The sequence below is a fragment of the Microbispora sp. NPDC049633 genome (genome assembly GCF_040675265.1).
In the GTDB taxonomy this organism is placed as follows: domain Bacteria; phylum Actinomycetota; class Actinomycetes; order Streptosporangiales; family Streptosporangiaceae; genus Microbispora; species Microbispora maris.
In genome coordinates this window covers 1-47,817 of sequence record NZ_JBFAOO010000044.1, presented here as the reverse complement: position 1 = coordinate 47,817, position 47,817 = coordinate 1, and the positions used below count along the sequence as shown (strand labels likewise).

Annotated in this window: 60 protein-coding genes, 1 tRNA gene and 1 pseudogene; 40 read left to right on the top strand and 22 right to left on the bottom strand. The window is 70.1% G+C overall.

Annotated features, from left to right (window positions below; translation table 11 throughout):
• Window positions 1-125: 125 nt before the first annotated feature.
• Window positions 126-626 (bottom strand): hypothetical protein, encoded by a 501-nt coding sequence (locus AB0J39_RS14475; protein WP_363464276.1) that lies wholly within the window; start codon window positions 624-626, stop codon window positions 126-128.
• 173 nt (window positions 627-799) lie between these two features.
• Between AB0J39_RS14475 and AB0J39_RS14470 the strand changes: the two genes are divergently transcribed.
• From AB0J39_RS14470 to AB0J39_RS14375, 20 genes are all read left to right on the top strand, one after another.
• Window positions 800-1,438 (top strand): hypothetical protein, encoded by a 639-nt coding sequence (locus tag AB0J39_RS14470; protein WP_363464274.1) that lies wholly within the window; start codon window positions 800-802, stop codon window positions 1,436-1,438.
• A gap of 18 nt (window positions 1,439-1,456) precedes the next feature.
• Complete coding sequence (locus AB0J39_RS14465; protein WP_363464272.1) at window positions 1,457-2,671, top strand: DUF5309 family protein; 1,215 nt, start codon at window positions 1,457-1,459, stop codon at window positions 2,669-2,671.
• Window positions 2,671-3,051, top strand: a complete 381-nt coding sequence (locus tag AB0J39_RS14460; RefSeq protein ID WP_363464271.1) for a hypothetical protein — start codon at window positions 2,671-2,673, stop codon at window positions 3,049-3,051. Before AB0J39_RS14465 ends, AB0J39_RS14460 begins: the two co-directional genes overlap by 1 nt.
• Before the next feature lie 3 nt (window positions 3,052-3,054).
• Window positions 3,055-3,402 carry a hypothetical protein gene (locus AB0J39_RS14455; RefSeq protein WP_363464270.1) on the top strand — a complete coding sequence of 116 codons (348 nt, stop codon included), beginning with the start codon at window positions 3,055-3,057 and terminating at the stop codon, window positions 3,400-3,402.
• A gap of 66 nt (window positions 3,403-3,468) precedes the next feature.
• A complete protein-coding gene (locus AB0J39_RS14450) occupies window positions 3,469-3,873 on the top strand; it encodes a hypothetical protein (protein WP_363464268.1) in 405 nt (134 codons plus the stop codon).
• Window positions 3,873-4,193, top strand: a complete 321-nt coding sequence (locus AB0J39_RS14445) for a hypothetical protein (protein ID WP_363464266.1) — start codon at window positions 3,873-3,875, stop codon at window positions 4,191-4,193. Before AB0J39_RS14450 ends, AB0J39_RS14445 begins: the two co-directional genes overlap by 1 nt.
• 10 nt (window positions 4,194-4,203) lie before the next feature.
• On the top strand, window positions 4,204-4,554 hold the full coding sequence (locus tag AB0J39_RS14440; protein ID WP_363464264.1) for a minor capsid protein: 351 nt from the start codon (window positions 4,204-4,206) through the stop codon (window positions 4,552-4,554).
• A complete protein-coding gene (locus tag AB0J39_RS14435) occupies window positions 4,551-4,979 on the top strand; it encodes a minor capsid protein (RefSeq protein ID WP_363464263.1) in 429 nt (142 codons plus the stop codon). Before AB0J39_RS14440 ends, AB0J39_RS14435 begins: the two co-directional genes overlap by 4 nt.
• A 14-nt stretch (window positions 4,980-4,993) precedes the next feature.
• A complete protein-coding gene (locus AB0J39_RS14430) occupies window positions 4,994-5,455 on the top strand; it encodes a hypothetical protein (RefSeq protein ID WP_363464261.1) in 462 nt (153 codons plus the stop codon).
• Window positions 5,452-5,838: a hypothetical protein gene (locus tag AB0J39_RS14425; protein ID WP_363464259.1), complete on the top strand. Its 387-nt coding sequence runs from the start codon at window positions 5,452-5,454 to the stop codon at window positions 5,836-5,838. Before AB0J39_RS14430 ends, AB0J39_RS14425 begins: the two co-directional genes overlap by 4 nt.
• Window positions 5,839-5,903: 65 nt before the next feature.
• A complete protein-coding gene (locus AB0J39_RS14420; protein WP_363464258.1) occupies window positions 5,904-6,053 on the top strand; it encodes a hypothetical protein in 150 nt (49 codons plus the stop codon).
• Between the two features lie 32 nt (window positions 6,054-6,085).
• On the top strand, window positions 6,086-9,052 hold the full coding sequence (locus tag AB0J39_RS14415; protein ID WP_363464257.1) for a phage tail tape measure protein: 2,967 nt from the start codon (window positions 6,086-6,088) through the stop codon (window positions 9,050-9,052).
• A 44-nt stretch (window positions 9,053-9,096) separates the two neighbouring features.
• Window positions 9,097-9,375 (top strand): hypothetical protein, encoded by a 279-nt coding sequence (locus AB0J39_RS14410; protein ID WP_363464256.1) that lies wholly within the window; start codon window positions 9,097-9,099, stop codon window positions 9,373-9,375.
• On the top strand, window positions 9,372-9,665 hold the full coding sequence (locus AB0J39_RS14405; protein ID WP_363464255.1) for a hypothetical protein: 294 nt from the start codon (window positions 9,372-9,374) through the stop codon (window positions 9,663-9,665). Before AB0J39_RS14410 ends, AB0J39_RS14405 begins: the two co-directional genes overlap by 4 nt.
• Window positions 9,665-10,102 (top strand): hypothetical protein, encoded by a 438-nt coding sequence (locus AB0J39_RS14400; protein ID WP_363464254.1) that lies wholly within the window; start codon window positions 9,665-9,667, stop codon window positions 10,100-10,102. Before AB0J39_RS14405 ends, AB0J39_RS14400 begins: the two co-directional genes overlap by 1 nt.
• Window positions 10,103-10,117: 15 nt before the next feature.
• Window positions 10,118-11,857 (top strand): hypothetical protein, encoded by a 1,740-nt coding sequence (locus tag AB0J39_RS14395; protein WP_363464253.1) that lies wholly within the window; start codon window positions 10,118-10,120, stop codon window positions 11,855-11,857.
• A gap of 11 nt (window positions 11,858-11,868) precedes the next feature.
• Window positions 11,869-14,001, top strand: coding sequence for a hypothetical protein (locus AB0J39_RS14390; RefSeq protein ID WP_363464252.1), 2,133 nt, complete (start codon window positions 11,869-11,871; stop codon window positions 13,999-14,001).
• Window positions 14,002-14,449: 448 nt separating this feature from the next.
• The gene (locus AB0J39_RS14385) at window positions 14,450-14,716 is read left to right on the top strand and encodes a hypothetical protein (RefSeq protein ID WP_363464251.1); all 267 of its coding nucleotides are present in this window, start codon (window positions 14,450-14,452) and stop codon (window positions 14,714-14,716) included.
• 2 nt (window positions 14,717-14,718) lie between these two features.
• Window positions 14,719-15,549, top strand: coding sequence for an N-acetylmuramoyl-L-alanine amidase (locus AB0J39_RS14380; RefSeq protein WP_363464250.1), 831 nt, complete (start codon window positions 14,719-14,721; stop codon window positions 15,547-15,549).
• Between the two features lie 44 nt (window positions 15,550-15,593).
• Complete coding sequence (locus AB0J39_RS14375; protein ID WP_363464249.1) at window positions 15,594-15,815, top strand: holin; 222 nt, start codon at window positions 15,594-15,596, stop codon at window positions 15,813-15,815.
• A 63-nt stretch (window positions 15,816-15,878) separates the two neighbouring features.
• Here the strand turns inward: AB0J39_RS14375 and AB0J39_RS14370 are convergent, their stop codons facing one another.
• The gene (locus AB0J39_RS14370; protein ID WP_363464247.1) at window positions 15,879-16,154 is read right to left on the bottom strand and encodes a winged helix-turn-helix domain-containing protein; all 276 of its coding nucleotides are present in this window, start codon (window positions 16,152-16,154) and stop codon (window positions 15,879-15,881) included.
• Window positions 16,155-16,250: 96 nt separating this feature from the next.
• Between AB0J39_RS14370 and AB0J39_RS14365 the strand changes: the two genes are divergently transcribed.
• The 3 genes from AB0J39_RS14365 (at window position 16,251) to AB0J39_RS14355 (ending at window position 17,302) form a co-directional block, all read left to right on the top strand.
• Complete coding sequence (locus AB0J39_RS14365; protein WP_363464245.1) at window positions 16,251-16,508, top strand: hypothetical protein; 258 nt, start codon at window positions 16,251-16,253, stop codon at window positions 16,506-16,508.
• The gene (locus AB0J39_RS14360; protein ID WP_363464244.1) at window positions 16,505-16,804 is read left to right on the top strand and encodes a hypothetical protein; all 300 of its coding nucleotides are present in this window, start codon (window positions 16,505-16,507) and stop codon (window positions 16,802-16,804) included. The genes AB0J39_RS14365 and AB0J39_RS14360 overlap by 4 nt, the downstream gene beginning before the upstream one ends.
• Before the next feature lie 249 nt (window positions 16,805-17,053).
• Window positions 17,054-17,302 carry a winged helix-turn-helix domain-containing protein gene (locus AB0J39_RS14355; protein WP_363464242.1) on the top strand — a complete coding sequence of 83 codons (249 nt, stop codon included), beginning with the start codon at window positions 17,054-17,056 and terminating at the stop codon, window positions 17,300-17,302.
• Window positions 17,303-17,588: 286 nt separating this feature from the next.
• Here AB0J39_RS14355 and AB0J39_RS14350 read toward each other — a convergent pair whose 3' ends face one another.
• Window positions 17,589-18,047 carry a MaoC family dehydratase gene (locus tag AB0J39_RS14350; protein ID WP_363464241.1) on the bottom strand — a complete coding sequence of 153 codons (459 nt, stop codon included), beginning with the start codon at window positions 18,045-18,047 and terminating at the stop codon, window positions 17,589-17,591.
• 198 nt (window positions 18,048-18,245) lie between these two features.
• Between AB0J39_RS14350 and AB0J39_RS14345 the strand changes: the two genes are divergently transcribed.
• A complete protein-coding gene (locus tag AB0J39_RS14345) occupies window positions 18,246-18,368 on the top strand; it encodes a hypothetical protein (RefSeq protein WP_259400651.1) in 123 nt (40 codons plus the stop codon).
• 55 nt (window positions 18,369-18,423) lie between these two features.
• Here AB0J39_RS14345 and AB0J39_RS14340 read toward each other — a convergent pair whose 3' ends face one another.
• The gene (locus AB0J39_RS14340; protein WP_363464239.1) at window positions 18,424-18,939 is read right to left on the bottom strand and encodes a DUF4142 domain-containing protein; all 516 of its coding nucleotides are present in this window, start codon (window positions 18,937-18,939) and stop codon (window positions 18,424-18,426) included.
• Between the two features lie 109 nt (window positions 18,940-19,048).
• Window positions 19,049-19,867 (bottom strand): glycoside hydrolase family 16 protein, encoded by an 819-nt coding sequence (locus AB0J39_RS14335; RefSeq protein ID WP_363464237.1) that lies wholly within the window; start codon window positions 19,865-19,867, stop codon window positions 19,049-19,051.
• A 152-nt stretch (window positions 19,868-20,019) separates the two neighbouring features.
• Between AB0J39_RS14335 and AB0J39_RS14330 the strand changes: the two genes are divergently transcribed.
• Together AB0J39_RS14330 and AB0J39_RS14325 are read left to right on the top strand one after the other, a co-directional pair.
• Window positions 20,020-20,433, top strand: coding sequence for a ribonuclease domain-containing protein (locus AB0J39_RS14330; protein WP_363464236.1), 414 nt, complete (start codon window positions 20,020-20,022; stop codon window positions 20,431-20,433).
• Window positions 20,434-20,480: 47 nt separating this feature from the next.
• Entirely contained in the window at window positions 20,481-20,810 is a 330-nt protein-coding gene (locus AB0J39_RS14325) for a barstar family protein (RefSeq protein ID WP_363464234.1), read from the top strand.
• A 44-nt stretch (window positions 20,811-20,854) separates the two neighbouring features.
• Here AB0J39_RS14325 and AB0J39_RS14320 read toward each other — a convergent pair whose 3' ends face one another.
• On the bottom strand, window positions 20,855-21,550 hold the full coding sequence (locus AB0J39_RS14320) for an SDR family NAD(P)-dependent oxidoreductase (protein ID WP_363464232.1): 696 nt from the start codon (window positions 21,548-21,550) through the stop codon (window positions 20,855-20,857).
• 102 nt (window positions 21,551-21,652) lie between these two features.
• Between AB0J39_RS14320 and AB0J39_RS14315 the strand changes: the two genes are divergently transcribed.
• Window positions 21,653-22,513, top strand: a complete 861-nt coding sequence (locus AB0J39_RS14315) for a helix-turn-helix transcriptional regulator (protein ID WP_363464231.1) — start codon at window positions 21,653-21,655, stop codon at window positions 22,511-22,513.
• A gap of 4 nt (window positions 22,514-22,517) precedes the next feature.
• Here AB0J39_RS14315 and AB0J39_RS14310 read toward each other — a convergent pair whose 3' ends face one another.
• Window positions 22,518-23,156 (bottom strand): hypothetical protein, encoded by a 639-nt coding sequence (locus AB0J39_RS14310; RefSeq protein WP_363464229.1) that lies wholly within the window; start codon window positions 23,154-23,156, stop codon window positions 22,518-22,520.
• A gap of 237 nt (window positions 23,157-23,393) precedes the next feature.
• Between AB0J39_RS14310 and AB0J39_RS14305 the strand changes: the two genes are divergently transcribed.
• From AB0J39_RS14305 to AB0J39_RS14295, 3 genes are all read left to right on the top strand, one after another.
• Complete coding sequence (locus tag AB0J39_RS14305) at window positions 23,394-25,466, top strand: histidine kinase (protein ID WP_363464227.1); 2,073 nt, start codon at window positions 23,394-23,396, stop codon at window positions 25,464-25,466.
• Window positions 25,456-26,112: a response regulator transcription factor gene (locus tag AB0J39_RS14300; protein ID WP_363464226.1), complete on the top strand. Its 657-nt coding sequence runs from the start codon at window positions 25,456-25,458 to the stop codon at window positions 26,110-26,112. Before AB0J39_RS14305 ends, AB0J39_RS14300 begins: the two co-directional genes overlap by 11 nt.
• 69 nt (window positions 26,113-26,181) lie before the next feature.
• Window positions 26,182-26,769, top strand: coding sequence for a hypothetical protein (locus AB0J39_RS14295; RefSeq protein WP_363464224.1), 588 nt, complete (start codon window positions 26,182-26,184; stop codon window positions 26,767-26,769).
• A gap of 129 nt (window positions 26,770-26,898) precedes the next feature.
• Here AB0J39_RS14295 and AB0J39_RS14290 read toward each other — a convergent pair whose 3' ends face one another.
• Complete coding sequence (locus AB0J39_RS14290) at window positions 26,899-27,597, bottom strand: GntR family transcriptional regulator (protein WP_363464222.1); 699 nt, start codon at window positions 27,595-27,597, stop codon at window positions 26,899-26,901.
• 148 nt (window positions 27,598-27,745) lie between these two features.
• Between AB0J39_RS14290 and AB0J39_RS14285 the strand changes: the two genes are divergently transcribed.
• Window positions 27,746-28,279, top strand: a complete 534-nt coding sequence (locus AB0J39_RS14285; RefSeq protein WP_363464221.1) for a YbhB/YbcL family Raf kinase inhibitor-like protein — start codon at window positions 27,746-27,748, stop codon at window positions 28,277-28,279.
• 166 nt (window positions 28,280-28,445) lie between these two features.
• Here AB0J39_RS14285 and AB0J39_RS14280 read toward each other — a convergent pair whose 3' ends face one another.
• The gene (locus AB0J39_RS14280; protein ID WP_363464219.1) at window positions 28,446-28,655 is read right to left on the bottom strand and encodes a hypothetical protein; all 210 of its coding nucleotides are present in this window, start codon (window positions 28,653-28,655) and stop codon (window positions 28,446-28,448) included.
• Between the two features lie 19 nt (window positions 28,656-28,674).
• Here AB0J39_RS14280 and AB0J39_RS14275 point away from each other — a divergent pair.
• Window positions 28,675-28,842 (top strand): annotated as a pseudogene (locus AB0J39_RS14275) (TetR/AcrR family transcriptional regulator C-terminal domain-containing protein); the annotation flags it as partial.
• A 35-nt stretch (window positions 28,843-28,877) separates the two neighbouring features.
• On the top strand, window positions 28,878-29,033 hold the full coding sequence (locus AB0J39_RS14270; RefSeq protein WP_363464280.1) for a hypothetical protein: 156 nt from the start codon (window positions 28,878-28,880) through the stop codon (window positions 29,031-29,033).
• Window positions 29,034-29,119: 86 nt separating this feature from the next.
• Here the strand turns inward: AB0J39_RS14270 and AB0J39_RS14265 are convergent, their stop codons facing one another.
• A complete protein-coding gene (locus AB0J39_RS14265) occupies window positions 29,120-29,581 on the bottom strand; it encodes a hypothetical protein (RefSeq protein WP_363464218.1) in 462 nt (153 codons plus the stop codon).
• Between the two features lie 574 nt (window positions 29,582-30,155).
• Here AB0J39_RS14265 and AB0J39_RS14260 point away from each other — a divergent pair.
• On the top strand, window positions 30,156-30,719 hold the full coding sequence (locus tag AB0J39_RS14260; RefSeq protein ID WP_363464216.1) for an HAD hydrolase-like protein: 564 nt from the start codon (window positions 30,156-30,158) through the stop codon (window positions 30,717-30,719).
• Between the two features lie 89 nt (window positions 30,720-30,808).
• Here AB0J39_RS14260 and AB0J39_RS14255 read toward each other — a convergent pair.
• Together AB0J39_RS14255 and AB0J39_RS14250 are read right to left on the bottom strand one after the other, a co-directional pair.
• Window positions 30,809-30,898: transfer RNA gene (locus AB0J39_RS14255), tRNA-Ser, on the bottom strand.
• A gap of 190 nt (window positions 30,899-31,088) precedes the next feature.
• Window positions 31,089-31,652: a YceI family protein gene (locus tag AB0J39_RS14250; RefSeq protein ID WP_169984049.1), complete on the bottom strand. Its 564-nt coding sequence runs from the start codon at window positions 31,650-31,652 to the stop codon at window positions 31,089-31,091.
• 98 nt (window positions 31,653-31,750) lie between these two features.
• Between AB0J39_RS14250 and AB0J39_RS14245 the strand changes: the two genes are divergently transcribed.
• Window positions 31,751-32,248 carry a MarR family transcriptional regulator gene (locus AB0J39_RS14245; RefSeq protein ID WP_363464214.1) on the top strand — a complete coding sequence of 166 codons (498 nt, stop codon included), beginning with the start codon at window positions 31,751-31,753 and terminating at the stop codon, window positions 32,246-32,248.
• A 323-nt stretch (window positions 32,249-32,571) separates the two neighbouring features.
• Window positions 32,572-33,441, top strand: a complete 870-nt coding sequence (locus AB0J39_RS14240) for an excalibur calcium-binding domain-containing protein (RefSeq protein WP_363464213.1) — start codon at window positions 32,572-32,574, stop codon at window positions 33,439-33,441.
• A gap of 9 nt (window positions 33,442-33,450) precedes the next feature.
• Here the strand turns inward: AB0J39_RS14240 and AB0J39_RS14235 are convergent, their stop codons facing one another.
• On the bottom strand, window positions 33,451-33,951 hold the full coding sequence (locus AB0J39_RS14235) for a SigE family RNA polymerase sigma factor (RefSeq protein ID WP_363464278.1): 501 nt from the start codon (window positions 33,949-33,951) through the stop codon (window positions 33,451-33,453).
• Between the two features lie 287 nt (window positions 33,952-34,238).
• On the opposite strand from AB0J39_RS14235, the gene AB0J39_RS14230 reads away from it, so the two are divergent.
• Both AB0J39_RS14230 and AB0J39_RS14225 read left to right on the top strand, forming a co-directional pair.
• Window positions 34,239-35,198, top strand: coding sequence for a hypothetical protein (locus tag AB0J39_RS14230; protein ID WP_363464212.1), 960 nt, complete (start codon window positions 34,239-34,241; stop codon window positions 35,196-35,198).
• 3 nt (window positions 35,199-35,201) lie between these two features.
• On the top strand, window positions 35,202-36,032 hold the full coding sequence (locus tag AB0J39_RS14225; RefSeq protein WP_363464211.1) for a MauE/DoxX family redox-associated membrane protein: 831 nt from the start codon (window positions 35,202-35,204) through the stop codon (window positions 36,030-36,032).
• Between the two features lie 105 nt (window positions 36,033-36,137).
• On the opposite strand, the gene AB0J39_RS14220 is transcribed toward AB0J39_RS14225, so the two are convergent.
• The 6 genes from AB0J39_RS14220 to AB0J39_RS14195 all read right to left on the bottom strand — a co-directional run bounded on the left by AB0J39_RS14220 (window position 36,138) and on the right by AB0J39_RS14195 (window position 42,261).
• A complete protein-coding gene (locus AB0J39_RS14220; RefSeq protein WP_142567879.1) occupies window positions 36,138-37,319 on the bottom strand; it encodes an ATP-binding protein in 1,182 nt (393 codons plus the stop codon).
• 392 nt (window positions 37,320-37,711) lie between these two features.
• Window positions 37,712-38,671 (bottom strand): ankyrin repeat domain-containing protein, encoded by a 960-nt coding sequence (locus tag AB0J39_RS14215; RefSeq protein ID WP_363464210.1) that lies wholly within the window; start codon window positions 38,669-38,671, stop codon window positions 37,712-37,714.
• 110 nt (window positions 38,672-38,781) lie between these two features.
• On the bottom strand, window positions 38,782-39,126 hold the full coding sequence (locus AB0J39_RS14210) for a hypothetical protein (RefSeq protein WP_363464209.1): 345 nt from the start codon (window positions 39,124-39,126) through the stop codon (window positions 38,782-38,784).
• The gene (locus tag AB0J39_RS14205; RefSeq protein ID WP_363464208.1) at window positions 39,123-40,691 is read right to left on the bottom strand and encodes a radical SAM protein; all 1,569 of its coding nucleotides are present in this window, start codon (window positions 40,689-40,691) and stop codon (window positions 39,123-39,125) included. Before AB0J39_RS14205 ends, AB0J39_RS14210 begins: the two co-directional genes overlap by 4 nt.
• A complete protein-coding gene (locus tag AB0J39_RS14200) occupies window positions 40,688-40,981 on the bottom strand; it encodes a hypothetical protein (RefSeq protein WP_363464207.1) in 294 nt (97 codons plus the stop codon). Before AB0J39_RS14200 ends, AB0J39_RS14205 begins: the two co-directional genes overlap by 4 nt.
• Window positions 40,982-41,427: 446 nt before the next feature.
• Entirely contained in the window at window positions 41,428-42,261 is an 834-nt protein-coding gene (locus tag AB0J39_RS14195) for a prolipoprotein diacylglyceryl transferase family protein (protein ID WP_363464206.1), read from the bottom strand.
• Window positions 42,262-42,486: 225 nt separating this feature from the next.
• Here AB0J39_RS14195 and AB0J39_RS14190 point away from each other — a divergent pair, with 225 nt between their 5' ends.
• Entirely contained in the window at window positions 42,487-43,281 is a 795-nt protein-coding gene (locus AB0J39_RS14190; RefSeq protein ID WP_363464204.1) for a M15 family metallopeptidase, read from the top strand.
• A 145-nt stretch (window positions 43,282-43,426) separates the two neighbouring features.
• Here AB0J39_RS14190 and AB0J39_RS14185 read toward each other — a convergent pair whose 3' ends face one another.
• The 3 genes from AB0J39_RS14185 to AB0J39_RS14175 form a co-directional block, all read right to left on the bottom strand.
• Window positions 43,427-45,043, bottom strand: a complete 1,617-nt coding sequence (locus AB0J39_RS14185) for a cellulose-binding domain-containing protein (RefSeq protein WP_363464202.1) — start codon at window positions 45,041-45,043, stop codon at window positions 43,427-43,429.
• Window positions 45,044-45,532: 489 nt separating this feature from the next.
• The gene (locus AB0J39_RS14180) at window positions 45,533-46,573 is read right to left on the bottom strand and encodes an alpha/beta hydrolase (RefSeq protein ID WP_363464201.1); all 1,041 of its coding nucleotides are present in this window, start codon (window positions 46,571-46,573) and stop codon (window positions 45,533-45,535) included.
• 255 nt (window positions 46,574-46,828) lie between these two features.
• Window positions 46,829-47,176: a hypothetical protein gene (locus AB0J39_RS14175; RefSeq protein ID WP_363464199.1), complete on the bottom strand. Its 348-nt coding sequence runs from the start codon at window positions 47,174-47,176 to the stop codon at window positions 46,829-46,831.
• A 363-nt stretch (window positions 47,177-47,539) separates the two neighbouring features.
• On the opposite strand from AB0J39_RS14175, the gene AB0J39_RS14170 reads away from it, so the two are divergent.
• Window positions 47,540-47,749: a hypothetical protein gene (locus AB0J39_RS14170; RefSeq protein ID WP_363464197.1), complete on the top strand. Its 210-nt coding sequence runs from the start codon at window positions 47,540-47,542 to the stop codon at window positions 47,747-47,749.
• Window positions 47,750-47,817: the final 68 nt, after the last annotated feature.

Sequence of the window (47,817 nt, the reverse complement as noted above, 5' to 3'; positions counted from 1 at the left end):
GGCCGCCCCGGCGCCGCTCCGCGCGGTCGCCCGCGTGTGGGGTATCCTGGCGGACGCGCACCAGGCCGGGCGGCCGGCCGCCGACGTGCTCGACCCGGCCCTGTTCCCCGGGTTCCGGCTGGACGTCAGCGACACCACGCCTTGACGGCCTTGATGACCTGACGGGCCTGCCCCGTGGTGATCGTGGCGTTCCCGCCCGACAGCTCGGCGACGACGTACCGCTCTAGGCTCATCGTGCTCCCCTCCGGCGGGGCGATGATCCGCTCACACACCCGTACGGCGCGGCGGATCGCCCGCTCCTCGTTCGCGACCAGGCCCGGATCGATCGCGCGTAGCGCGTCGAGGTAGGCGGCGGCCTGGTCGGCGTCCGGCGACGGCACCTGCGCGCCGCTGGTCGGCTGTGCGCTGCTTGTGCTCGCCGCCGGCCCCGGTTCCTCGCCGCCGCTCGCGCCGATGGCGATGCCGACGACGGCCAGGGCCACGATGACCGCGCCGATGATGACCACGGTCTTCGCCCCGCTCTTCTTCGCCGGCGGTGGCGGGGGCGGCGGTTGCCACTGCTGCGGCGGTGGCGGCGGGGCGTACGGCTGCTGTGGTGGCCACTGCTGCGGCTGCTGGGGGTGCATGCGGCGCACCCTACGCCCCGAACCGTTCCAAAACGCCCGACTCCGCCCATACGGGCGGCCAGAAACTGGCACTTCGCACCATCCGAAAGACGGTTCGCCCGGTGCGAGCCGAACATCCCCTTTCGCCTGGCCAGGTGCCAGGCCCTCACCCCGCGCTCCCCTGGAGGGTCCGCATGACCATGCCCACCCCGCCCGCGCCCGATGCCGGCCAGCCCGCGGCACCGCCCGCTTCCCCGGCCGCTCCCGCGCAGGCGCCTACCGCACCGACGGCACCGGCACCCACGCCGCAGCCGCCCACGGCCCCGCCCGTGCCGCAGCCGCCCACCTGGACACCCCCGCAGCCCCCGCAGCAGGACGACGACGCCGAGTTCGGCAAGCTCCCGCAGTGGGCCCAGAAGAAGTGGCGGGAAGACCGCCAGGAAGCGGCCAAGTACCGCGTCCAGGCCCGCACCGAAACCGTGCTCCGCCACGCGTACACCACCGCCACGCACCACGGCGTCAACCCCGACGCCCTGCTCGGCTCCGTGGCGTTCGCCGAGCACGCCAAGAGCCTCGACCCGTCGGCGGAGGACTTCCCCGCCAAGCTCGCCGAGGCCATCCAGAACGCGCTCACAACGAACCCGTGGATGGCCGCACAACAGGCCGCCGCCACCCCGCCCCCGCCGCCGGTCCCCACCGCCGGGGGCGCGGACTTCCAGGGCGCGGGCGGCACACCGCCGCCCTCGCTCGACGAGCAGATCGCCGAAGCCGAGAAGGCCGGCAACCACGCCCTCGCGATCAGCCTCAAGCGGCAGAGGGCCTACAGCACCTGATCCCGTTAGGAGACGACCTTGTCCGGCATCACCGCGATGGGCACCACGTTCAACCTGCCCAACTACACCGGCCAGCTCTTCAGCCTCACCCCCGCCGACACGCCGCTGCTGTCCGCCATCGGCGGCCTGACCGGCGGCGGCATGGCCAGCTCGACGGAGTTCGAGTGGCAGACCTTCGATTTGAGGGATCCGTCGCAGCGGGTGCAGATCGAGGGCGCGACCGCGCCCACCGCGGAGGGCCGGGTCCGGGCGAACGTGAAGAACGTCGTCCAGATCCACCAGTCCAAGGTGTCGGTCAGCTACACCAAGCAGTCCGCGACCGGGCAGCTCGCCTCCCCGCAGTCCGCGCCGTACAACCACCCCGGCGGCGGCGCCAACCCCGTCACGAACGAGCTGGACTGGCAGGTGCAGCGCGCGATCGAGCAGATCGCGCTGGACGTCAACTGGTCGTTCATCAACGGCACCTACAACAACCCCACCAGCAACAGCACGGCGCGCAAGACCCGCGGCCTGCTCCAGGCCATCACCACGAACAAGGTGTCCAAGGCCAGCAGCACGGTGACCGGCCTGTCGTCCGCGACCGACACCATCACCGAGACCGCCACGGCGCTGTCGGACGGCGACAAGATCGTGTTCACAAGCACGGGTGACGCCACCGGCATCGTCGCCGGACGCGTCTACTACGTCGTGTCCAAGGCCACGAACACCTTCAAGGTGGCCCGCACCGCGGGCGGCTCGGCGATCACCCTCGGCACCTCGACGTCGAACATCGACTACATCAAGCCGCAGACCACCGCGCTGGCCACGACTGACATCGACGCCCTGCTCCAGCTGGCGTACGACAACGGCGGCCTGACCGGCGGCAACGCGACCCTGCTCGTCAACTCCTCGCAGAAGCGGGCCATCACCGCGGCGTACGCCAGTGCCTACGGCAAGACCGTTACCATCACCGAGGCCAACCGGACCGTGGCCGGCGTCTCCGTGCAGACGATCGAGACCGACTTCGGCGTGCTCAACCTCATGCTCGACCGGCACGTCCCCCAGGACGCCATCGTCGTGCTCACCCTCTCCCAGCTCCGCCCGGTGTTCCTGAACGTGCCCGGCAAGGGCGTGTTCTTCGAGGAGCCTCTCGCGAAGACCGGCGCGTCGGACGACGTGCAGATCTACGGGGAGATCGGGCTGGCGTACGGCAACGAGATGGCGCACGCGCAGCTGCGCGGTCTGGCCGTCTGATGGCCCTGTACGAGAAGCGCATCGGCGACCAGACGTGGCGGGCGTTCACGGTCGACGGCAGCGACGAAGACGCCCGCCTCGCGCGACTGGCCACCCTCGGGGACGAGGGGTGGCGGCTCGTCGACCCCGAGGCCGAGGCGAGCACGGCCACCGAGGGTGGCCCCTTCGACCCGGCGGACCACGATGTCCCCCAGGTCCTCGCCTACCTCGAAGGGGCGGACGCCGAAGAGGCGGCGCGGGTGCTGGACGCCGAGGCCGCCGACAACGGCAAGCGCCGCAAGGGGATCCTGTCTCACCGCGAGGAGATCCTCGCGCGCGAGCAGGCGGCCGACGAGGACCTGGCCGCCAAGCTCGCAGCCGAGCAGCAGCAGAAGGAGTAGGCGATGGCTCGTACGGCTCTGACCCCCGTCAGCCTCGGCACCACCGGCGTGCTGCTCCCGGACGCCGGTGCCGCGGCGAACATCGCCGACGGCAACAGCTTCTCGTGGACCAGCGGGCGCCGGGTGTACGTCCACAACGGCGACGACACCGCGCTGACGGTGACCGTCCCGACGCCGGGCACGGTCGGCTCACTGGGCCTGTCCATCGGCGACGCCACGTTCACCGTGGCGGCCGGCAAGGGGCGCATGCTCCCGGCGCTGGGCCAGGAGTTCCGGCAGGCGGACGGCACCGTGCACCTGAACTACTCCGGCGCGGACGCCACGGTGACGGTGGCTGTCGTCGACATCTGATCGTGCGGGCGGGCGCGGGCTGGGGGGTCGCGCGCCCGCCCGCGCACGACAAGGGGGGAGGCGAGCATGGCGTACGCGACCGCCGACGACCTGACCGACTACCTCGACCCGGTCCCGGATGACGCCGATCTGCGGCTGACCCGGGCGTCCCGGCTCGTCGACCAGGCGCTGCTGTGCGCGGTGTACGACGTCGACGACACTGGCATGCCGACCGACCAGCGGGTCATTGACGCGCTGCGTGCGGCGACGTGCGAGCAGGTTGCCTCGTGGGTCGAGAGCGGGGAGACCGGCACGGGCGCGGCCGACGGCTACCAGTCCGTATCCATCGGCTCCGTGAGCCTGAGCCGCGCGGCCGGCGGTCCCGGCGGGGGCGGATCGCAGGCCGAGAGCCTGTGCCCGCAGGCCCGCATGGTTCTCCAGCAGGCAGGGCTCACCGGCCGCGGGCCGTACGTCGACCCGCTGGGCTGCTGATGGGCGCCATCCCCGCGTTCCTGCTCCGCCACACCGTCACCATCCGGCCGCTCCTCGGCGAGGGCTCGTTCGGGCCCAAGCACGGCGATCCGGTCACCGTGCCCCGGTGCTTCGTCGACGAGAAGCGCCGCCTCGTACGCGGGCCGACCGGCAGCGAAGTCGTGTCCGAGGCCACCGTGTACGCGCCGCGCGGCACCGTCTGCCCCGTCGGCTCGCTCGTCACCCTGCCGTCGGGGCGGAAGGCGTCCGCGCTGGCCGTCGGCGACCTCGACGGCGGCGGACTACCAACCCCGGACCACCTGGAGATCGCGCTCACGTGAGGAGGCCGGGATGCCGCAGAAGGCCACCCTCCGACTGAACGTCGGGGTGATCAAGAAGGCGCAGCGCGCGGCCGCCGTACGCGGACTGCGCAAGGCGGCCGAACACCTCCTCCAGGCCAGCCGGGAGCTGGTGCCGATCGAGGAGGGCACCCTCGAACGGTCCGGCGTCGCGAGCGTGGACGAGGACGAGCTCCGCGCCGCCGTCTCGTACGACACGGTCTACGCCGTGCGGCAGCACGAGGACCTCACCCTGAAGCACGACGAGGGCAGGCAGGCGAAGTACCTCGAGGAGCCGATGCAGTCCGAGCGCGGCACGATGCTCGACATCGTGGCCGCTGAGGTCCGCCGGAGCCTGCGATGACCCTCCTCGAGGAACTCGCGCAGCTGCTCGCCGACCTCGACCTCGGCACCTACAACAGCGACGGGGCGGCCGGCGGGACCATCTTCCTCACCACCCTCCCGTCCACGCCGGACCGCTGCATGGCGGTCGCCCGGTACGGCGGTGCCGAGTCCGACTCCCGCAACCCGTACGACGAGCTGTCCATCCAGGTGCGATGCCGGGGCAGCGCGGCCGACGCCCGCGAAGCCGAACAGGACGCGCAGGCCGTGTACGACGCCCTGCACGGGCTCGGCATGCGCGAGCTCACCCCCGACGGCACCTGGCTACAGCTCGCCATCTGCCAGAACGGCGGGCCCGTCTACATCGGCCGGGACACCAACGGCCGCCACGAGTTCACCGTGAACGCACGCGTTGACGTGCAGCGATCCACCCCGAACCGCCCCTGAACTGGAGGGAAACCATGGCGCAGCGGCGCATCAACGCGAGAGACATGATCGTCCAGGTCGAGGACTCCACGCCGGACGAGTGGCTGCCCATTGAGCGGCTGCAGAACGTCGTCGTCAACCCCGGCGAGAACGAGGAGACCGTCGACGTCAGCGACTACGACAGCGACGGCGCCTACGAGCAGGAGATCATGCAGCGCGGCGCGTCCCTCACCCTGGAGGGCCTCGCCCTGGAAGACGACAGCACGGGCGCGCTGCCGCCCGGCCGGGCCCGCGTCGAGGCGATGGCCGGCGAGGACAAAGTCGGGTCCGACAGCCTCGGCCGGATCCGCTTCCGGTCCCCGCGGTCGTCGACGTGGCGGATCTGGGACTGCACCTTCTCGCTGGGCGAGCAGGGCGGCGCGACCAACGACAAGGTGTCCTGGTCCGCGACCATCACCAAGAGCGGCCCGACCACCACCGCGGCGGTGTCCGGGTGAGCGACGAGCAGACTTGGGTCGACGCCGACGACTTCGACGGCGACCTTGACGCCGACTTCGACGAGGCCTGGGCCGAGCACAAGCCCAAGCATGTCAAGATCAAGGGCCGGGTCTACCGGATGCCCGCAGAGCTCCCGGCGAGCGTGCTCATCCTCCTCGCCCGGCAGCGGCGCGCCACCCGCTCCGGCGAAGACGGCCTCAACTTCCTCGAGCAGATCCTCAAGGCACTGTTGTCCCCGGCCGGGTACGAGCAGGTCCTCTCCGACGGCATAGGCATCACCAGCCTCAAGGACGTCGTCGACTGGTGCCTCAAGGCGTACGAGATCGTCAAGGACGACGGCGCGGGGGAAGCCAAGCCCCCGGCACCGGGGGCGACCGAGTAGGGCAGATCGTCCAGTTCTGGACGCTGATCGAGGCCGACTTCCAGCGCGAATACCGCCTCGACCTCATGCCCGCCCTCCGGGCCGGGATGCCCTGGAGGCGGTTCTCCGCCCTCCTGATCGGCCTGTCCCCGGAATCGATCTGGCGGCGGGTCACCGCATCCCAGCCGATCGACCTGTCCGGCGAGGCCGCAGACGCGTTCATCGACACCTTGTGAACCGGATCAACCAGCACGGGAGGTGATGTCCCGTGGCGCTGTCGCTGGGCGAGCTGACCGGCTTCATCGATCTGGAGGACAAGGGATTCGGCAAGGGCGTCGACGCCGCCGGGAAGGGCCTGACCCGGTTGGAGACCTCGACGACCAGGTCCATGGCGTCGATCGAGAGCACCGTGTCCCGCGCCCTCGCCGACGTCCAGGCCGACATCGCCGGCGGGCTCGACCCCGCGTCGGCGATCGCCGACCTCGACCGGCTGGAGCGCGAGCTCGACCAGGCGCTGTCCGACATGCTCGACGAGGCCGACACCTTCGCCAAGGAGCTCGACCAGGCGGTTGACGACGCCTTCGACGACCTGCCGGACAAGGCCCGCAAGAGCGGCGAGGAGACCGGAGACAGCTTCGGTGACGGCCTCGACAAGGGCGGCCGATCCCGCATGTCAGGCGTCGGGTCGAGCCTGATCGGGTCGTTCAAGGGCCTCGGGTGGGCGGCGGCCGGCACCGCGGTCGCCGGGCTGCTGATGTCCGCGATCGAGTCGGCGCTGGAACGCGAGGACCTGTTCGCCACGTTGTCGGCGAAGGTCGGCGCCTTCGGCAAGGAATCCGAGCGCCTCGGGAAGATCGCCGGAGACCTGTACGCGCAGGCGTACGGCGAGAGCCTGAGCGACGTCACCGATGCCCTCGCGAAGGTCTACCAGAACATCCCCGGCGCGGCGAAGCTCGGCGACGACGCCCTGAAGAAGACCTCCGCGCAGGCCATCACGACCGGCAAGATCATGGACGAGGACCTCGGCAAGGTCACCGCCGCCGTCGGTCAGATGATGAAGACCGGCCTCGCGAAGAACGCCGAAGAGGCCTTCGACATCCTCATCCGGGGCCAGCAGGAAGGCGTCAACAAGAGCGAAGACCTGCTCGACACCTTCAACGAATACTCGACGATCTTCCGCGATCTCGGTCTCAGCGGGACAGACGCCCTCGGCCTCATGTCCCAAGGGCTGAAGGCCGGCGCCAGGGACAGCGACACCGTCGCCGACGCCCTGAAAGAGCTGGACATCCGGGTCAAGGACATGTCGGCCGCGAAGGCCTTGAAGGGCCTCGGCCTGAACGCGCAGGAGATGCAGGCCGCGTTCGCGAAGGGCGGCCCGAAGGCCCGCGAGGCGCTCGACCAGATTCTGACGAAGCTGGGCCAGGTCAAGGATCCCGCCGAGCGGTCCCAGCTGGCCGTCGCCTTGTTCGGGACCAAGGCCGAAGACATGGCCAAGTCGATCAACAATTTGAACCTCGACAAGGCCAAGGGCGCCGTCGGCGGCTTCAAGAACGCCATCCAGACCGCCGACAGCGAGATCAACAACACCATGTCGGCCAGCACCGACAAATGGTCGCGCTCCTGGGGGGACGCGCTCAGCGCGGTCGGCGGCTTCATCCTCGAACAATTCAAAGACTTCTTTCCCAGCCCGGCCGAGTTCGAGGAACAATGGAACTCGATCACAAGCTGGTTTTCTGACACCGTAGGCCCGTTCTTCTCGGACCTGTGGGACGGCGTGAAGTCGAAAACGTCCGAATGGTGGGAGAAGATAAAGACGACCGTTTCCGAAAAGGGAACGGCACTGGTCGAATGGCTGAAGGCACTCCCCGGGAAGATCAGCGAATTCTTCTCCTCCGGCTGGGAGAAGCTGCGTACGCAGGCGTCCGATGCCTGGGAGAAGATCAAGACGGCCGCCAGCGACAAGGCCACGGCCCTGCTCGACTGGGTGAAGGGCCTGCCCGACAAGATCAAGGACAAGCTGGGCGACATGGGGTCGCTACTGGTCGATGCCGGAAAGGACATGGTCACCGGCCTCTGGAAGGGCGTCCAATCGCTGGGCGGCTGGCTCAAGGAGAAGGTCAGCAGCTTCTTCGGGGGCATGGTCCCGGACTGGGTGAAGAAGGCCCTCGACTCCCACTCGCCGTCGAAGGTGTTCGCGGCGATCGGCGGCGACACGGTCACCGGCTTCGTCCAGGGCATCCTGACCGAGCAACCGCGGGCCCAGATGACGGCGAAGCAGTTCGCGAAGCTGGTCAAGGACGCCTTCGCCGTTGACGTCAAGGGAGCGCCCGACGCCCTGGTCAAGTGGGTGCAGTCCAACAATTCCCAGCTCAAGGACCTCGCGGGCAAGCGCGAAGAGATCATGAAGCAGATCGCCGACGCGAAGAAGTACGCCGACCAGCTCGCGAGCCAGATGCAGGACTTCGCGAGCGTCGCGAACCTCGGCCTCGGTGAGGGTGCCGGCGCGGGCGACGTCGTCGGCGGTCTGCAGGCGAAGCTCAACCAGATCAAGCAGTTCGCGAACGACATCAAGAAACTCGCCGAATCGGGCCTGAATAAGACGACCCTCGCTCAGATCATCAACGCAGGGCCGGAAAAGGGCCTCAGTCTGGCGGAAATGCTGGTCGGCGCAGACGGGGCCGAAATAAAGGCGATCAACAAGGCTCAAGCCCAGATCGATAAAGTCAGCAAGCAAATGGGCAAGACTTCCGCGGACGCCTTGTATGACGTGGGCAAGAAATCAGGCGACGGCTTCCTGAAGGGCCTCCAGGGGAAACTGAAGGAAGTTGAATCAATGATGGCCCAGATCGCCAAGGCGGTGGTCGCGGCGGCCAAGAAGGAACTCGGCGTCAAGTCCCCCTCGCGCGTGTTCGCCTCGATCGGCGACAACACCATGTTGGGCTACATCCAGGGCGTCCTCGCCCGCCAGGCCGACACCGTGTCCGCGGTCGCCGGCGTCGTCGGCAAGGCCGTATCCGCCGCATCCCAGATCTCCGGCGCGGCACCCGCCATGGCCGGAGCGGGAGGGGCGACGACCGTCATCACCCCGGCGAAGCTCGACGACTACGCAGGCGCGGGCGGCGGCGGCGGGGGCGGCGGTGTGGTCGTGAACATGCCGCACGCGGTGATCCGCGAGGAGGCCGACGTCTACAAACTCGGCGCCGAGTTCGGTTTCGGCCTCCGCTCCCGCGGCTGACCCTTCCCCTCTTCCGTCCCTCGACCATGTGAGGTGGTTTCCGCATGTCCACGTTCGATCCCTCGTCTGGGATCACCTACGGTCAGTGGCTCCGCAACAAGGGCATCCAGGTCAAGGGCGACCGGTCGACGCCGCGGCGGCGAGAGACCCGCGACGAGGCGGGCCGGCTGGTCCGCACCGTCACCGAGATCACGGACTCCGGCGCCGTCGCGACGACCCGCAACCGCACCTCGGCACGCGGGGAGCACCAGGACGTCCACGTCCACGTCCCCACCCTGCATGGCATGGCGGGGGCGCTGACTCCGGGGGTGCGCACCCGATGAGCACGAACGCGCGCATGGAGGCGATTCACCGCCGCGAAGAGGCCGAGGTGCTGGAGCTCTGCGCCGATTACCAGGAGCGGTTCCAGACGGCGACGGCCGCCTTCGAGACGAACCCGACTCCGGAGAACGAGGCGGCGAGGCAGGCGGCGATGGACGAGCTGCACCTGTTGCGCAGGTGGCTGCGGCAGGGCGGCCGGCCGGTGCTGCCGGACGGTCAGGGGGACGCGGTCGTGCAGGCGGGCCCGGTCGGCGAGCAGCGCCCGCAGGGCCGTAAGAGGAGGGATGCCTGATGGGCTGGACCGCGAGCGGCATGATGAGGACCACGCAGCTCGGCCAGTGGAACTCCTCGGCTCTGGGCCTCGATCTGACCGCGAGCCCGAAGCTGGCGTTCTTCGGGTCGTCCGTGACGCCGAATTTCGCGACGGATACGGCCTACGGCACCTCCCCGTGGAACTCGGGCGAGGCCTCCGGGGCGGGTTACACGGCGGGCGGGCCGTCGCCGGCGAACGTCACGCTGACGATTGTCAGCAGTCAGCTGGTGCTCGACGCGGACAACACGCAGTTGACCAACTCGACGATCACGGCTGAGGGCGCGTTGTGGTACTACCCCGCCAAGAGCAACAGGGCCTTGTTGGCGGTGTGGTTCGGTGCCGCGAAGACCACCCAGGACGGCACCTTCTTAATCACCTGGGCCAGCGGTGGAGTCGCCGCTTTCACCATCCCCTAGCGACCCTGGAGGGCGGTGACGGTGCTCCTCAAGAACACCTTCAGCGGCGGCACGGACGGCGCTTCGATCACCTCCGCCAACAGCGGTGGCAGCAGCGGGAATGCGTTCAACCTCGTCAGTAGCTCCAGCGCGGTGTCGTACTCCAGCACGAACGCCACCGGCAGCAGGGCGCCGCTGGTGGCGAGGCTCACGGGCAACCCCACGATGGCCTGGGACCTGGCCCTGTCCGGCCGCACCGCCTATCCGCGGGTGTATGTCTACCTGCCCAGCTATCCCTCGTCGAACCTCGATGTCGTCGAGCTGGACGCCGGCATCAACACCGCCGCGTACATCCGGATCACCACGACGGGCACCGTCCAGATCGTCAACGCGGCCACGAGCAGTGCCGTGACCGGCACGACCACACCGAGCGCGATCCCGACAGGCCAATGGGTGAGGATCGAGGCCCGGTTCACCGGGGCAACGTCCACCACCGGTACGTGCGAGTTGCAGGTCTTCCACAACGCGGACTCCGCTACGGCCACGTTCACCGGTAGCGGGTCCGGTCAGAACTTCCGCACGTCCGCGTTTACCGTGATCTCCTTCCGGGGCCTCAGCGGCTACACCTACTACCTGGACGACGTCGCGGTCTCCGACACCGGGTACGTCGGCCCGGACCAGGTCAGTGTGAGTCTCACCCCCGACACTCTCACCGGTGTCTGGGCGCTCCCCGCCCCCGCGGTCTCCCTCGGGACCGAGGCCGCCCCCGCCACCCTGACCGGCTCCTGGTCCCTGCCCGACCCGGAGGTCACCGTTGCGGACGGGCTGACCGCCGTCAACCCCGACCTCCTCACCGGGGTTTGGGAATTGCCCGCTCCCACCGTCGAGGCATTCAAGAACGTCACCGTCACCCCGGACACACTCGCCGGCACCTGGGAGGTCTTCGACGTAGTCGCTGGGGTTCCGGTGAATCCAGGCGACAAGCTCACCGCCGACGGGCAGATCGAATGGAACGGCTTCCTCCTGGGTGGCGGCACACCGTACAGCCTCCAGCAGTTCGACGGCTGGGTGAACGACATGCCCGGCCTGGACTCCGGCAACGTGCCCCAGCCCGGCAGGCACGGCAGCTACCCCGGTAGGAAGTTGGCGCAGGAGCGCACCGTTACGCTGTCCGGGCTGATCCGGGTGCCGCGGGCGGACATGGCGCAGACCGTCGAGACCCTCATCGCCGAAACTCCGGTGCTGGAGGACGAAACGGAGCTGCCGCTCGCGGTGAGGATCCTCGGCACCGTCTACGTCGGCTACGGGTCCGTGCTCCGCCGCGCGGTCCCCGTCGACAAGCAGTACCGGCTCGGCCTGGGCCGGTACACCCTGCAATGGGTCCTGTCCGACCCGGTCCTGCTATCGCAAGGGCTGAACTCGGCCGTCATCGGCGACGGCGAGACGCAGACGCTCACCAACCTGGGCAATGCCGCCAGCTACCCGCTGATCAGGGTCCCCGGCCCTTCCACGAACCCGGCCGTGGAGATCCAGAGGTTCGGCGGAGACGCACGCGTACTCGAGTTCGGCCTCACCGTGCCGTCCGGACAGACGCTGGTCATCGACACCTACTACGGGTCGGTGAAGCTCGGCGGCAACGACGTCATCAGCGCCCTATCCGACACGTCCGTGCCCGTGTTCGACCTCGTCCTGGCGGCCGGCCAGTCGCAGGTGACCTACGACGGCGGCGGCAGCGCACCGGAAATCACCGTGCTGTGGCGGCACGCCTACCTGTGAGGGGGTGACCCGTGCCCGCGCAGATCCGTGATAGCGTCACCGCCCCCTACTCCGAGGTCAGCGCCCGGAACGTCGCCGCCCCCGAGTCGCAGCCCGGCGACGTGCTGCTCATCATCCACAGCTGTGACATCGGCAGCCTGGACGCCATGACCGTCACGGGCGGCGGCACCTGGACCACGATCGCCAGCCGGTCGCGGGACGGCGGGGCCGGCGGCGGCACGAAGATCTACCGCCGCCTCGCCACGGCGTCCGAGCCGAGCACCTACCGGCTCACCCAGTCGCTGCTGGCCGACGTCACGGTGACCATCGTGTCCATCTCGGGCGCCTCGGCGGACGGCATCCTGGTCACCCAGAGCGGCGCCGCCGGGAACACCCAGGACCTGACCACCCCGGCCGGGACACCGTCGACGGGGTCCGGGCTGGAGCTCCGCGCCGGGGTCGCGTTCAGTCTCAACAGCAACCTGACCCTGTCGTGGGAGGCACCGGCCGGCTACACGCCGGTCCGGTCCGTGCAGTCCCGCCAGTACGTCTCGGCCAGCATGGCGTCCCGCCCGATCGTGTCATCCACGCAGGTGCCCGCCGCTGCGTTCCGCCTGGGCCGTACCGTCGGCGAGTCGATGGGCTTCACGATCCTCATCCCGACGACCGGGTCCACGCCGACGCCTCCGGTGATCCCGGATACCGCCCCCGGCCGCGGCTCCGGCCTCTACAGGTACATGTGCCACGACCTGCTGACCGGCTCGTACATCACCGACATCCGCCCCTCGGACTGCACCTTCGATCGCAGGCTGGGCGAGCCGGGGACGTTCTCGGCGACGTTGCCGGTGCCCAACGAGACCGTCGCCGAGGAGGTCGCCCGGATCATCCCCCGCCTCAGCAGCGACCTGAGCACCGGCCCGGGCCGGTTCACCGTCCGGATCTGGCGGGCTGGCGTCCTGTGGGGCGAGTACTGGATCACCGGGGCGCGGCTCGCGCGGTCGCGCCGCGGCGGCATCAGCGTGGAGTTGCGCGGCAGCGGCCTCGACGCGTACATGCACAACGTGCCGGTCGAGACCGACCTCAGCTACAGCTCGGACCAGATCGCGAACGCGAGGTCGCTGATCACACACATGCAGGGCTTGTCCGGCGCGAACATCGGCCTAATGCTCCAGACCGGCACCTCCGGCGTGACCCGCACGCTGGAGGCCAAGCTGGAGAACGATCCCACCTACGGCGACGTCCTCACGGACTTCGCGAAGGGGTACAACGGGTTCGAGTGGACGATCGACCCGACGTACAACCCGGACACGCGGCAGGTCGAGCGGTGGTGGCGGTGGGGCTGGCCCCGCATTGTGGGTGAGACCACGCACGTTGTCACCGAGTCCCCGCACGGCGGCGACATCCTCGAATGGTCCGAGGAGATCGACGCGCTCCGAGGGGCGACCCGCGTGCGCGTCAGGGGCGGCACGCCGGAAAACGTCGACGCCGAGGAGGGGGCCGAACCCGTCTACAGCTCGTGGACGTCGGCGACGGCGCATCTGGCGGCCGGGTGGCCGCGCATCGGGCAGCGGATCGACCACCCGGGCGAATCCACCTCGACGAGCACGCTGAACAGCTACGCGTCGCGGTGGATCGCCACCATGGCCGGAGCCGTGCGCGTCTACTCCTGCACGGTGGCGCTCGGCGCACGCACCACGCTGTCGCCTTCGGCGCTCGGCGACACCGTGCGCAGGATCTTGGTAAACGAGTGGTTCGCCAGGATCTCGGGCGGGGCCGGCGTCAACCAGTCGCAGCGGCTGATCGGCATTGCCATCACCCCTGTCCGGCGCGGCGTCGGCAAGGAAGAGGCGGTCTTGATCCTCGAAGAGCCGACGATCAGCGACCTCAACAGCGGCGACCGGTTCCCCACCGAGCAGCCCCGCCACGTCCGCCGCCTGGAGCGCGACGTCCAATGGCTGTCCAACGAGGCGAAGCGCGTGCGGCCGGTGAACATCCCCGGAGCCGAGGACATACCCGACGTGCCGAACTTCACCTCGCCGTCGACGCAGAGCGGCGACTTCGCGAGCTCGTCGGCGTACAACGCGCTGCGGCAGGACTCCGCGAACACCAACCTCAGCCTGAAGGCCCTCATCAACAAGCTGCGGGCCCGCGGCTTCCTGGAGTGAGGGTGACGGATGCGTCACCCGGCCGCCGGGATGCGTCACTGGATGCGTCACGGCCAGGCGGGGATACGACACCCGGCAGGCCCGGAAACCGCGAGTGTGGCTCGTGTTCGTGACGCATCCGGGCTTCTGGTGACGCATTCGTGACGCGTTTCCGAGCGGATGCGTCACGGTTTCGCGGATACCAGGGAAACGCGTCACATGCGTCAGACCAGCGCAAACACATCAGGGTTGCGTCACGATCTCCGCTTGCTGATCTTGGCGTGACGCATGTGACACGTTTTCCCGTCCTATCCGCCACTACGCGCGCACGCATACGCGCATAAGGACTCAACCCGGGAAAACGCGTCACGCGTCACTCGCGTCACCGCCCGAGCCTTCCTGACCCCATGAACGTGCTGCCGACCCCGAGGGCTCGGGCGCGGGCCGGCAGCACCCCAAGGAGACCTCTGTGAGCCTCGACCCTCTCGGCCCCGTGACGATCGGAGCCCGGGAGATCTACGACCTGCTCCTGAGAACGGACCGCAAGGTCGATCAGATCGACAGCAAGGTCGAGCAAGTCGCGACCGCCCACGCGGCCACGGTGACGGATCTCGCCGACCACGAGTCCCGCATCCGGGCGCTCGAGCGCGGGCGGTGGCCGCTGCCGTCGGTGGCTGCGCTGGTCTCCCTCGCCTCCCTGATCCTCGCGATCGTCGCGTTCACCCGAGGGGGTTGATCATGGCTCGTATGCCGGGCGCCGAGTGGCGGCCGATCACCGGCAACAAGACACCTGGCGGCATGGGCGCCATCCACGGCGTCACGCTGCACATCATGGCCGGGACTCTGGAAGGCACCGAGGCCTGGTTCAACAACCCGCGCGCCGAGGCCTCCTCGCACTTCGGCACCGGCCGCGGCGGCGCGCTCCGCCAGTGGGTCGACACCCGGGACCGGGCATGGGCGCAGAAGGCCGGCAACCCGAACTGGATCAGCATCGAAAACGAGGGCAAGGCCGGGGACGCGCTCACCGACGCCCAGCTCGACCGCTGCGCTGAGGTCCTCGCGTGGGCGCACAAGGAGCACGGCGTGCCGCTCCAGGTGACGAGCGACCCGAACGGGCGAGGGCTCGGCCATCACGCGATGGGCGGGGCGGCGTGGGGCAACCACCCGGCGTGCCCCGGCACGAAGGTGGTCGCGCAGAAGGCCGAGATCGTGCGCCGGGCCCGGCTGCTCGTCGAGCCGCCGAAGCCGGTCAAGGTGACCGTGAAGAACGGGATCCCGCAGTGGCCCGGCCGCACTCTGAAGGTCACCGACCCGTTCATGACGGGCCGGGACGTGGAGGTTCTCCAGGCCAAGTACAAGGCCCGCGGCTGGGCCATCGAGGTCGACGGGGTGTACGGGCCGAAGAGCTCCGCCGTCGTCAAGGCGTATCAGCGGGCGACCGGCCTGCCGACGACCGGTGTCGTGGACCGGGCGACGTGGGAGATGACGTGGTCCTGGCGGCCGACCCCACAGACGCCTCCGCCCCCGCCGTCGTCGTGTCAGCCCGGTGCGATCGACGAGTCCAACTAGACCTCCCGCCACCCGTGGCGGGCTGATCCCCCTGGGAGGGGCACATGAAGAAGTGGCTCTTGGACGCGGTCGAGCGTGCCGTACGGACCGCCGCGCAGGCCGCGCTCGGCGTCGTCGGCGTGGGCGCCATCGGACTGCTCGACGTGTCCTGGCCGACCGTCGGCTCGGTCGCTGGACTGGCGGCCGTCGTGTCGCTGCTGACGTCGGTCGCGGCTGGTTTCAAGGGCGACCCGCAGAGCGCGGGTTTCGTCACGCGGTCGCGTTGAGCTGAGGGCCCGGGCTCGGACACCTGTTCCTGGCCGGGAACCCTCGGAAACTCTCGCCCCCGTTCACCCCTCGTCTGGGGTGGGCGGGGGCGGGTTTTCCGCGTCCTGGGAGGCCCGGACGAACAGGCCGCGGCCGGGCGCCGTCTCAAGCAGGCCCTCCCGCTTCAGCACGTCGAGCGCCTTCTTGATCGTGTTCCGGCTGATCTCGAACTCCTGCTCCAGCTCCATCTGCGAGGGAACGCGGCGGCCGGGCGGGATCTGCCCGCTCGTGATGCGTTCGCGCAGGATGTCGGCCAGCTGGAGGTAGGGCGCTTTCACCGCCTCACGATCGATGCTCACACTGCGGACGGTAGGTGACCAGGCGTAACGAGAGATAGGCAAGCCTGGCCATGGTTGGCCCTGGCCAGGTAGGACCAGGTGACGTATTGTGACGGCATGGCTCCTGACTTCTCCGGGATCCCGTCATCCCCCTGGCATGTGTGGCGCTCGGACGCCGGCCGTTGGTGGGCGACCCGCGCGAGGCGGTTCGACCTGGACGCCGAAGACGCCGGCGCGTTCCGCACCGTAGACGCGGACACGCAGCTCGAGTTGGCGCGGGTGATCGCGCATCAGGAGAGCGTGGCCGCCGTCCTGATCACGACGAGGTTGGCGCGTACGGAGGAGGCGCCGTTGCGGACGGGGGAGGCCTGGTGACGCCGGACGACGTTGAGCGGATGTGCCAGGAGGCGATCGTCAACGGCGCGGACCCCGTCAGGCTGGAGCAGTTGAAGGCCGCGGCGATGCGCGAACAGGGCGGCACAATGGCTGCCCTCGCCTACAACATGACGGTCCACCTCAGGCTGGAGCAGTTCGAGCGGTCGCTCGGCATTCCCGCTCCGCGTGAGCGGGAGCTCGCGCATTTGCGGCAGGTGATGGCGAAGTATCCGGACGAGGCCGAGAAGATGCTCGCAGTGCTTCAGGAGCTGCACAGGCAGCGGGATCAGGGCTGAGGACTCCCGTCGGCCGCGGCGCGCGCCGCGGCGGCCGGCGGGCGGTGGCCCCGAGCCCGCGAGCCTGAGGGGGTTACGGCGGCCGGGGCCACCAGCAAGCAGAGGGCCGGGGCGATGCGGGTGACGCCGCACCGCCCCAGCAGCCACCGATCATAGGCCACCGCTTCATGCCGCTCTATGCCTGCGCATGCACGCGCGTGCGTACGGCCGGTCGAGCGGGCACGTGCAGGGTCGCCTACGCTCCCGTTCATGATCGAGTGGCGGGAGGATGTTCCCCGCTGGCGTCAGGTCGCCAACGTGATCCGCAGGCGTATCGAGTCCGGCGAGTACGGGCCGGGCCGGCTGCTGTCGGAGAACGCGTTGATGCAGGAGTTCGGGATCGCGCGGAACACGGCGCGGAAGTCGATCGCGTGGTTGCGTGAGGAGAAGCGGCTGATCTACACCCGGCCGAACCTCGGTAGCTTCGTGGGGCCGGAGCCGGAGGACGACGAGGAATGAAAAAAGGGGCCCGAATCGGCCCCTGGTTTAAGCGTCTGATTCCCGGCGTACGCTGTTCAGGCTGTTCCTGGTAGAACGGTTACCCGTACGCTGCTTTTGGTGGGATACTCCGTAGTCAGATGCTCTATCCATTGAGCTACGGCCGCTTTGCTGCCTGATCACCTGCGGTGCCCGGCAACGGGTGTAACTCTACCAGACCCCTCACCCCTGCTTGCGCCAATAAATCGCTCCGCCCCCGGTCAAGCGGCCCCCCGTACTGTCGGAGCCCGACCATGGGCGCGAGAGGTCACTCCTGGGGAACGAAGAGCGTGAGCGTGTCGGCGACGCAGGCCGGCCTGTCGACCCCCTCGACCTCGATCGTGACGCGCAGGTTCACGAGGGTGCCCGACGGCGTGCCCTTGACGTCGGCGATCTCGGCCCCGGCCCGTACGCGGGACCCGACGGGAACCGGCCGGGGGAAGCGCACCTTGTTGAGCCCGTAGTTGATCGCCATGCGCAGGCCGCCGACCTGATACAACTCGCTCACCAGCGACGGCAGCAGCGAGAGCGTGAGGTACCCATGCCCGATGGTGCCGCCGAACGGGCCGTCCTTCGCCCGCTCCGGGTCCACGTGGATCCACTGGTGGTCGTCCGTCGCGTCGGCGAAGAGATCCACCCTCTCCTGACCGATCTCCCGCCAGTCGCTGTACCCGAGATGCTCGCCCTTGGCCGCCTTGAGTTCGGCGAGATTCGTGAAGATCCGCATGATCGCACCCTACGCAAGGGCGCCGGCGGTCGGCGGGAATCGGGGGACTCGGAGCCCGGCGCCGCTCACACTGGTGCCATCGGGGACCTGACGAGCCATGTCACGATCAGCAACAAACACATCTCCCTGAGTGACGATCTGCTCGTGACCTGCGGGGTATCAGCACACCGCCGGCCCACACTCCGGCGTGGAGGAGACGTGGACGAGCAGCCCGGCCCACCTGGCAAGCGATATCGGCTTCGCGGCCTCGTCGCGGTCGTGGTCGCGGGTCTCGTCTGCTGGGCGCTCATCATCCTGCTGCTGGTCAAGCTGTTCGGGTGAGCCCGCGGTCAGGGGGACGTGCCGGCCGGAGACCCGCCCCGGCCGGCACCGGTCGTCACTCGCCGCTCTGGATGCTCTCGACCAGGTCGAGGTGCTCCTGGACCACCGGCTTGGCGGCCCGGGCCAGGTTCTTCACTTCCTCCGAGGATCCGTTCGACACCTGGTCGTCCAGGGCGAGCAGGGTCTTGCGGTGGTCCTTGACCTGTGCGTCGATCCAGGCCCGGTCGAACGCGGCGCCGCTCTTGGCCGCGAGCCGGCGCAGTTCGGCCTGCTGCTCCTCGCTCGGCCGGCTGGGCAGGTCCACATTCAGCTTCTCGGCCACCCGCTTGAGCTGGGCGTCGAGGGAGGTGTGGTCCTCCACGAACTTCCTGCCGGCGTCCTTGACCGACTGCTTGGCGGCCTGCCGCTCGGCGGTCTGCCCGCCTTGGATCTCCGTGAGGTTGTCCTGATGCGCGGCGACCAGGAACGCCTTGTCCTTGTCGCTGACATCCGGCGGCGCCGCGTAGCCTGCGGTGACCCCTGACAGTGTCGCGACCACGGCCGCGACCAGGACGATGAGCCATCTCAGCATCAGATCCCCCGATCCTTCACCGGACGGCGAGCGCCGGCTGATCGGCTTCGACCATCCGGGCATGACGCTTCACATGCCTCATACCCACCGGCCGCGTCCTCGCTACGGCTCAGCTCGTCGCGGGCCGGTAGCCCCGCACGTAGTCGACCACGAACTCCTTGGGGTACGGCCCCACCCGGTCCGGCCCCTCGGCGTCGGGGAACTCGTAAATCCCGAGCATGAGCTGCATCGGGTAGTCCGGGGACTGCCGGATGGTCTTGACGTGCCGGCCGTCCACGAGGAACGTCACCCGGTCCGGGGTCCACTCGGCCGCGTACACGTGGAACTCCCGTGCGTCGATGGGGAGGACCTCGGCGGCGAAGTCGTCGCTGATCGCGGGGTCCCCAAACGGGTGGACGCCCATGCCGACGGCCGCCGTCTCCGGTCGTACGTCACGTCCGAAGATCTCACAGACGCAGATCTCCGCGGACCGCTCGGGCGCGTCCTCGAAGCCGATCATCCACAGCGCGACCATGGCGCGCGGATCGTCGGTGGCTCTGGCGCGCATCTCGATCAGGCCGTGGTGGGGGGTGTAGAGCCGGGCCTCCTCCTGTGCTTCGCGGACGACGGCCCGGCCCCGCCCGTGCTGGCCGACGCCGCTGCCCACCGGTCCGGAGAACACGCCCGTCTGCAGTGAGGACACGCGCATCCGGCCCTCCGTCTCCGGCGACCACGGCGGCTGGTCCTCCTCGATGAGCAGGCGCAGGCGGCCGTCGCTCACCCGGTATCGAGCCGCCGAGGCCGCGCGCGTGGTCCATTGGGGCAGGTAGCGCGGGATCCAGCGGCTCTCGTCGAGCACGCCGCCCTCGAAGGTGTCCTCGAACTCCAGCACATAGCCGGCCTTCGTCACCGGGTCCGGCGCGTACGTTCTTTCCAGGGCTTCGCTCATACGGCAATCCTGGCGCGACTCATGGGGAAGCGAGGCTCACCCCGGGGCATACGGGAGAAGACGACGAAAGTTCACCGCGCCGACCTTGGCCCGGCCCGGTTCCGAGGTGATGCTGGCGAGTGTCTGTCCCCTCGCCCCCACAAGGAGGTCTCGTGCAGACTCCGCGACGCTTCCGGCCGTCCCGGGCGGGACGGCTCACCGTCGTGATCGCCGCCATCGTGTCCCTCACCGGGGTGACCGGCGTCGTCCCCGCCCACGCCTCGGTCTACGGCTCCTGCTCGATCTCCCGCTGCGCCGACGCCCGCTCGGCGAACGCGATCTGGGCCGGGAAGGGGTATCCCACCAGTAGTGGCTGGTATTCCTGGCCCGACGGCAGGTACAACTACACCGGCGGGCGCTTCTACAACCGGGAGGGCCAACTCCCCGCCGGCGCCACCTACTACGAGTACGACGTCTACTCCCGGGCGCGTGGCGCCTCGCGTGACGCGTACCGGATCGTCGTCAACCGCGGCACGGGCGTGACCTGGTTCTCGCCCAACCACTACACCGACTTCTACCGGCTCTAGGACTCGTCATGGCCTCCGCCGCACGCCCGCTGCCACCGTGGCTTACGGTGACCACCGATCCGGTCCCGGCGGTCGTCGACGGCCCGGCCTGCCGGACCCGTGCCGCCTTCTTCGAGGAGGTGGCACGGGTGCTGCGCCTCCCCGCGTACTTCGGCCGCAACTGGGACGCCCTCACCGACTCCCTGCGCGACATCGGGCCGGTGCATCTGGTCGTGAAGCACGCCGAGAAACTGCTCGACGCCGAACCTCCCGGGCAGTTCGCCACGCTGCTGGCGGTCCTGGCCGGCGCCGCCGAGGCCGGGCTGACCCTGACGCTCCACGCCGGCCCCGGTCACGAGCCCCTGCTGCGCAGGCGGGTGATCGAGGCCCTGTCCTGACCGTCGCGCCCCTGCCGTGACCGGGGCACAGGGCCGAAGGGCCGTCACCAGGGCACAGGGCCGAAGCGGTCGACGAAGCGGCCCGTTCCGCCGTCCGGCCCCTCGGTCGCGAGCGTCACGATCGCGTCGGTCCCCTCCGTCACGGTCTGGCTGCCGCTGTGCCCGTTGAGGTCGGTCGCGGTGTAGCCGGGGTCGGCGGCGTTGACCCGGATGCCGGGCAGCGCCTTGGCGTACTGCGTGGTGAGCATGGTCACCGCGGACTTCGAGGACGTGTAGAGCGGCCCCACGACCGTGGACTCCACGCGGGCCGGGTCGTGGGTCAGCGCGAACGATCCCGTTCCGCTGCTGACGTTGACGATCGCCGGGTGCTCCGACCGCCGCAGAAGCGGCAGGAAGGCGCTCGTCACGCGGATGACGCCCACGACGTTCGTCTGGTAGACCTCCAGGGCGTGCTCCGCGGTCAGCTCCTCGGCGGGCACGTGCGGGCCGAGGATCCCGGCATTGTTGATCAGGACGTCGACGCGGCCCTCGTGGGCGGCGACGTCGGCCGCCGCGGCGGCGACCGACGCGTCGTCCGCCACGTCGATCCGCACGAAGCGCGCGCCGAGCTTGTCGGCCGCCGTCTGCCCGCGCTCGGGGTCCCGGGCGCCCAGAACGACGGTGTGGCCGAGGTCGATGAGGCGGCGGGCGGTCTCGAACCCGAGGCCCTTGTTGGCCCCGGTGATGAAGGTGATCGTCATGGGTGAAAGCATCGCCGGGCCGCACGCGGACAACCAGGGAGAGCGCTCCGGTAGGACAGGCAGTACCACCCTGGCGTCCGGCGACCCACGCAGAATGGGCACATGACCACAGACGAGACGAGCCTGGGCTCGACGATCCGCGCGTGGCGCGACCGGCTCTCCCCCGCCGCGGTCGGCCTGCCCGCGGGACGCGTACGCCGCGCGGCCGGGCTGCGCCGCGAGGAGCTCGCCGACCTCGCGGGCGTCTCGGTGGACTACGTCGTACGGCTGGAGCAGGGCCGGGCGACCACGCCGTCGGCGCAGGTCGCCGCCGCGCTGGCACGGGCGCTCCAGCTCAGCCGGGCCGAGCGCGATCACCTCTACCGGCTCGCCGGGCTGCAACCACCCCGGGACGGCGTGATCAGCGACCACATCCCGCCCGGGATGCAGCGGGTGCTCACCCGGCTCGGGGACGCGCCGGTCGCCGTGTTCGCCGCCGACTGGCGGCTGCTGTGGTGGAACCGCGGCTGGGCGGCGCTCCTCGGCGACCCCTCCGTGGTCCCGCCGGAGGAGCGGAACCTGGTGCGTTCGCGCTTCCCGGCGGCCTCCGACCGCACGCGCCTGGCGGCCTGGCCCGTCGTCTCCGAGAACGCGGACGCGACCGACCGGGCGATCGTCGCCGACCTGCGGCGGGCGTCCGGCCGCTACCCGGAGGACACGCGCCTGAGCGAGCTGATCCGCCGGACACTGACCGGGAACCCCCGCTTCGCCGAGCTGTGGCACTCCGGCGCCGTCGGCGGCCACGCGGAGGACCGCAAGACGATCCGGCATCCGGCGGTGGGGGACGTCACGGTCGACTGCGACGTGCTCTGCGACTCCGACACCGACCTGAAGATCGTCGTCTACACGGCCGTTCCCGGCAGCGAGGACGAGACCAAGCTCGATCTCGTCCGCGTCACCGGTGTCACGGCCCCGGCTCGCTGAGCCGCTACGACGTTCGGTTCGCGCCGCGTACGAGCTCGGGACGGAACGCGATGATGAGGCCGAGCGTGGTGTAGCCCACGAGCAGGTGGGCCGCGCCGACGACGTCCGACACGGACGTGCCGAGGATCGCCATGGTCGGGAGGGTGACGACCACCCAGCTCTCGGCGACGAGCGGCCAGAAGCGGGCCGCCCCGCGCCACCGCCCGGCGACGGCGACCTTGATGCCGATCACGAACATGCCCAGCATCGACAGCGGCCAGAACGCGTCGAGGATCCCCAGCCAGACGCTGTCCCGCTGAGCGGGCAGGAACGCGTGGAAGACGCTCCACGCCATCGCCAGGGCCAGCAGCACCCGCTCGACCTGCAGCATCGCGCGGGCCACGCGGCTCACCCCGGTCGCCCTCGTACGAATCATGATCGCGAGGAGGGACAGGGCGCCGAACTGGAATGCCAGGCCGCCCAGGTCTGTGATCTTGACACCCGTCTCGGTCGCGGGGGTGAAGCCGTAGAGGAAGCTGGCGGCGGACCAGGCCAGCGCGCCGGTGGAAAGGCCCAGCGCCAGCCGGCGTACGCCCGTCTCGGCGAGCGGCGCGGACGGGGACGCGTCGGCGGCGTGGGTGCTGGGCTGGGTGTGAACGGTCATCGTCGTTCCTTTTGAGCAGCGTGTCGTGATGGCGGCGGCGGTCGCCGCGGCAACGAGGACGATCCTCACGAACCACCGGCCCAGGCCGTCAGGGCATCGCGTCCCGATTCCCGACATCTCTCGCGTCCCATGACAGATGGGACGCGCGTCCTAGGGACATCGGACACCTGCCGAGGGCACACTTTCCTGGTGCAGATTGGGATGGTTCGTCGGCTTTCGCGCCCACGCCTCGGGCCTGTGCTCCTCGCGATCGCCGTGACCGCCACACCGGTGGCGGCGCTGATCGACCTGCGGGTGCCGCAGGCTCATCGCGCCGTGCTCGAACTGCAGCCGGGCGGAGTCGACTCGACAGCGGGTGTCGCACTCGCCGCGGCCGGCATGGTGGTGCTCCGCCGGTATCCGCGACACACCCTCGGCCGCCTGATGTCGGCCTTCGGCGCCTGGTGGGCGCTGGACGGGGTGGCGTCGTCGTGGCTCGCGTACGCCACCACGCACCATCCCGCGCTCCCGGGGGCGTCCGCGGCCTTCGTCGTCTACCAGCGGCTCGGGGCGGGCCTGGTGCTGCTGCTCCCCCTGGTGCTGCTGCTGTTCCCGGACGGGAAGCTGCCCTCCGGGTGGTGGCGGGGCGCATCGCTGCTCAGCCTCGGGCTGACGAGCCTGCTCCCGCTGGCCCTGCTCGCGGCGCCGTCCGCCATCGCCCAAGCCACTTCGGAGTCCTCCCCGCTGCCCGCGCCGCTGCGCGAGCTGAACCTCGAGGCGCTCTACCTCCCGCTGCCGGACGCCGTCTGGACCGGTGTGCTGCTGGTGGCTCAGCTGAGCCTCCCGCTGAGCCTGGTCACCCCGTTCGTCGTCGTGGTGCGGCGTTACCGCACGCTGACCGGTGCCGGCCGCGCCCGGATGCGCTGGCTGCTGTGGGCGGCCGTGGTCGACCTCCTGGTCATGCTGACGTTCCGGCTGCTGCCCAACTGGATCGGCGCCGCCGGCCTGACCGTCGCCGTGATCCTCACGGCCGGGTCGGTCGCGATCGGGATCGTGCGGCCGGATCTCGTCGACGTGGACCGGCTGCTCGGCGGGACACTGGTGTACGGCCTCCTGCTCGCCCTGACGTTCGTCCTCGACCTGCTGGTCCTCGGCGGTGCGGGCCGGCTGCTCGGGCCGCGCCTCAACGAGGGGGAGCGGCTGGTCATCGCCGTCTTCGCGGTCGCCATCCTGTACGCCCAGCTCCGGCACCGGCTGTGGCGCCTGGTGCGGCGCTGGATCATCGGGGACCGGGACGACCCCTACCACGTGATGTCCGGGCTCGCCGAGCGGCTGGAGCGCACCGACGACTCGGAGGCGCAACTCGTCACACTGGCCCGTACGGTGGCCCAGGCCTTCCGTACGCCCTACGTGGGCGTGGAGATCACCCAGGTCAGCGGCGAAGTGCTGCTCGTCGAGGACGGCGAGCGTCCCGCCGAGACGCAGGCGCTCCCCATCACCTACCGGGGTGAGCGCATCGGGCGGCTGCTGCTGCCGCGCCGGGCCGCCCGCCGCCGGCTCACCGCCAATGACGAACGACTGCTGGCCGACCTGATCCGCCAGGCCGCCGCGGCGGCCCGTGCCGTACGCCTCGCGGAGGAGCTGCAGCGCAGCCGGGAGGGCATCGTCTCCGCCGTCGAGGACGAGCGGCGCCGCCTGCGCCGCGAACTCCACGACGGGCTCGGCCCCGCCCTCGCGGCGGTCGCGTCCCGGATCGACACGGCCCGGATCACCGCCCGCCGCTCTAGCGAGGACGCCGACCGGATCCTCGGCACGGCCCGCCAGGAGCTCACCGGGATGCTCGCCGAGGTACGGCGGCTGGTGCACGGCCTGCGTCCGCCCGCGCTCGACGACGTGGGCCTGGTCGGCGCGATCCGCCAGCAGGCGGAGCGACTGCGCGCCCCGGGCCTGACCGTCCGGGTCGAGGAGCGGGGCGACCTCACCGGTCTGCCGGCCGCCGTGGAGGTGGCGGCGTACCGGATCGCGTCGGAGGCGATCACCAACGTGGTGCGGCACGCGAAGGCCGGCGAATGCGTGGTGTCGCTGACCCGCGACGTCGACGGCGGGCACCTCGACGTGGTGGTCGTCGATGACGGCGTCGGCCTCGCCCCGGAGACGGTGGCCGGCGTGGGACTGGTGTCGCTGCGCGAACGGGCCGCCGAACTCGGCGGGTCGTGCACCGTGACCGCCGCGGAGCCGGCCGGCACGCGGGTGCGGGCGCGCCTGCCCGTCACGTTGTCAGGGCGGACGCCCGTGCTCACGTCTACGGGAAAGGTGGGAGATGACGGCTAAGCGGCCGGTGAGGGTGCTCGTGGTGGACGATCATCCGGTGTTCCGCGAAGGCTTCGCGGCACTGCTGAGCAGCATCGACGAGGTCGAGGTCGCGGGGACGGCCTCGACCGGCGTCGAGGCGTTGCGGCAGGCCGCCGAGCGAGACCCCGACGTGGTGGTCATGGACGTGCAGATGCCGGACATGGACGGCATCGAGGCCACCCGTCGCATCCTCGAGAAGCACCCCGAGATCGGCATCGTGGTGCTCACGATGTCCGAGGAGGACGGCACCATCTTCGACGCGCTCCGTGCCGGTGCCCGCGGCTATCTGCTCAAGGGCGCCGAGCCCGACGAGGTCGTCCGCGCGATCACCACGGTGGCCGGCGGCGGCGTCGTGTTCGGCGCGGTCCTCGCCTCGCGCATCGCCGGCTTCCTCGCCCCGAGGGCGCAGGCCGGTGACGTCTCGCCGTTTCCGGCCCTGACCGCCCGGGAACACGAGGTGCTCGACCTGGTGGCCGCCGGCCTGTCGAACGGCCAGATCGCCGCACGGCTCTTCCTGTCCCAGAAGACCGTGCGCAACCACGTGCACGCGGTGCTCACAAAACTCCAGGCCGCCGACCGGGCGGAGGCGATCATCCGCGCCCGGGACGCCGGCCTCGGCCGCTGACCGCCGGGGAACCCCGGAGGGCCAGGACCGAAATGACCTATATGGATCATCACTACTATTTGCGCCGTGATGAGAAGAATGATCTCGCTGGTCGCCGCTACCGGCGCCGTCATCGGAGCCGTCGCCGTGACCGGTGCCGACCGGGCTTACGCCACCTCCACCACGTCCCTGCGGCTGTCCGGCGGGCCGACCCTGGAGATCCCCCGAACCTGGCGCGTCCACCGGAGCGGCGATCAGGTGCACGTGGTGACAGGCGCCTGCGCCAAGCCCAAGAGCCACTACTTCGAGCCCAGGTGCCAGGGCTTCTGGGTGATGGGAGCGAAGACGCTCAAGACCGGGGGCGAGGGCTTCCGGCGGTACAACCCCGTCGATGGACCGTTCTATCCCGCCGTCGACGTGGCTCCCTGCCCGACGGACCCCAAGCTCGGCCATGTCCTCGGTAAGGCGGTCGCGGTCGGCCACCGGAACATCGGCGAGGGCCACAAGGCGCACTACCGCGTATGGCCGGGACGCTGCGTCACGTACGACGACGCGACGGAGAAGTCGACGTTCAGGCAGCGTGAGTGGTACCTGCCGAAGGAGAGGCTCCTGATCGTCGACCAGTGGGCCACTCCCGGGCTCGCCACCGTGCTCAGAAACGCCACCTGGAAGAGCTGACGCAAGCCGTCTTCCTCTCACGCGAAAAAGAAGCGTCACCCGCGCTCACCAGGTCTGCCGCTGAGACGGCCACCAGACGGCTCATTCACACCCTCAAGGCCTGGCCTTCGGCCAGGCCGACGAGGCGTGTCAGCCTTCCTTCGCCTGGCCGGTGCGACCGGTCAGTGCGGCCGCGGTCAGGGTGAGGTGCCGGGCCAGCACCTCAGCCGCGGCGTCGGCGTCGCGGGCCAGCGCCGCCTCCTCCAGCCGGCGATGCTCGCCGACGTGATCCCGCCCGGGGTCGCGGTTCGCCGAGAAGCGGCGAGCCAGCTCGCTCGCGGTCCACAACCGGTCGAAGGTCTCCAGCAGTACGGGGTTGCCGCAGCCCTCCAGCAGCGTGCGGTGGAAGACCCGATGGGCCTCGGACCATGCACTGCTGTAGTACTCGCCCTCCTCGGGCACGAACGCCGGGGTACGGGCCAGACGGTGGTGGGCGGCTCGTACGCGGGCCTCCCAGTCGACGTCGCCACGCTCGATCGACATGCGCAGCACGACCGGTTCGATGGTCCGGCGGGCCTCGGCGATCTCCTGCCAGCGGCGGTCGGAGAAGGACGGGACGGCGAAGCCGCGGTTGGGCAGCCGGTCGGCGAGGCCCTCGCCGACCACCCGCAGCAGCGCCTCACGCACGACGGCCAGGCTCACGCCCTGGTCCTTGGCGATGTCCTGCGGTTTGAGGGCCTCACCGGGGGCATGCTCCCCGCGCATGATCGCATCCCGCAGATGTGCGTAGACCTGCTCGGAGAGCATCTGCTTGCCCGGCGAGTTCGAGGGGTAGGCCGTCTGGGTCATGCGGCCAGCATAGACGATTCACCAAATAATCGATTATCTGTGTTAGTGTCGATTTCGCCATCGACGGCGGCGCCCTACGCGGATCGCCGGCCCTCCGTCGGTCGCATCACCACGCACTCCGCGACACGGCCCCGAAAGGAACCACGCGATGACCGCCAATGACCCCTTCGCCCGCCTTCCCGAGGCGGCTTCCTTCACCGTCACCAGCACCACCGTCGCCGACGGCGCCGCCTGGCCGCCCGAGCAGTTCTCCTCCGGAATCCCCGGTGGGAAGGACGTCTCCCCGCAGCTGTCCTGGAGCGGCGCCCCGGACGGCACCAAGAGCTACGCCGTCACCGTCTACGACCCCGACGCCCCCACCGGGTCCGGGTTCTGGCACTGGGCGGTCGCCGACATCCCCGCCACCGTCACCGAGCTTCCCGAGGGCGCCGGCGACGACAGCGGATCGGGCCTCCCCGACGGCGCCTTCCAACTGCCCAACGACGCCCGCGTGGCCCGCTTCATCGGCGCCGCCCCACCGGCCGGGCACGGCCCGCACCGCTACTTCGTCGTGGTGCACGCCCTCGATGTCGAGTCCATCGGCGTCCCGGCCGACGCCACCCCGGCCTTCCTCGGCTTCTCCATGGCCGGCCACACCCTCGGCCGCGCGGTCCTGATCGCCACAGCCGAGACCCCCGCCTGACGAACGGCACGTCCGGACTCATCGACTCGGAGAGACGTACCTCCGAGGAGCGGGCCTACCACGACCGAACGCCTTGGACGAGCGCGGGGCCGACCGCGGCGGGCCGTCCGGATTCCCTCCGGACGGCCGCCGTGGCGCTCGCCCATCTCGGGCCCGCGCCCGGGGATCACGCGTGGCCGGAGGCCAGAGGCCGTGTCGCCGCTTCACGGTAGAGCCATGAGCCGACCGCTACCGCCACGATCATCTCCACCAGCGAGAGCCCGCCGCTGAGCGCCACGAGCTGGACGGAGAACAGACCCATTCCCGCATATCCGGCCATCGGCAGCAGATAGCCGACCAGCCAGCTGGAGTCGTTCAGCCTGCGGCGCCTGGCCACCCGCCTCAACGCCGGCCCGATGACCCTCTACTCCTACATCCGTCACCATCGGGCGGTGCCGATCCTGGCCACCCGTCCCGCCATCGGTCCGAACGCTCTTCGCCTGACCGAGGCCCTGCTCGCCGTACTCCGCGAGGCGGGCTTCCTGCCGGCCGCCATCCCGACCGCTCATCAGTCGCTGCTGAACTACGCCGCAGGTCGGTCCTCGCCGAGTGCCTGCCGGTGTCAGAGCCCTCCGAGATCTCGCCCGAGGCCCATCCCACGCTGGCCGGGCTCTCCCCGCAGTTCGCCGCCGTCACGCCCGATGACACCTTCGAGTACGGCCTCCAGCGGCTCCTCGCCGGCCTTGCTCAGGACGTCGAGCCCACTGCGTGCTGAGCGAGCCAGACTCTGGGGCATCCCCGCTGCGGCGCGAGCCGCCGCCTCACTGTCGAGCGGTCATGCCGGGCGGTGTTTGTTCGCAGTCAGGCCTCACCCAACTGCTCGGTCAGCCGCTCCAGGCCACCCTTGATGAGCCGGCCATAATCGTCGTCGCCAAGCGCGCCGATCCCGGCTCTGGCCTGCCGGAGATGCTGACGGGCGCGATCGAGATCGCCCAGCTTGCGATAGCACTCGCTCAAGTTCAGGTGCAGCGACGGATACAGGCCCGCTACGGGAAGCGTCACTCCGGCCTGCGCCACCGCCTCATCCGTGACCCGATCGGCGGCGGCAAGCGCGCGCAGATCCCACAGCAACTCCTGGTGCACGTCGTCCTGCACATCGGCCATCGAGTGGGCAAGAACGCAAACATGCAGCGGATCGCCTTGCTCGCCGCCGATGTCGTCCCAGATCTGCGCGAACACGTCGCGAGCGGCTACGCGCTGGCCTTGGTGGTGATGCAGCGCCACCCCCTCGCCGATCCGGGTCAGCGTTGGATCGGCGTTCATCAGCGGCTCCTTCACCATCACCGGCAATCGCGGTCAGCCTACTTGCCTGACGGCTTGAAGATCGATCTTCGTGATGCCAACGGTCACAAACCAGGACCCGGTCTGCTGGGCGTGCCTGGGTCGGCGGCAGCAGGGATTGCGCGGCTCCCACCTCAGCCATTTGCGGCCCGTGCTCTCCAACTCGGGCTACATCCCCGAGCCTCCCGAGCCGGAGCACTCCGCCAGAGGCTTGCTGTTGGGATCGCTTTGTTGATGGGACAGTTCCAGGCATGAAACGGTACCGACGCTCGATCTGGTACAGAGCGGGGCGTGGGCTTGCTCTCATCAATATCGGCTGGATGGCCGCGGGCAGTTACTTCGTGCTCGTGGTCAATGGCAACGAGCGGCCATGGCCTCCCCTTCACCTATGGATTTTCTCGGGCATCCAGCTTGTCGTGCTACTGAGCAGCGTGATCGGTTTGGCTTCGGTATCAGGCGAGCAAGCCGGAGCCTCTGGAGGGGCAGGTAGCCGATACAGATCCAGGAGTCTCGTAGGCCGGCGCAGGCGTCACGGAGCGACTGGAATGATCAGCATGTGTCCGCTGCCTCTCGGCCTCCGCGACCCACGAGATGTGTCTTATTCGACGTCGATGGCACGTTGATCGATGCTTTGGACAACCAGCGTCGCGTCTGGGCAACGTGGGCGGTGCACCATGCGCTGGATCCCGAGGAGGTCTACCGCGTGGCGCTTCGGACCCGGCCGGTGGAGACCTTCGCCGCTGTCGCACCAGACCTGGATCCCCACGCCTGCCTGATGGCACTTCACACGTTGGAGGACGAGGACGTGCGTTCCGGCGCCTACACGGCCTTCGACGGGGCCTCCAGGCTTCTGCACGGACTACCGACCGGATCATGGGCACTGGTGACCTCGAACTACGCCCACAGGGTCCGCGGGCGTTTCCTCCGCACCCGGCTACCGATACCGGAGGTGATCGTGGACGCGGCCGCGGTCGAGCGGGGCAAACCATCGCCCGACCCCTACCTGCTGGCCCCCATCGGCGTACGACTGCCACCCCAGTCCGCAGGTGAAGGACGCAGGCGAGCGCATGGGGGCGGCCCTGTGGGGCGAGGACTGAAAGCGCCCCCAACCCAAGGCTGAGAGCAACTGCAACCAGAACTGCAACTAGAGGCCCTGTGGAGATCAAAAAGCCCCCCTCGCCGAAGACTGGCGAGAGGGGCTTTGAACTGCGGAGGCTCGGGGATTTGAACCCCGGATGGGCTTAAGACCCAAACCGCATTAGCAGTGCGGCGCCATAGACCTGACTAGGCGAAGCCTCCTGGTAGCGCGTTGCTCAGCACAGCGTACCGGCGATCGCCCAAGGCGGCAAAGCGGATTGCCCGTGCCGCGTTGGATCAGTCCTGCGAACTTATGAGGCGGGACGTTTGGACCGATGCACAGCCCTTGTCCACAGGGTGTGGACAAGGGCTGTGCACAGGGTGTGGATATCGCGCCTCAGCCCGGCACAGGCTACGCCTGGCGGATGGCCTCGCCCTCGATCTCGATCTTGACCTTCTTGCCGACGAGTACGCCACCGGTCTCCAGGGCCTGGTTCCAGGTCAGGCCGTACTCCTCGCGGTCGATCTCGGTCTCCGCGCCGAAGCCGAAGATCTCCTGGCCCCACGGGTTGTTGGCGGCGCCGTTGAACTCGACCTTGAGCTCGACCTCCTTGGTCACGTCACGGATCGTGAGGTCGCCGACGAGCGTGAACTCGTTGCCCGACAGGCCGCTGACCCGCTTGCTGCGGAAGGTGACCTCGGGGAACTTGTCGGCGGCGAGGAAGTCGTCGCTCCGCAGGTGGCCGTCGCGGTCGGCCGCACCGGTCTCGATCGTGCCCGCCTTGATGACGACGTCGACGCTCGACTCCAGCGGGTTCTCGGCAATGACGATCTTGCCCTCGTAGTCGGCGAAGTGACCGCGGACCTTGCTGACCATCATGTGCTTGACGACGAAGCCGACGCGCGTGTGGGCCTTGTCCAGCGCGAACTCGCCGGCCGTCGGGACCTTCAGGCCCTCCCACTCACGGATGCTCATGGCTGCTCCCCTGATTGTTGCTGTGCGGATGTCTCACTCAGCAAATGTCTACCGGAAAAATATTCCTCGCGTCAACTATCGTGCCGTAGACTTGGACCATGGACCCATTCGACGACCCCCGGCTCACGGCGATGGGCCTGTTCGCGGAGGTATTCGCCGGGCTGTCGAGCAAGACCAGCCCGACCCTGGCCGCCGCAGGACTTTCCGAAGTCGACTTCGAGACCTTGATCCGGCTGGCCCGATCGCCGGAGCGGCGGCTGCGGATGAGCGACCTCGCGGCGCAGACGTCCCTGTCCACCAGCGGAATCACCCGCGTGGTCGACCGCCTGGAACGTGACGGACTCGTCGAACGGCATGCCTGCGCCAGCGACCGCCGCGCCTCCTACGCCGTGCTGAGCACCGCCGGAGCGGAGCGGCTGCGCATGGTGCTCCCCCAGCACGTCGAGGACATCGAGACCTGGTTCACCGGGCTGCTGACCGACAACCAGCTCGCCGACTTCCTGGAGGCGCTGCGGGTGATCCGCGACGTCGTACGGCCCTGCGCGACGGCCGGCGTACGGGAGACGAGCAGGGCCCCGCGGGCCAAGACCGGCTGAGCCCGCCGGAATCGGGATTCGGGGGAACTGACCGGACGGACTGGCGTAAACGATCGATTTCTGGTGGACTCCGTAATTCAGGAAACGGCTCCACGACAGCCGACGCAGTCCCCCGTACCCGAGCCCATGGAGCGCCCGTGCGTTTCCCCTCACACGCACTCGCCGTCCTCGCCGCCGCGGCCCTCGCGGTTCCCGTCGCCGCTTCCACCCCCGCCTTCGCCGCGGCACCGGCATCTCCGAGCCCCAGCCCTAGCCCGAGCCCGAGCCCGAGTCCGACGCAATCGCCGACGCCCGCCGCGACCAGCTCGAGCGTCCCGCAGCCGGTGGTCACCGTCACGAAGACGGTCACCCCCCCGGCGGCGATGCCCACGACGACGAAGACCACGAAGACCACGACGACACGGCCGAAGACCGTGCCGAAGGACGCCGTCCAGGTGACGGTGAAGAAGATCGTGGACGGTGACACCGCGGATGTCGTCACCACGAGCGGCCGGACCGTACGGATCGGCCTGCTGGAGGCGGAGGCCCCCGCCAAGGGCGTCTGCTGGTCCCCGGAGGCCACCGCCCGGCTGAAGGCCCTGCTGCCGCCCGGCAAGCCGGCGTACGTCCGGGCCGCCGAGCAGGTGCCCGAGCAGGAGCGCATCCTGATCTACGTGTGGTCGGGCAAGGGCGTCTACGTCAACGGCGACATGGTCAGGAACGGCCTGGCCCAGACGGTGAACTCCTTCCCCGAGCACAGCTACACCGAGTGGCAGTACTGGGAGCAGGTGCGCGCGCAGGTCGACAAGCTCGGGCTGTGGTCGGGCTGCTGGGCCGCCGACACCTACGACAAGCGCGGCGGCGTCCAGGCCCCGCCGGGGGCCGGCGCGGCGACTCCGGCGCCGATCGAGCCCGTGGACGCGTCTCCGGCGCCGCCCGGCACGACGTACTCCCTGGAGCCCATTCCGCCGGGCAGCACCGCCGGATCGGTCGCCGCGGTGCGGCCCTCCCCGAGCCCCGCGTCCAACTCGACGCCGAGTCCCACGCCCAGCGCCTCGCCGAGCCCGGGCGCCTCGGACGGGTCGCTCGACCCCAGATACGGCACCTGCGAGGAGGCGAACGCCGCCGGGTTCGGCCCGTACCGACGCGGTGTCGATCTCGAGTACGACTGGTACATCGACCGCGACAGCGACGGCCTTGTCTGCGAGACGTGACGCGGCGCGTCAGTTCACGCTCTTGCTCGCGTCGGGCACGACCAGGTCGCCGCGCAGCTTGGCCATGCCCCGCGAGACCGAGCTCTTGACCGTGCCCACGCTGATCCCGAGGGTCCTGGCGATCTCGGGCTCGGTCATGTCCTCGTAGTAGCGCAGCACGATCGCCGTACGCTGCCGCGCGGGGAGGCGGTCGAGCGCCTGCTCCAGCTCGTCGTACCGGTGCCGCGCGTCCTGCTGCGCCGGTACGTCGGGCAACTCGTCGGAGGGGTACTCCTCCAGCTTGCGCCGCCGCCACCAGGAGATGTTGATGTTCACCATCGCCCGCCGCACGTAGCCGTCGAGCGACGAGCGGTCGCGGATGCGGTCCCACGCGAGGTACGTGCGGGCGAGGGCGGTCTGCAGGAGGTCCTCGGCGTCGCTGGGGTTCCCGGTCAACTGGTTCGCCACACGGAGCAGGGCCGCCCCGCGACACTGGACGTACGTGCGGAACTCCTCATGGTTCACGATCAGGGATCACCAACCCGGCCAGAGAGGCATCTCGTGCCAGAATCGCAGCCGCGCTCCCGGATCCGGCTGAACCGAAATCCAGGTTTCGCACCCGCGTGGGCAAAGACCGGGCAAGCCGGTGGCGGCCCGCTCGCGCGTGCCACACGTCCTGTCGGGCAGTGGTTTGCCCGAAACGGGTGGCAACGCCTTGCACCGGGAGGAGGAATATTGATCCCGGACGCCACCATCGCCCGGAAAACGACCTCTCCATCCCCGTCCGGCGTGTGAGGCTGGAGGACGTGGAAGGGGCGATGCCGAATCGGGCCGGAGAGCGACGGCGGAAGCTGGCGGCGGCGGTGCTCGGCCGTGACCCCGGGCCCGCGCCGCGGTCACCGGAGGAGACGACGCCGTTCGACGTGGTCAGCGGCGACCTGCTCGACGTGAGCCCGCACCTGATCATCCTGGAGACCGCCGGCGGCGAGCAGCGGCGCCTGGTCATCGCGCCGTGGGCGACCGCCTGGCGCGGGGGCACGGTGGCGCCCGCCGACCTGCCCGCCGGGTCGAGGGTCGTCGTCCGGGCGCTGCGCGGCGGCACGGTGGCCGAGCGCGTCTGGGCCGACATCACCCGGATCACCGGCGTCATCCGGGAGGTCCACGGCCGCCGGGATCTCACGGTCGAGCTCGACTGCGGTCCCCATCGCCGGGAACGCTCCATCGTCGTTCCGTACCGCTCCTCCGGGCGCATCCGGGTGCGGCACCCCAAGCTGGAGCCGGGTTACCTGTTCGACGCCATCGGGCTGTCGGACCAGGGCGCGACGTTCGCGCACCTCCCGGCGACCTCGCAGCCGCCATACCGGGCCACGGCCGCGCCCCCGTCTCCGCCGGCGTACGGAGGAGGCCAGGCGGGCATCTCGGGCACGGCGGTGTGGGCGGATCTTCCGGACTTCGCGGAGGAGGGCGTCGCGAAGGGGGTCGCCTACCCCATGCTCGAACGCGAGGACAGCGGCTGCGACGACGCCGGCGTCTCCTGCGCCGGCCTGCCGTACCTCGCGATGGGGTCGCTGCTGCGCGTACGCAACGTGTGCGACGGCCGGACGGACGTGCTGCCCATCGTCGCGTGCGGGTGCCTCACGGGGCGGTTCTGCGACCGGTGCCTGGAATGCGGCACGTCCCCGCGCGGCCGGGTCGTGGAACTCGCCGCGTCCTCCTATGTCGCGCTCGGGGGAGACTTGACCAAGGGCTGCTTCAACGCCCGCGTCGGATTGGGGTGACCGGTGCTTTCGACCATCGCGGCTGCCGCGCTGCCGATCCTCGTGGTGACACTGGCGCTGGGCGCAGTCACCAAACTGGCCACGGCCGGGCGCGAGGCGTCGCCCGGCGTGCTGGCCCGGCTCGGCCCGGCGGTGCTCATGCCCGAGCGCCTCGCCAGGCCCGCCCTGTACGTCTGTGCCCTGGTCGAGCTCGCGCTCGCGACCGGCCTGCTGGCCGTGGATCACCCGGCCGCCCGGTGGCTGCCGGTCGCGTTCTTCGCCGTGGCGACGTACGTCCTGTGGGACCTGCGCAGGCGACGGCCGGACGCGGGGTGCGGCTGCTTCGGTGAGGTGAGCGCCGCCCCGGTCGGGCTGCGGTCGACGGGCCGGGCGGCGGCGCTGACCGCCATGGCGGCCCTCGTCGCGGTCCAGAACGCCACGGGGCTGCCCGCCCTCACCGGAGAGACGGCCGCCTGGGCCGGCGGAGGCGTCGTCCTGCTGCTCGCTCTCTCACCCGAGATCAACGAGATCGTCTCGCGCCTGCGTCACCGTGTGCCGTGCGAGCAGCGGCCGATGCCGGCCGGGCGTGCCCTGTCACGCCTGCGGGCCAGCGAGACGTGGCGGGCCCACGCCGGGTCGCTGCGGACGGACGAGCCGTCCGACATGTGGCGTGAACTGTGCTGGCGCTTCTTCGTCTTCCCGGCCCAGGGCGACGCGGAGGTCGTCTTCGCCGTGCGTCTGAGCGGCCGCCGCCCCGACGTACGCGCCGCCGTGGTCGGCGCCGACGGCCACGTGACCTCGGCCGATGAGCGCGGCGATGCCTCTCTGCGGGAATCTACGCCTGTATCGGCCTGACGCTATACACGCGTAGATTCCCGCATCGAGGTCTTTCACTTCAGCTCTCTACGGCTCTCTAGCTTCCCCTCTAGAAAGCCGTAGAGAGGTCGATGGGCGCGCCGCTCAGAGCGGCTGCGCACGGAGGAACCTCCCGAAATGCGGAACGGTGAACCCGATCACGCCGCGCTCCGCGCTGTAGATCAGGCCCTTCTTGATCAGGCTGTCGCGAGCCGGGGACAGGCTCGACGGCTTGCGCCCCAGCGTCTCGGCGACCTCGGCGGTCGGCACCGGGTCGTCGCCGAGCTGGGCCATGGCGTGCATGTAGTCCCGCTCGGCGGGCGTGGCCCGCTCGTATCGGCTGCCGAAGAAGCCCACCGCCAGCTCCTCCTCGGCCTCCGGGGCGGACACCTTGATGTCCTCGGCCGTGATCGGGCTGCGCGGAGCGAGGTCCCAGGCGACCTTCCCGTACGCCTGGACGAAGTAGGGGTAGCCGTCGGCCGCCTCGTACAACGCGTCGAGCGCGTCGGGCGTGAACTCGACGTCCTCGCGGGCGGCCGGGGCGATGAGCGCCAGGTCGGCGGCGTCCCGGTCCAGCCGGTCGATGCGCGCGTACCGGAACAGCCGCTCGGAGTAGCTCTTGCTCGCCGACAACACGCTCGGCAGGTGGGGCAGGCCGGCGCCGACGACGATCAGCGGGCCCCCGTTCTGCGACAGCTCGTGACAGGCCGCGCACAGGGCCGAGACGTCCGGCGCCTGCACGTCCTGCATCTCGTCGATGAAGAGCGCGATGCCGACGCCGAGGTCCGTCGCGACGCCCGCGGCGTCGACGAACAGCTCGGTCAGGTCGATCTCCAGGTCACCCGAGTCGGCCCGGCCGCGCGCGGCGGGCACGTCGATGCCGGGCGACCAGTGCGAGGTGCCCTTCGCGGCGGCGGGATCGCGCATCGCGAACGCCTTGAGCACGCCGAGGAATTCCTCGATGCGCTCGGGAGCGCGGTGCCGGGGGGCGAGCTCCCTGATGGCCATGTGCAGCGCGGCCGCCACCGGGCGGCGGATCGACTGGTCGGGCCTGGCCTCGATCTTGCCGGTCCCCCACAGCCGCTGCATGGCCATGGACTTGAACGTGTTGAGCAGGACGGTCTTGCCCACGCCGCGCAGGCCGGTGAGGACCATGCTGCGCTCGGGGCGGCCCCGGGCCACCCGCTCCAGCACGATCTCGAACTGCTGCAGTTCGCGGTCGCGGCCGGCGAGTTCCGGGGGGCGCTGGCCGGCGCCGGGGGCGTAGGGATTGCGCACGGGGTCCACGCTCTCGGACTTTATGACGGGATATAGCGGCCGTCGTAGATTTCCGTAGAGAGTGCTACGGCGTGTCGCCCGGCGCGGCCGCGGCACGCACCGCGCGGCGGCGGGCGGAGCCTGGGCCGGGACGACCGGGACGACAACGGGCGGAGCCGGGGAGGGCACGACCGGATCGTCGGTCACGGGAACGGCGGCAGCCGGAACCGGGGCGGCGGACACCGTAGGCACAGCCATCACACACCCCTTACCTGGCAGGACTCGACCGAACCCGTGTTCGATCCGATGGGCATGACTGTAGCGCGTCATCGAACACCTGCGCGAGCTTTCCACGAAAGCTCCGTCAAACGCCGTCGTTCGGCGACACCCTGCTGGGGTTTCGTGGTCCGGCCGGTCTAGCTTCACCAGTCCCGTTCGGCGAGCCTCACCCACATGTCGGGCTCCCCGTTGATCGCTCTGGCGTCAGGCAGCCGCAGACCCGCGCCGGCGCAGCAGTACGCCAGGGCCTCGCCGTCGTAGAGATACTCGATGAGGATTTCAGCGGTCGGTTGCTCTGGATACGGACTGCCGCCGCCGGGGTGGGTGTCCCACTCCACGATCTCGCCGTCCCTGGCGACGCTCCCCTGGTTTCCGCTCTTGGGATTGGCGTACATGGCGTAGCAGACGGTCCCCGCCGACAGGCGCTCCGTGACGCCGGGCGTGGACGGTCCATATCCCCACGGCTGGCTGACGACGCAGCCGCCGGGCACATCCGTGATCCCGACGATGTCGAGGCTCTCGTCCATGTAGGACCAGGGATCCTCCGCGATCTCCTCGACCTCGGCCGCGTCGGCCGGGACCGCTGCCAGGCGGCGCACCGCTTCCGCCGCGCTGATCCCGGCGACACATGCCAGCCCCATGCCGTCGTACTCGAATTCCCCCAGGGCGGCGACCATCCGCCGGGCTTCGGCCACGGCGGCGGCCTCGGCATCGGACAGGCCGGGCCTGCCGGCGAGGTCGCCGAACAGACCGGGGGTCGGTGTTGCCAGGCTCAGCCGTCCGGGCGACCAGCCGTTCATCATCGGCCGCCACGGATCGGCACCGGCCTCGGCCAGGATCCGGGCGTTGTCCGGACGGTTGGCGAAGACGGCCGTCCACAGTGCCGTACGGCCCTCGTGCTCGGCGTCCACGTCGTCGACGCGCGCGGCCAGCTCCGCCACCACATCGGGAGAGCCGCATTCGGCCGCTCTGTGCAACGGCGGCCCGTAGTAGACGTCGCCCGAATTGGGATCGGCGCCCGCGTCGAGCCGGGCGCGGATCAGCCGCAGACTCTTCCAGGCGTCCCAGCCGATGCCGGACCAGTCTGCTTGGGCGACAGCCATGATGCTCCCTCGGTGAGTAGGTACGCCGATCATGGCGCGGCCCACCGACAATTTCGCCTGGCTGTGCGCTCCGGCCCGTCAACGAGGCACTGGCTGTGCGCTCCGAGCCGTCAACGAGGCACGTGCGGGAGCACGAGGGCCGCGGCGGCGGCCAGGGCGATCAAGCCCAGGTAGGCGAGGACGAGCCGGGTGTCCCTGAGATAGCACTTGCTTTTGGTGAGCCCGGCGCGGCGGGCCCGCCAGTATCCGGCGAACCCCAGGGCCGCGAAGCCGAGCACGGCCCAGGCTCCGAACAGCCAGGCGAGCAGGGCCACCGTCGCGTAGACGCACAGCTTCAGCGGATCGTACGGCTTGGCCTGCCCGCCCTCGGACGCCTGGGCCGCGAGGGCCTGCTCGTACGCGACCCCCGTCGGGCCCGTCTCCCCGTCGCCGGACTCCCCGCGCGGGAGGCTCACGTGATCTCCAGCAGCGGAAGCCGTACGCCGGGGTCGGCCGCGGCGACGGCGGACAGGCGCTGACGCGCGAGCGCCGGCCACGCCTGGACCGCGCAGAACGGCGCGCACTGGTCCTGGTCGGAGCGGGTGCCGACGTGGACGCAGCACTGGACCAGCCGCTCCTCCAGCATCGTGGACATGTCCATGAAGGGCTTGATCGTTATGCGCACGACCCGTTCGCCCAGCAGCCGGCGCAGCCGCTTCCTGCGGCCGGGCAGGGCCGATGACGCGAGCGTCAGCAGGGTGGTCAGCCCGAGGTCGCAGTTCTCGCAGATGTCGCGCCAGACCTTGCCGATCTCGGGGTGCGACAGCGACGACTGCTCCGACAGCAGGCCGAGCAGCGACTCCTGCACGGCCATGCGGAGCTGGCGGGGGATCTCCGCGTCGGCGATGCGGTTGGAGACGAGCCCGAGGTTCGCCTTGAGGCGGTCGTGCCCGATCAACGCCGTCAGCGAGCGCCACTGGTCGGCGTCATCCTTGACCATGTAGCCGACCGAGCAGCAGTGCGGATGCGAGCAGGGCAGGGCGGTCAGGTCACGCCAGGTGACGAGGCCGTCCGTCTGGGGGCCGAGGCGCTTGAGCACACCGGTGTGGGTGAGCCGCTCCATCGGGTCGATCACCCCGGACCGCCCCGACCCGAACTGCGGCTGGATCGACACGCCGCCGACGTACGGCGTCTCGAGGGCGAGGCGCACCACGTCGCCGATCTCGCCGTCGTTCACTCCGAGGGCGGCCGTCATGACGAGCGTGGTGAAGATCTCCCGCTCCGACAGGCGCCGCAGCGCCTCCGCCTTCTGCCGCCGCAGGTCACCGCCCCGGTGGTGCCGGGACGCCTCGGCCGACACGCCGTCGTACTGCAGGTAGATCTCGACGCGCTCGCGGTGCTCGGTGAGCAGGTCGAGCAGGGCGTCGTCCCGGGCCACCAGGAGGCCGTTGGTGTTGATCAGGATGCGGGTGACGGGCCGGGCCGTCAGCTCGGCGAGCAGCTCGGGCAGGTCGGGGTGGAGGGTCGGCTCGCCGCCGCTGAGCATGAGCACGTCGAGACGGCCGTTCTCCCGGGCCAGCCGCTGGTCCACGTTGGCGAGCACCTCCCGGACCGGCACGATTCCCCGCAGGTCGGGCGAGGAGTCGGTGAAGCAGGTCGGGCAGCGGAGGTTGCACGCCTCCGCCACGTCCTCCAGGAGGATGCAGGTGTGCTGGGTCTGCATCTCCGGCAGTCCCCGCAGGTACGCCTCCGGGACCGGGTCGAAGTTCCCGGCGACGTCGGGCAGATGCGCCTTGGTGGGTGCGGTCCACTCCTCCAGGTAGGCGAGGATCTCCGGGTCCTCGTCGTAGAGGGTGCTGACCATGCCGTGGCTCCGGCAGCCGCGCTCCAGGTAGACCCGCCCGTCGCGGGCCGCGAGCCAGCCGGACAGGCGGGGCACCTCCGCCAGCGGGCGGTCCGGCCGCTCGTCGTGGCAGCGGGGGCAGAACGCGTTGACGTAGCGGAGGATGCGGTCTCCCCGCAGGGGCATTCCCGTGCTCACAGGGCACCGTCCGTGTACAGCGAGGGGTTGACGCCGGTGCAGAAGCCGGCGGTGAAAATCGTCATGAGCGCCCAGCCGATCATCAGGCCCAGCCCGAGCCCCCGCGACCAGGGCCTGCGCAGGAACAGCAGCAACGCTCCGCCGCCGAACGCGATCGCGGCGAGGATCAGGGATCCGCCGATGAGCGCGATGTTCTTGTTGTCGCTCGCGACTCCGTCCGCCGCCGCGAGGGTCGCGAGGAAGAGCACGAAGTTGATGACCACGTAGGCCACGATCCCCACGAACGTCATCGCGACGACCACGGCGGTCGAGTTCTGCGACGCGGGCGGTCCGTACGGCCCGCCTGGACCAGGCCCACCCGGGCCGTAGGGCGGCGGCGCACCCCACGGCGGCGGGCCACCCGGACCATGCGGCGGCGGGATGCCCGGCCCCTGAGGCGGTGGCGGCGCAGGGGGGCCGTATGAGGGCGGCGGACCACCCGGGCCATGAGGCGGCTGACCACCCGGGCCGTACGACGGCGGTGGGCCGGTCGGCCCCTGGGGCGGTGGCGGGTTGGCCGGACCGTGCGGCGTGCCGGGAGGCGGCGGTACCGGCGGACGTCCGGAGGGAGCGTGCCGCGGATCGCCCTGCAGCGGATCGCCGTGCCGCGGATCGCCGTGCCGCGGCTCGTCCGGCGGCCCGGAAGGATCGCCCTGGCGCGACTCGTCCGGCCGCTCGGGGGGCTCGGGGGGTGTGCTCATCTCTCCTCCTCGCCCGCAGGCGACAGCCGGGCGCCCAGTGACAGAGGTCGCCGCTCGCCCCGGCGGGGGAGCAGCCGATCGTAGAAGCCCTTGCGATATCCGATCCCGAGGCGGACGGCGAGGAGCGCGAGGCCCGGGACGAGGAACCACTGCGGGCGGGTCAGGTCGAGCCAGACCGTCTCGTTCGCCCTGGTGAACTCGACGAGGAACCGGAAGGCGGCGTACGCGCCCAGATACAGGGTGAACAGCTCCCCCGGCCGGTCGACCCGGCTCCGGGCCCACAGCAACGCGCCGAAGGCGGCGAGCTGGAAGACGGTCTCGTACAGGTACGACGGGTGCATGGCCTGCCCGGTCACGCAACCAGGGCATTCCGGCACGGTGGCGGGTGCGTGGACACCCCAGGGAAGGCTCGTGGGACGGCCGGGGGCCTCCGTGAGGAAGCAGCCGATGCGGCCGACGGCCATGCCGAGCGCGACCGCGGGCGCGAACAGGTCGCCGGTGCGCTCCCGATAGCCGATCAGCCGTTTCGCGACCAGCACCCCGACATATGCGCCGGTCAGGCCACCGAGGATGCTCCGGGCGCCGAACATCCACGCCTCGACGAGGCCGGGGTTGAGCGCGAAGTCGAGATGCTCGGCCCACCCGGACAGCCGCATGCCTATCGCCCCGCCGACCAGCGCACCGGTGACGGCGACGAGGGACTCCTCCCGCAGGGCTCCCCGGCGCCGTGCTTCCAGGACGAACACCACGCTCGCGAGGATCACGCCGAGGCCCACGAAAAACGCGTGGGTCGGCACGGTCACCCCGCCGAAACGCAGTTCCTCAAGCACGACGCCACCCTAGCGGCGGCGCACGCCGATTCCGATCGTCAATTCGTACGGCTTGCGCCCCTTCCATGTGTGGATTCCGGTTCTATGCGGCGAGCGTTGACCGCCGAGCTTCATCCACAGGAATCCCGTTGTCCACAGGAGTGTCGCGCGACCGCCGTCGCATGTCTCGTCCACGGGTAGCCTGCGCCTATGACCTCCTTGTGGAATCGCAGGTCAGTGGTAGTGATGGCGGCTCTCGTCGGGATGACCGGCTGTGGCGGGGCCGGCGACGCGGGCGCGTCCGCCACCGCCCGGACCCGGGTGTCCGCGACCGCCCCGGCTGCCCCGGCATCGGACTCGCCCATGCCCACCGCCTCCTCGGCCGTGCCGGTCTCGTCCGCGCCCGTCACGCCCTCGGCCGTGCCGGTCTCGCCCACGCCCGAAACCGGGCCCACACCGAGCCCGAGCGGGCCGCCTCCCTTCTCCGCGAAGATCGAGACGGTGTCCCGTGACGAGGTCCGGCACTCGTGGCGTCCGGGCTGCCCGGTCCCGCTGAGCGGGCTACGCAAGATCACGATGACCTACTGGGGCTTCGACGACGAGGCGCACACCGGCACCCTGGTGGTTAACAAGAAGGTGGCCGAAGACGTGGCCTCCGTCTTCAAGAAGCTTTACGAGCTTCGCTACCCCATCCGCCGGATGGAGCCCGTCGACGTCTACAAGGGCAGCGACTACGAATCCATCGAGGCCGACAACACCTCGGCCTTCAACTGCCGCAACGCCACCGGATCCGGCAGCTGGTCCAACCACGCGTACGGCCTCGCCGTGGACCTCAACCCCCGGGAGAACCCGTACGTCTACGCGAACGGCTCCAACGCCCACCGCAACGCGGACGCGTTCGTGGACCGGCCGCTCAAGAAGCCGGGCGTGATCAACAGCGGAGACCGCGTGGTGCGCGTCTTCGAGCGGATCGGCTGGGGCTGGGGCGGCTCGTGGTCGGGCGCCAAGGACTACCAGCACTTCTCCGTCAACGGCCGCTGAGACCGGTGCCGCGCAAGCCGCCGCCCTGCGGGCCCCGCCCATCGCGTACGGCGCGGTGGGCGGGCCCCGCCGGTGACCCTGTGAGAGGCCGGCAGGGCTGAGCCGTAGTCCGCCGGGGAGCCCACGCCGGTGACGAGACGACCGGTTACGGCGTGACCGGCCTGCCGCCGAAGGTCACGACAAGGTGGCCGTCCGAGGCGAAGGACCAGCCCATGGCGCCGGCGTAGGAGGAGCACCGGGACCCGTTCGAGCCGGACCAGAACTGGTTGGAGCCGTCGGCGTTACCGACGGTCTTGTCGTTGGACCCGCTGCCGCTGCGGCACGAGGTGTTGTTGCGGAACACCGAGGTGCCGGCGTCGAAGGAGAAGTTGCGCTCGGCGTTGTCGATGCCGACGTTGTTCGAGATCGACATCGTGCCCGGGTTGCTGTTGTAGGTGAACCCGTGGTGGCCGTTGCGGTAGGCGATGCTGCGCCGGACGATGTGGTTGACGGAGATCTTGTCGCCGCCGAGCTTGTAGCCGTTGCGGTCGCCGGCGCCGGCCTGGCTGCCGTCGGTGAGGGTGCCGTTGTTGTAGGACAGGGAGTCCTCGATGGTCACCGGCCCGATGGCTCCGGTGTCCGTCTTGGTGTAGAGGTCCCAGCCGTCGTCGATGTTGTTGTGGGACACGGTGTAGCGGAAGACGTTGCCGGTGCCGGTGGTGAGCTTCGCGGCGAAGCCGTCGGCGTCCTCGCCGTCGGAGTCGGCGTTGTCGTGCGACTCCGCGCTGAGGATGAGGTTGTTGGACGGCCACTGGTCTCGGGGGGTGTCGGAGGCGATCCGCCCGAGCTGCAGCCCGGTGTCGCGATTGAACCGGGTCACCGTGCGTTCGATGACGTTGTTGCTGCCGCCGACGTAGATCCCGTTGTCGCCGGCCCGCTCGACGACGATGCCGTACACATGCCAGTACGAGCCGTTCACGACGAGTCCGCGGTTCGACGAGGACTCGCTCTGGGCCGAGAAGTTCAGCACCGGAGTCTCACCGGGGTAGGCGGACAGGGTCTTGCGGGCGTTCGACGTGCCGTTGTTGCCCGGTGCGATGGTGATCGTCTGCGCGAAGGCGTACCGCCCGCCGCGCAGGTAGATCGTCCCGCCGGGGGCGACGCGTGTGAGCGCCGACGTGAGGGTCGTCGGGTCGGACTGCGTCCCCGCCGCGCCATCCCTGCCGTTCGGCGACACGTACACCGCACCACTCGACGGCGTCGTCGAGGGCGAGGGTGAGGGCGAGCGCGTGGGGGTGGGTGAGGGCGAGGGCGAGCGTGTCGGGGTGGGCGACGGGGTGGGCGACGGGGTCGGTGACGAGGTGGTGGCAGAGCCGGTGCAGGTGACGCCGTTGAGCGTGAACGAGGCCGGCTTGGGGTTGGACCCCGACCACGAGCCGTTGAACCCGATGGACACGGACGCCCCGGCACCGATCGCGGCGTTGTAGTCCACGTTCGTGGCCGTGACGTTCTGCCCGCTCTGGCTGAAGGTGGCCGACCAGCCCGTGCCCACCTTCTGACCGCTGTCGGGGAAGGCGAATCCGAGCGTCCAGCCGTTGATCGCGTCGCCCAGATTCTGGATCGTGACGGCGGCGGTGAACCCACCCGGCCAGTCGTTGGTCGTGTAGGTCACGGCGCACCCGGTGGCGGCCTGCGCCGTTCCGGCGGTGGCCACGCCGGCCAGAGCGACGACTCCGGCGAGGGCGCTGATCACCCCGGCACCCGTTGTGGTTCTGCTTCTCAAGACCGAACTCCTTGCAGGTCGCGCAGGGCCCCTGACCGAGGAATTACTCCCGACCCCACAAGGGTTTTCGTGCACCTGAACTGGATTCACCCACAGGAACACCGCGCATCAAGTTACGATCCCGCCGATCGCCGGTCAACGCCGGGCCGCGGCGGCTTTCCGCCCAGGGCGGCCCTCACTTGCGCAGGGATCGCTGGCGACAGGAACGGGACTCCGGGACCGGCTGAAACGTTCAGGCGGGAATTCGGAGAACAAGACGGCAGTCGCCGGCGAACGCGGTGTTCATCGGACCGCCGCCGGAGAGGTCGCCGCCCAGGCGACCTGCCGTCGCCAGACCGCACACCCCTGACGGCGGCGCCCTCCTGCCGGTACCGACGCACCGGCAGGAAGGCGAGCCGAGCCCGGTGAGAACGTGATCGGGGTAACAGCTACCACCACCCGCACCGGCGACGGCGCGAGAAGGAGAACAAGCTGATCACGTGCCCGCGCTCACGGGGCGCAGGAGGTGAGCTCCGGACGCGGGGGCGTGCCGGTCCGGGCGCCCAGGAAGAGGCTCGCGCAATCGGCCATGAAGCGCGGGTTCTCCTCGGGGACGAAGTGCCCGCTGTCGGGTGCCACCACCGTGCGCACGTCGTCGGCGACCTGGCGGAGCGAGTCCGCGACTCCCGGCCCGAAGGAGTACTGACCGCCGATCCCCAGCACCGGCATGGGCAGCCGCTTCGCCACGTTGGCCTTGTTGTTCTCCGCGTCCGCGGTGAACGCCCGGTAGTACTCGTACCCCGCGGTCCGCCTGGCCGGATCCGCGTAGGCCCGGTAGTACGACTCGCGATCCACCGCGTCCTTGCGGTAGCTGAAGTCGAACATCATCCCGAGATACGTGCTGACGTCGTCGTTGTCCATGATCCGCTCGGGGATCGGCGCGGGGGACATGTTGAACCGGAAGTGCCAGCTCACCCCGTAGAGCTCCTCGAGACCGAAGCCGGACAGCGGCGACTCGATCATGGCGAGCCGGGTCACCTCGCCGGGGAAGTCACGGGCCCAGGGGTAGGCGATCAGGACGCCGAGGTCGTGACCGACGATCGCCACCCGGTCGAATCCCAGCTGGCGCACGGCCTGGCGCACCCGTCGCGCGGTGGTGACCTTGTCATAGCCGCCGGCCGGCACGGCCGAGTCGCCCAGCCCCGGCAGGTCCACGGCGATCACGGTGTGATCGCGGGCGAGCTCGGGCATCAGCGGGCGCCACATCAGCCACGTCTGCGGCCAGCCGTGCAGGAGCACGACGGCCGGTCCGGACCCGCCGATGACGTAGTGAACGGCGCCGCCCTCCACGACGACCTTGCCGTGCCTGAACCCGGGGGCGAAACGCGCCGGGCCCTCCGCGGGCTCCTTGGCCGTCGCACTCGCGCCCGCACCGGCGGTCATGCCGAACACGGCGACCAGGGCGACGAACGCGCCGGCGGTGGCCCGCCACAGTCTCCTGGTACGCGACCCCGCCCCCGGCGCCCGCCCGGCTGTTTCCTCCAGTGGCATATGTGTTTCCCTTTCCCGAGCAACACGATCGCGGGGCGGCCGGCCTGTGTGGCGGAATCGGCCGCTCACCCACGAGCACGGCCATGATGAGCGCCGCGGGCCGCGGCTCCGCCGGCGTCAGATGATCGATCGCAGCCTGCACGACCTGAAGTCGCGTGGGCTTCTCCCGTCGTGCTCTCTGGGAAACAGGCCGTCGTGCTTCTCTGCGGAAAAGGAAGGAGCGGCCATCCCCGAACCGCGCACTCGATCGGGGGGTCAGGCCCGGTTTCGTTCGCGCCCGGCAGCGAACCGTCGAATCCCCCGGGCGATCAGCCAGGTTTCCGCGGCGAACATCGGCAGCGCGAGCAGCGGTCCGAGCAGGAGCGCTTTCTCCAGCGAGGATGACCCGCCACAGTCGAGTACGCCGCCTTGCTCGTAGAGACCGCACTGGACGCCCCGGATCAGCCACATCGCCACGAGCCAATCCGCGATCCCGAGTGACATCAGTGCCACGGCGGCCGGCAGCACGAGATATACGGCGATGTTCTCTCTCGACGTGGTCGCCCGGACCGGAACGCGTTCACGATGCCGGCCCACCGGTTCCCGGATCACGACATCAGTCAATCAGGCACTTGTGCGGCGCCCGTGGAGAGATCGTGAAGAAATCCACCACCCGGCACCCGAGAGGAGCCGAGCAGGACGGCCGGTGGGCCGACACCGAAACGACAGAGGGAGGACAACGCCCGCTCCTCCGGCCGCAGGAAGCGGGCGTCTCTCCAGATATGACATCTCCTGATTCTCCGGATAAAGGGGAATCACGAGTGAGGGCTCACACGCTAACGGGCTTCGGACTCGACCTTCGGAAGGATCGCTTACCGGTTAATAACGATCGGCCTACGACCCCGTCACGTACGACCGGTCCACAGCGGCGACCATCAGAGCAACGGGGCGGCGGACCGCACTCAACCGCTGCGGCAAGATGGGTGCATGGCGGCGAAGGACGGCGACGGCTGGGCCCTGTGCGCGCTGGGACACCAGCACTGGGGGCTGTACGGCGCCGCCGGCCTGCTCACCGTGCACCACACCCTCGACGGCATGCCGTACGTGCTGATGCAGAAGCGGGCCTGGTGGAGCCATCACGGCGGGACGTGGGGGCTGCCCGGCGGCGCGTGCGACGGCCTACTTTCGGGTTGCTAGCCCATGCCCCTGGGAGGTTCGAGAGTGTTCAACTCCGCCGATGACGTCCTCAAGTTCATCCGGGACGA

What these genes read in the sequence shown, in the direction of transcription:
- AB0J39_RS14420 (WP_363464258.1), top strand. Translation starts at nt 5,904, where the DNA reads ATGCCCGCCCTCCGGGCCGGGATGCCCTGGAGGCGGTTCTCCGCCCTC.
- AB0J39_RS14350 (WP_363464241.1), bottom strand. Translation starts at nt 18,047, where the DNA reads ATGCGGATCTTCACGAATCTCGCCGAACTCAAGGCGGCCAAGGGCGAG.
- AB0J39_RS14440 (WP_363464264.1), top strand. Translation starts at nt 4,204, where the DNA reads ATGCCGCAGAAGGCCACCCTCCGACTGAACGTCGGGGTGATCAAGAAG.
- AB0J39_RS14475 (WP_363464276.1), bottom strand. Translation starts at nt 626, where the DNA reads ATGCACCCCCAGCAGCCGCAGCAGTGGCCACCACAGCAGCCGTACGCC.
- AB0J39_RS14435 (WP_363464263.1), top strand. Translation starts at nt 4,551, where the DNA reads ATGACCCTCCTCGAGGAACTCGCGCAGCTGCTCGCCGACCTCGACCTC.
- AB0J39_RS14295 (WP_363464224.1), top strand. Translation starts at nt 26,182, where the DNA reads ATGAGAAGAATGATCTCGCTGGTCGCCGCTACCGGCGCCGTCATCGGA.
- AB0J39_RS14455 (WP_363464270.1), top strand. Translation starts at nt 3,055, where the DNA reads ATGGCTCGTACGGCTCTGACCCCCGTCAGCCTCGGCACCACCGGCGTG.
- AB0J39_RS14405 (WP_363464255.1), top strand. Translation starts at nt 9,372, where the DNA reads ATGAGCACGAACGCGCGCATGGAGGCGATTCACCGCCGCGAAGAGGCC.
- AB0J39_RS14400 (WP_363464254.1), top strand. Translation starts at nt 9,665, where the DNA reads ATGGGCTGGACCGCGAGCGGCATGATGAGGACCACGCAGCTCGGCCAG.
- AB0J39_RS14335 (WP_363464237.1), bottom strand. Translation starts at nt 19,867, where the DNA reads ATGAGCGAAGCCCTGGAAAGAACGTACGCGCCGGACCCGGTGACGAAG.
- AB0J39_RS14410 (WP_363464256.1), top strand. Translation starts at nt 9,097, where the DNA reads ATGTCCACGTTCGATCCCTCGTCTGGGATCACCTACGGTCAGTGGCTC.
- AB0J39_RS14215 (WP_363464210.1), bottom strand. Translation starts at nt 38,671, where the DNA reads ATGGCTGTCGCCCAAGCAGACTGGTCCGGCATCGGCTGGGACGCCTGG.
- AB0J39_RS14250 (WP_169984049.1), bottom strand. Translation starts at nt 31,652, where the DNA reads ATGAGCATCCGTGAGTGGGAGGGCCTGAAGGTCCCGACGGCCGGCGAG.
- AB0J39_RS14380 (WP_363464250.1), top strand. Translation starts at nt 14,719, where the DNA reads ATGGCTCGTATGCCGGGCGCCGAGTGGCGGCCGATCACCGGCAACAAG.
- AB0J39_RS14180 (WP_363464201.1), bottom strand. Translation starts at nt 46,573, where the DNA reads ATGCCACTGGAGGAAACAGCCGGGCGGGCGCCGGGGGCGGGGTCGCGT.
- AB0J39_RS14285 (WP_363464221.1), top strand. Translation starts at nt 27,746, where the DNA reads ATGACCGCCAATGACCCCTTCGCCCGCCTTCCCGAGGCGGCTTCCTTC.
- AB0J39_RS14365 (WP_363464245.1), top strand. Translation starts at nt 16,251, where the DNA reads ATGGCTCCTGACTTCTCCGGGATCCCGTCATCCCCCTGGCATGTGTGG.
- AB0J39_RS14320 (WP_363464232.1), bottom strand. Translation starts at nt 21,550, where the DNA reads ATGACGATCACCTTCATCACCGGGGCCAACAAGGGCCTCGGGTTCGAG.
- AB0J39_RS14310 (WP_363464229.1), bottom strand. Translation starts at nt 23,156, where the DNA reads ATGACCGTTCACACCCAGCCCAGCACCCACGCCGCCGACGCGTCCCCG.
- AB0J39_RS14245 (WP_363464214.1), top strand. Translation starts at nt 31,751, where the DNA reads ATGGACCCATTCGACGACCCCCGGCTCACGGCGATGGGCCTGTTCGCG.
- AB0J39_RS14445 (WP_363464266.1), top strand. Translation starts at nt 3,873, where the DNA reads ATGGGCGCCATCCCCGCGTTCCTGCTCCGCCACACCGTCACCATCCGG.
- AB0J39_RS14430 (WP_363464261.1), top strand. Translation starts at nt 4,994, where the DNA reads ATGGCGCAGCGGCGCATCAACGCGAGAGACATGATCGTCCAGGTCGAG.
- AB0J39_RS14355 (WP_363464242.1), top strand. Translation starts at nt 17,054, where the DNA reads ATGATCGAGTGGCGGGAGGATGTTCCCCGCTGGCGTCAGGTCGCCAAC.
- AB0J39_RS14190 (WP_363464204.1), top strand. Translation starts at nt 42,487, where the DNA reads ATGGCGGCTCTCGTCGGGATGACCGGCTGTGGCGGGGCCGGCGACGCG.
- AB0J39_RS14300 (WP_363464226.1), top strand. Translation starts at nt 25,456, where the DNA reads ATGACGGCTAAGCGGCCGGTGAGGGTGCTCGTGGTGGACGATCATCCG.
- AB0J39_RS14290 (WP_363464222.1), bottom strand. Translation starts at nt 27,597, where the DNA reads ATGACCCAGACGGCCTACCCCTCGAACTCGCCGGGCAAGCAGATGCTC.
- AB0J39_RS14340 (WP_363464239.1), bottom strand. Translation starts at nt 18,939, where the DNA reads ATGCTGAGATGGCTCATCGTCCTGGTCGCGGCCGTGGTCGCGACACTG.
- AB0J39_RS14450 (WP_363464268.1), top strand. Translation starts at nt 3,469, where the DNA reads ATGGCGTACGCGACCGCCGACGACCTGACCGACTACCTCGACCCGGTC.
- AB0J39_RS14460 (WP_363464271.1), top strand. Translation starts at nt 2,671, where the DNA reads ATGGCCCTGTACGAGAAGCGCATCGGCGACCAGACGTGGCGGGCGTTC.
- AB0J39_RS14375 (WP_363464249.1), top strand. Translation starts at nt 15,594, where the DNA reads ATGAAGAAGTGGCTCTTGGACGCGGTCGAGCGTGCCGTACGGACCGCC.
- AB0J39_RS14230 (WP_363464212.1), top strand. Translation starts at nt 34,239, where the DNA reads ATGCCGAATCGGGCCGGAGAGCGACGGCGGAAGCTGGCGGCGGCGGTG.
- AB0J39_RS14170 (WP_363464197.1), top strand. Translation starts at nt 47,540, where the DNA reads ATGGCGGCGAAGGACGGCGACGGCTGGGCCCTGTGCGCGCTGGGACAC.
- AB0J39_RS14200 (WP_363464207.1), bottom strand. Translation starts at nt 40,981, where the DNA reads ATGACGTTCGTGGGGATCGTGGCCTACGTGGTCATCAACTTCGTGCTC.
- AB0J39_RS14470 (WP_363464274.1), top strand. Translation starts at nt 800, where the DNA reads ATGACCATGCCCACCCCGCCCGCGCCCGATGCCGGCCAGCCCGCGGCA.
- AB0J39_RS14265 (WP_363464218.1), bottom strand. Translation starts at nt 29,581, where the DNA reads ATGAACGCCGATCCAACGCTGACCCGGATCGGCGAGGGGGTGGCGCTG.
- AB0J39_RS14315 (WP_363464231.1), top strand. Translation starts at nt 21,653, where the DNA reads ATGACCACAGACGAGACGAGCCTGGGCTCGACGATCCGCGCGTGGCGC.